Origin of the sequence: Streptomyces sp. NPDC021356, assembly GCF_040641015.1 — a bacterium.
In the GTDB taxonomy this organism is placed as follows: domain Bacteria; phylum Actinomycetota; class Actinomycetes; order Streptomycetales; family Streptomycetaceae; genus Streptomyces.
In genome coordinates this window covers 1-55,450 of sequence record NZ_JBFACU010000037.1, presented here as the reverse complement: position 1 = coordinate 55,450, position 55,450 = coordinate 1, and the positions used below count along the sequence as shown (strand labels likewise).

The window sequence follows — 55,450 nt, the reverse complement described above, 5'->3', positions numbered from 1 at the left end:
CACGGGCTGACCGCCCGCCGCATGCACTGCGAACTCGACCGGGACACCGACCGCGAGACCGTCCTCGCCCGCTTCGTCGCCCAGCTCAGCGCCGCCGACGAGCGCGTCCTGCGCGACCTGCTCGAACCGGGTGAGCGATGACCGCCCTGCTGCTCCTGCCGCTGCTGCTGCCGTTCGCCGTACCGGCACTGGCCCGGCGCGCGCTCGACCGCCTGGCGCCCGTGGCCGCGCTGTGGGTGATCACCGTCTCGGCGGTCGTCCTCGCGGGCTGCTCGCTGGCCGCGCTCGGCGGGTTCGTCCTCACCGGCCTGCTGAAGCTGCCCGTCTTCGCCGCCCTGGGCGAGCTGGTGCACCCGCTGCACACCGCCTCCGACCTTGTGGTGGCGCCCGCGGCGGCGGTCTCGGTCGGGGCGCTCGCCGTGTGCGCGGGCACGCTCGGGCGGGCGGCGGCCCGGGAGGTCAGGGCCTTTCGCAGCGCCCGCACCGAGGCCGGCCGCAGACCCGCCGCGGGTGACCTGTGCGTCGTCGACTCCCCGCACCCCGACGCGTACGCCCTGCCCGGCCGGCCGCACCGCATCGTCGTCACCACCGCGATGCTGCGCAGCCTCGACGCCGCCGAGCGCGAGGCGCTGTTCGCCCACGAGCGCGCCCACAACCGCGGCGGCCACCACTACTTCCTGGCCGCCGCGGAACTCGCCGCGCACTGCCACCCCGCGCTGCGCCCGGTGCGCGCGAGCATCCGCCTCGCCGCCGAACGGGCCGCCGACGAGGCCGCCGCCGCGGCCGTGGGCGACCGACGGCTCACCGCCCGCGCCATCGCCCGCGCCGCGCTGGCCGGGCAGGAGGCCCGCTCGACGCGTCCGGAGTTCGCCCCCGCCGCCACCTCGGGACCGGTGCCGCACCGGGTCAAGGCCCTCCTCGCGGCGCCCCAGGCCCCGCGCCGCGCCGCGACCTGCGTCGCCGCGCTGCTGCTGGCCTGCACCGCCCTGTCCTTCGGCGCCTCCGCCACCGGTGTCCTCGACTTCCACCACCGGGTCGAGGTCGCCCAGGGCGAAGAGTCCCGCTGACCTCGCATCCCACAGGGCCGGGGCGACTGGCGCACCAGAGGTTTTACGTATAACCTCACCCGTCGTCCGCCCGCCCCGAAAGGCCCCGATGAGACGCATAGCCCTGGTCACCCTCGTCGTCGACGACTACGACGAGGCGATCCGCTTCTACACCGACGCCCTCGGATTCCGCCTCGTCGAGGACTCCCCGCGCCCGGACGGCTCCCGCTGGGTCGTCGTCGCCCCGGGTGAGGACGACCGTGCCGGCGCGCTGCTGCTCGCCCGCGCCAAGGGGGCGGCCCAGCGGGCGCGGACCGGGGACCAGACCGGCGGGCGCGTCGGGTTCTTCCTGCACACCGACGACTTCGCCCGTGACCACGCCCGGATGCTGGCGGCGGGCGTTTCCTTCCTGGAACAGCCGCGCCACGAGCCGTACGGCACCGTCGCGGTCTTCCAGGACCTGTACGGCAACCGCTGGGACCTGCTCCAGCCCGCCGACGCCTGACCCGGCCTGATCCCCCCGTCCCGTCACCCGCTGAGGAAAGACCGCACATGACCGCCCCGCGCATCGACACCGAGACCCTCCGCCGGCTGCCCAAGGCCGTGCTGCACGACCACCTCGACGGCGGCCTGCGCCCCGCCACCGTCGTCGAACTCGCCGCGGCGGCCGGCCACCCCCTGCCCACCACCGACCCCGGTGAGCTGGCAGCCTGGTACGTCGAGGCCGCCGGCTCCGGCGACCTGGTCCGCTACATAGCCACCTTCGAGCACACCCTCGCCGTGCTGCAGACCCGCGAGGGCCTGCTGCGCACCGCCGAGGAGTACGTGCTCGACCTGGCCGCCGACGGCGTCGTCTACGGCGAGGTGCGCTACGCCCCCGAGCTGATGGTGAACGGCGGGCTGACCCTGGCCGAGGTCGTCGAGGCGGTCCAGGAGGGGCTGGCGGCCGGCATGGCCAAGGCCGCGGCGGACGGCACCCCGGTCCGCGTCGGCACCCTGCTGTGCGGCATGCGGATGTTCGACCGCACACGGGAGATCGCCGACCTCGCGGTGGCCTTCCGGGACGCGGGCGTCGTCGGCTTCGACATCGCCGGCGCGGAGGACGGCTTCCCGCCGGCCGACCACCTCGCCGCCTTCGAACACCTGCGCAACGAGAGCGTGCCGTTCACCATCCATGCCGGTGAGGCCCACGGCCTGCCCAGCATCCACCAGGCCCTCCAGGTGTGCGGCGCGCAGCGGATCGGGCACGGTGTGCGCATCACCGAGGACATCGTGGACGGCAGGCCCGGCCGCCTGGCCGGGTGGGTGCGCGACCGCCGGATCGCCCTGGAGATGTGCCCGACCTCCAACCTCCAGACCGGCGCCGCCACCTCGATCGCCGAGCACCCCATCACCGCCCTGAAGGACCTCGGCTTCCGGGTCACCGTCAACACCGACAACCGGCTGGTGTCGGGGACGACGATGACCCGGGAGATGTCCCTGCTGGTCGAGGAGGCGGGCTGGAGCGTGGAGGACCTGCGCACGGTCACGGTGAACGCCGTCAAGAGCGCGTTCGTCCCGTTCGACGAGCGCAAGGCCCTCATCGAGGACGTCGTCCTGCCGGGTTACGCCTCCGCGCTCTGAAGCAGCCCCCTGACGTAGGCGGCCTGTCCGACGTGCTGGAGGTCGTCGGACAGGACGCTCACCAGGCGCACGCCCAGCGTGACCGGGGGGTCCCAGCGCTCGTCCACGATCCGTCCGAGGTCCGCCGCCGCCACCTTCCCGAGGGCCCGCACGCTCTGCTCGTACACGGCGTCGTGGTACCCCGTCAGCAGGTCACCGGAGTCCACGCGCACCTTGGCCACCTTCGCCGGGGTGTGCCCGTAGCCGGTCTCGCGCGCGTGCAGGTCCAGGCCGAAGCGTTTCTCCCAGTCCTGGGTGAGCCACACCTGGTCGAGGTCGAACGCGTCCGCCAGATGGTCGTCCTGGACACGGGTCAGATGCCAGATCAGCCAGGCGATGGAGTTGGCGTCGGAGGAGGGCCGTGCGTTCAGCTGATCGGCCGGCAGGCCGTCGACGACCGCGTGGACCTCTTCCCGGATGCGGCCGTAGCCGTCGATGAGGATGTCCTTCGCATGCATGCGTCCACCATCGCGCATCCGGCGCGCTCACGCGTCCGGAATCCAGCTTCCGTGGAAGCCGAGCGGCACCCGGCCGGGCAGGTGCACCCGGGCCACCGGCTCCCCGGTGAAGTCCTGCGCGGCGAGGATCACCAGGTCGGCGGCGCCCCGGTCCGGGTTGTGGACGTAGGCGAGCGCGTACCCGTCGTCCTCGGCCGCCCGGTGGTCGCCGGCGTCGCGCGGGACGAACACCGCCTCGCCCGCCGCCGCGCCCGTCGGCAACCGGTGCACATGGGTGCGGCCGCGCAGCAGGTCGTGCTTGATGAGCGCGTTGGAGAAGGCACGGTCGGGCGGATCGCCGTCCGCCGTCTGGTAGGCCAGCGTCATCTCGGCCGCCGCCGCCGAGTAGCCGTAGCGGTGCCGCCGTGACACCAGTGCCTCGTTCACCCGGGGGAACTCCTGCGGACGGCCGTCGACCGTCACCCTGCCGACGCGCCCGTGGTGCGGGTCGATCGTCCAGCGTTCCAGCACCGGATGGCCCGCCCCGTACGGGCCGCCCGAGCCGCGCCCGGCGACGTAGAAGGGCGCCGGGTAGGTCGTCAGGTCGACGACCACGCGCGAACCCTCGTCGTAGGCGTTGAGGGTGTGCGAGTAGTACGCCGGGTCCGTCTCGATCCAGCGGACCTCACCGCCCGCCCGGGGCAGCAGCCCCACGCGCATCGGGTGCTTCCGGTTCCAGACGTAGGGCACCGGGTCGCCGCGCTCGGCGCCCGCCGGGTCGAACGTGACCGGCGCGTCGATGACGACGACGTACTTCTCGGTGAGCGCGAAGTCGTGCAGCATCGGCGCGTCCGCCACCGGGATCCGCGTCGTGCGGGAGACGCGCCCGGCCGGGTCCACGACCAGGTGGCGCACGTGGTCCCAGGTCGGGTAGTACGCGATCGCGTGCAGCTCGCCGGCGTGCGCGTCGAACTTGGTGTGCGCCGCGAACGCGCCCTCGAGGGTGCCGCGGAAGTCGTACGTCCCCACGGTGTTCAGCTCGCCGTCCAGCTCGTAGGGCAGCGGCCCGCTCTCCTGGAGCGCGAGGATCCGTCCCCGGTACGGGATCACGTGCGTGTTGCTCGGGAAGTCGTCCGGCGGCACCGGACGCGGGTAGGGCTCGCCGAGCTTCTGCGCCACCTGTGAGGAACGCACCCACCGGTTGCGGTACCACTCCGCGCGCCCCTCGCGCAGCCGTACGCCGTGCACCATGCCCTCGCCGAGCATCCAGTGGTGCGCCCGCGGGTCCTCCAGGCCGAGCACGTTGGGACCGTTGCGCAGGAAGCGGCCGTTCAGCTCCTGCGGGATGCGGCCGGTGACCGGCAGGTCGAAGGCCGTCAGCTCCTCGGTGACGGGCGCGAACGCGCCTTCCAGGAAGGGGAGGTGACGCGGTGCCTGCCGCCCCGGGGCGGCGGTGGCCGCCCGCGCCGCCCGCTGTCCTGCCGGGCCGCCGAGGAACCCGGCCGTCGCCGCGACCGCCGCGCCGCCGCGCAGCACGTTCCGCCGTGTGTGCTCCGTCATCGTCCGTACTCCTGAACGCCGTTGCCGTGAAGGGACGTCCACGAGTCTGCTGCGGCACGGCGGCCGGATCAGGAGGGCTGGGGCCCCTCCGGGGGTGTTGCCAACCCCCCTGTTCCGAGCGTGCCCAGCAGGGTGATCAGCGCGCGGGCGGCCGGGCTGGTGGCCTGCTCGGGCGGGAGCAGCGCGACGGTCTCGTAGCGCGTCCCGTCGGCTCCCTCGAAGGGGAGCGCGGTGAGCGAGGGCCTTTTGTGTTGGAAGTGGCGGGGGACCACCGCGATGCCCAGGTTCTCGTCCACCAGGTCGAGCAGGCTGTGCACGTCGTTGACCTCGAGGGCCACCGTGCGCCGTACCCCCGCCAGGGAGAAGGCCGCGTCCGTGGTACGGCGCGGGCCCCAGTCGGGGTGGAAGTCCACGAAGACCTCGCCGCGCACCTCGCGCGGGGTGAGCGGTGCCCCCGCCGCAGCGAACCGGTGCCCGGGGTGGCAGAGCACAGTCATCGGCTCACCGGCCAGCGCCACCGAGCGCAACCGCTCACTGTCCGGCTCGGTCCGGTACGCGAACGCCAGATCGAGCCGGCCCGCCGCCACCCCCTCCCCGAGCGCGCCCGAGCCGGCCTGCCGCAGCCGGACCTCCACATCGGGATGGCGCCGCCGGAACGCGGCGAGCAGCCCCGCCACATGCACTCCCGCGATGCACTGCTCCGTGCCCAGGGACAACGTGCCGCGCAGCACGCCCTGCACCGCGGCCACCGCCTCGTGCGCCGAGCGGACCTGCGCGAGGATCCGCTCCGCCTCGGCGAGCAGCGCGCGCCCCGCCTCGGTGAGCGTCACCCGGCGGGTGGTGCGCACGAACAGCGGCGCCCGCAACTCCCGCTCCAGCGCCCGGATCGAGGCCGACAGGCCCGACTGCGAGACCATCAGCCGCTCCGCCGCCCGGGTGAAGTGCTGGTCCTCGGCGACGGCGACGAAGTGCTGGAGATGGCGCAGTTCCATGATTGAGAAGCGTAATCGTTGAATCCGATCGCATTCTTCTGTTGGACCGCTGCCCGGAGCCCGCGCCACAGTGGGACACCGGTCCCGCACGCGACGGAACCCGCCACCCCGCCCCACCCCTCATGGAGTCGTGTTGTACACCGCACACCCCGACCGCTACGCCGACCTGCCCTACCGGCGCACCGGCCGCAGCGGACTGAAGCTCCCCGCGCTGTCGCTCGGCCTGTGGCACAACTTCGGCCCCGACCGCCCGGCCGCGACCCAGCGCGCCATCCTGCGCCGCGCCTTCGACCTCGGCGTCACCCACTTCGACCTGGCCAACAACTACGGCCCGCCGCCCGGCGCCGCCGAGACCGCGCTCGGCGAGGCCCTGCGGGCCGACCTCGCGCCCTACCGCGACGAGCTGGTGATCTCCACCAAGGCCGGCTACCTGATGTGGCCCGGCCCGTACGGCGAATGGGGCTCGCGCAAGTACCTGCTGTCCTCGCTCGACCAGAGCCTGCACCGCATGGGCCTGGAGTACGTCGACATCTTCTACTCCCACCGCTTCGACCCGGACACTCCGCTGGAGGAGACGATGGGCGCCCTGCACACGGCGGTGCAGCAGGGCAAGGCACTGTACGTCGGGGTCTCCAACTACTCGGCGGAGCAGACCCGTGAGGCCGCGCGCATCCTCGGTGAGCTGGGCACCCCGCTGCTGATCCACCAGCCCCGCTACTCGATGCTCGACCGGCGTCCCGAGGACGAGGGCCTGCTCGACGCGCTCGACGAACTCCAGGTCGGCTCCATCGCCTACTCCCCGCTGGAGCAGGGCCTGCTCACCGGCCGCTACCTCGACGGCATCCCCGAGGACTCCCGGGCGGCGAGCGACAGCCCCTTCCTGAACTCCGAGGCGGTGACCGGGGAGCTGGTGGGCCGGCTGCGCGCGCTGGACGAGATCGCCCGGTCCCGCGGCCAGTCGCTCGCGCAGCTGGCGCTGGCCTGGGTGCTGCGCGGCGGCCGGGTCACCTCGGCCCTGGTCGGGGCGAGCAGTCCGCGGCAGCTGGAGGACAGCGTCGCCGCGGCCCGCAACCTCGACTTCGACGCGGACGAACTGGCCCGCATCGACGCGATCGTACGGCCGGAGCCGGCGCCGGAGTGACCGTACGGTCGTAGCGGGCCGGCGACCCGTCGTACGGCCGGAAGGCGGCGGCGACCCGATCGTACGGTCGGCCGCGGCGAAGGCCGGGCACGTCCCGGCGCGAGGCGGCCGTCCACTCCCCGGAGGTGGACGGCCGCCTCGCTGTGTGCCGGGCGGCCCGGCACACAGCTCAGGCCCCGGTCGGCACCCGGTCGAGGAAGCCCAGCACGGACCGGATCCGGCCCTCGCCGTCCAGAGTGATGACGTCGAACCCGGCGACCGGGGCGGAACCGTCCGCCTCGCTCACCAGTTCCCAGGAGAAACGGGCGGTGTCGTGGTGCCCGTCCACGCCGCCGCTGAGCCGGAAGACGAAACCCGGGAACTGCTCGTGCGCCCCGGCGATCAGCGCGGCGATCTGCTCGTGGCCGCCGGCCTCGGCGAGGGGGTCGGTGTAGCGGCCGTCCGGCGTCCAGGCGGCGGCCACCGCCTTGCCCAGGGCCTCGGGGGCGCTCGCGTTCCAGGCCTCAAGGTAGCGGGCTACGGCACTCTCGTAACGGTCGGTCTGTGCGGACATGGGAAATCAGCCTCCAGCGAGGGCGTCGGTTCTGGTCGGGATCCGGATCCCCGTGACCGGCGATCCGATGGCTCCACCCTGCCCGGGCTGCGGCGAAGCGGTCGATTACCGCCGGGGTAATGCCGACGCGGCAAAGGACCCGCGCGATTTCGGCCACGTGGCGCGCGGAATATGCCAGGAGACTGGCCAAAAAGTAATGGTGACACTGTTTCAGGAGTCAACATACTCGACCTCGGGGGCGCAGCACCGCACAGGAGCCGCACGGGGAGCGAGGCAAGAACAGCACGCGGATCACCCGACGGGGGAGGAGCAGTGCACGACGAATTCCTGTGCCATGTCACCGCGTACGGCGTGTGCGACGGCCGCCGCATCGGCGTACCGCTCGGCACCTACCGGGCGCCCACCCTGGCCCTGGCCCTGTGGTGGCTGCGCGACCGTGCCTCCTGGATCGCCGAACGCCTCGACCCCGGCCCCGGGACGCCCTACGTCCCCTCGGGCGCCCTCGTCCCGGTGCCCGACACGGTCCCCGACGTGCCCGGCATCCTCCGCGCCTGGTGCGCCGACCCCGTCCGGCAGGAACGCGTCGCCGACGAACTGGCCGGCGGACGGCTCGTGCGGCTGGCCGCGGGCGACGAGACGACCGAGTACGAACTGCTCGCCGAGTCCGTGGACGCCCTGCGCATGCAGCGCACCCTCCCGGCGCTGCTGCTGCCGATGGGCTGACCCGGCGTCCCGTCCCGGTCAGCGGCGCCGGACCCACCGGGCGGCCGCCGCCCCCGGGAACCCGGTGGCCAGGCCCCACAGCGCGGCCAGGCCCAGCGCGCTCCACAGCCGGGGCCGCAGCAGCACCTCCCCGGACAGCCCCCCGCCCACGTCGCCGATGCCGAGCAGGGACAGGGCGTAATGGGCCGAGATCCGGCCCGCGAGGCAGACCAGGAGCACCGTCAGGACCAGCCCCCCGGCCATGTGCGCGGCATGCCGCCACAGGGGCGTCGCGGCCGGGGACAGGACGGCCGCGAGGAACGCGGCGGCCAGCAGCAGCACCGCGTCCACGACCACCAGCCACCAGACGCGGCCGTCGTGGCCGGCGAGGGTGCCCAGGTCGAGCGTGGCCACGTCAGGCGTGCGCAGCACCTCGTCGAGCAGGTGCGGCACCGGCAGCCCGAAGGGGCCGTCCACCCGGCCGTCCCAGGCGGCGCCCAGACCGATCGTGAAGGCGAGCCAGGCCAGGTTCGGCAGGCCCAGCAGGATCAGGGCGAAGGTCTGCGCCGCATGGCCCCGGGTCCCCGCCGTGACCAGGGCGACGACCAGCCCCACGGCGACGTCCACCAGCAGCAGCACGAGCAGCGCGTACGCCACCGGACGCACCCGGGTCCCGACCCACGGCGGGCGCGCGGGCACCGCCGCCGTGCGGGCAGAAAGCACTGCCAGCACCAGCACGCCCGCCAGCCACAGCAGTCCGAAGCCGACGCTCTGCCCCACGTCCGTGGTGAACCCGACCTCCGGCCGGGCGCCGAGGAGCCCGCCGATGGTACCGAGCACCCCGTCGCCCAGGTCGACGGCGAAACGCAGGCGGGCGGCGAACGCCAGGCCGGTCAGCGCCGCCAGCCACAGCACGGCGATCCGCACGGCCCACCAGGCCGTCTCCCGCGCCCCGGCCGTGGCCCGGCGCAGCGGTCGCAGGAAGCCCGCGCCGACCACGAGCGCACCGGCGAGGGCGACCGACAACGGCATCACCGTGACTCCCGCGTGCGTCTCGGCGAGCACGCCCGCGTCGCCGGCCAGTCGCAGGCTCCCGCCGACCGCCGTCACCACCGTGGCGGCGACGACACGGGGAAAGGCGTTGCCGGGCAGGTCCGCCGCCCCACCCGCCCACAGGCCGAGCGCGGCGACCACGCACATCGCGACCATGGCCGCCAGCACCGTGGCGAGGGCCCGCGCCCAGCCGGGGCGGGCGGTGGCCGGCGATGGGGAGGGGGCTGGTGGGCTCACCCTGTCACGCTAAGCAGCGCCGCCGCGCACCGCCCCCCGGCGGGTCCGTCCGCGGCGGCGCGCCGCACCGGCCGCCCCACCGGGGGGACTGGCGGGCGCGGTACTGGGTAACAGCACTGATGCAGTAGCGTCCGGTCGTACCGGCTTCCGAGAGAGAAACGCATGATCGATGACCCGGGCGGGGCAGTGATACCCACTGGTTTCGACATCCCCGTGGAACCGCTGCGGCGCGCGGCCCACTACACCGGAGAACCCGGCTGCATCGCCGACGCGCGCTCCTTCGCCGCGCGCTTCCTCGACCAGCTCAGGACCGAGTGGTGCGCCGGGATAGGGCGCCGCTCGGAAGAAGCACTGCTCCTGGTCGTGAGCGAACTGGTCACCAACGCCGACCGGCACAGCCAGGGCCCGTACATCCTCGAACTGGAGGGCACGGACACCGAGGTGCGCGTGTGCGTGTACGACAGCAGTGCCGCACTGCCGCTGCGCTACCCGCGCGATCCCGAGCGGATCGGCAGGCACGGTCTGGAGATCGTGTACGCCCTCGCGGCCGAGGTCGGCGCGGAACGGGTGCCGGTGGGCAAGCGGGTGCGCGCGCTGGTGCTCCTCGGAGGCGACTGACCCAGGCGCCGCGTACCTCGCCGCCGCTGCCCCTGTGTCGCTTTCGTTCTTTTTTGCCGGTTACGGCCCCGCTGCTTCACCCAGGGCGGAATGCCGCCCCCTGACGCGGGCGCGCACGGCTCCTAGGCTGAGGAGGTGAGCAACCAAGCGCCGAACCAAGCCCGCGTCATCCCGCTGCGCCCGCAGGCCGCGCGCCCAGCGTCCGCCCACTCCCCCCAGGGACACCCCTCTTCAGGCCATCCGGCTTCCGGCCACCCGGCCGCTGGACACCCGGCTTCCGGCCACCCGGCCCCTGGACACCCGGCCGCCGGTCGGCCGGCCCCGGGCCGCCCGGCCGCGGGCCGCCCGGCCGCGGGCGCTCCCGCCGGCCGGACCGCCCCCGCGCGCGAACCCCTCTGGCGCGACCTCGTGGGCGACGTCCTGCGCCGCGAGCGGCTCGCCCAGGAGCGCACGCTCAAGGATGTCGCCGACGCGGCGCGGATCTCCATGCCCTACCTGTCGGAGATCGAGCGCGGCCGCAAGGAGGCCTCCTCGGAGGTCCTCGCGGCCGCCGCCCAGGCGCTCGGCCTGGGACTCGCCGACCTGCTGGCCCTGACCCAGGGCGAGCTGACGCGGGTCACCGCGCTCACCGCCGGCCGCGGCCGGGGCACGACCGCCCCGTCCCTGTCCTCGCTGTCCTCGGCGCCGTCGGCCTCGCCCGCGACCGCCTCCCGCTTCGACGGGCTGTGCCTCGCCGCCTGACACCGGCTCACGGGCCGGCGTCTCAGACCGTCAGGAGGCGCCGGCTCAACACCTCGTCGGCGAGCCCGTACGCCACCGCCTCGCGGGCGGTGAACACCTTGTCGCGGTCCATGTCGGCGCGCAGGGACGCGGCGTCGTGACCGGTGTGCCGGGCCAGCACCTCCTCGACCTGGGAACGGATGCGGACCATCTCCTTGGCCTGGAGCGCCAGGTCGGAGACCGTCCCCTGCCGGCCGCCGCTGGCCGGCTGTCCCAGCAGCACTCGCGAGTGCTCCAGCACGAACCGCCGCCCCGGGTCCCCGCCGGCCAGCAGCACCGCCGCCGTGGAGGCGGCCTGGCCCACGCAGAACGTGGAGATCGGCGACCGCACGAACGTCATGGTGTCGTAGATCGCCATCAGCGAGGTGTAGGAACCACCCGGCGAGTTCAGGTAGACGGCGACCTCCTGCTCGGGGTTGGCCGACTCCAGGTGGAGCAGCTGCGCGATGACGACGTTGGCGACACCGTCGTCGATCTCCGTGCCGAGGAAGATGATCCGCTCGTTCAGCAGCCTGCTGAACACGTCGTAGGACCGCTCGCCCTGGGCGGTCCGCTCGATCACGTACGGAACCGTGTACGACCCCATGTCACAACCCCATCCGTCGGCGCGAGGCGGCCGGGCGGACGTCGGTCAGCGACTCCACCACCTGGTCCACCATCCCGTACTCCCTGGCCTGTTCAGCGGTGAACCAGCGGTCCCGGTCGCCGTCCCGCGAGACCGTTTCCTCGCTCTGCCCGGTGTGCTGGGCGGTGAGCCGTTCGATGGTCCGTTTCGTGTGCTCCAGGTTCTGCGCCTGGATCTCGATGTCCGCGGTGGTGCCGCCGATGCCCGCCGAAGGCTGGTGCATCATGATCCGCGCGTGCGGCAGCGCGAACCGCTTGCCGTGCGTGCCCACCGTGAGCAGGAACTGGCCCATGCTCGCGGCGAACCCCATGGCCAGCGTGGACACGTCGTTCGGGATGAGACGCATCGTGTCGTAGATGGCGAGCCCGGCGCTGACGGACCCGCCGGGGCTGTTGATGTACAGGCTGATGTCGGCGCGCGGGTCCTCGGCCGACAGCAGCAGCAACTGGGCGCACACGCGGTTGGCCGACACCTCGTCGACCTGCGTGCCCAGGAACACGATCCGCTGCGCGAGCAGCAGGCTCGCCAGGTGGTCGTCGAAGCGGCTGGGCGGCGTCTCGCCCTCCTCGGCGCGCGCCGGCCAAGCGGTGAGTGCGGTCATCGGGTCTCCTCGTCGTGGCGTGGATGTCGTGGCGTGGATGCCGTCGGCTCCACTGTCGGCCGCGCACGGCCGCGCCGGACGGTTTCTCTGCCCGTGGCAGATCTGCCACGGGCAGAGAAACCCGGAGGACCCCCGAGCACCCCTGAGCACCCGAGTCGCCCAGGGGGCCCGGCCCGTGGCCTCAGCCCCGGGCGCGCAGCTGCCGGAAGAACGCCCGTACGTCCCCGACCAGCAGGTCCGGCTCCTCCATCGCCGCGAAGTGGCCGCCCCGGTCGAACTCGGTCCAGCGCACGATGTTCTCCGTGCGCTCCGCGCGGTGCCGAAGCGGGACCTGGAGCTCGGCGGGGAAGACGGCGAGGGCGGTCGGCGCGGTCGACGGCTCGGCGGGCGCGGCGGCCCGGCCGGTGCGGGCGTGGGCCCGCTCGTAGTAGATGTGGGCGGCCGAGGCGGCCGTGCCGGTCAGCCAGTACAGCATCACGTCCGTGAGCATCCGGTCCCGGTCGACCGCCTCCTCCGGCAACTCCTCGCAGTCCGTCCACTCACGGAACTTCTCGACGATCCAGGCGAGTTGGCCGACGGGTGAGTCGGTGAGCGCGTAGGCCAGGGTCTGCGGGCGGGAGGCGTTCAGGTGGGCGTAGGCGGCGCCGTCCCGTTCCCAGGCCGCCCAGCGGCGCCAGGAGGTGAGCGTGCGCTCGCGTTCGGCCGGGTCGAGCGCGGCCAGCTCCGCGTCGGTCGGCTCGGTGGCCTGCTGCGCCCCCGGCAGCAGGTTGAGGTGGACGCCGATCACCCGGCCGGGGTGGGCCCGGCCCAGCTCCCGCGAGATCGCCGCGCCCCAGTCGCCGCCCTGCGCGCCGAACCGCTCGTAGCCCAGGCGCCGCATCAGCTCGGCCCAGGCGTCGGCGACCCGGCCCGCCTCCCACCCGCGGTCGGCCGTCGGCCCGGACAGGCCGAAGCCCGGGATGCTCGGCACCACGACGTGGAACGCGTCCGCCGGGTCGCCGCCGTGCGCGGCCGGGTCCGCCAGCGGTCCCACGACGTCCAGGAACTCGACGACCGAACCCGGCCAGCCGTGGGTGACGATCAGCGGGGTGGCGTCGGGCTCGGGGGAGCGGACGTGCGCGAAGTGGATGTTCGCGCCGTCGATCGTGGTGGTGAACTGCGGCCACTGGTTCAGCCGTGCCTCGGCCGCCCGCCAGTCGTACGCGTGCCGCCAGTGGCGGACCAGCTCGCGCAGGTAGCCGGCGGGCACCCCGTGGTCCCAGCCCGCGCCGGGCAGTTCGTCGGGCCAGCGGGTGCGGTCGAGGCGGTCGTTCAGGTCGTCGAGGGCGCTCTGCGGGACGTCGAGCCGGAAGGGCCGGATGCCGTCGGCGGGCGGTGGGGTCGTCATGGACGGGATGCTAGGGGGGCTGGTCGCGGGGGGGTGCCGGAATTTGATTCACGGCCGAGCGATGAGTTCCGCGGCGCGGCCCGGTCGATACAGGTGACCGCGCGGACCGGTCGACACGGAAGACCGCGTCCCACACCCAAGGAGGACCCCGTGGCCACCCAGGGATTCACCACCTGCCTCTGGTTCGACGGCACGGCCGAGGAGGCCGCCCACTACTACGTCTCGATCTTCAAGGACTCCAGCATCGGGCGGATCGGCCGCTCCAACGAGGCCGGGCCCGGCCCCGCCGGGTCGGTGGTCACCGTGGAGTTCACGGCGAACGGCCACCGGTTCATCGCGCTGAACGGCGGTCCGCAGTTCACGTTCAACGAGTCGATCTCCTTCCAGATCCACTGCGCGGACCAGAAGGAGGTCGACCACTACTGGGCCCGGCTCACGGACAACGGCGGCGAGCCGGGCCCCTGCGGCTGGCTCAAGGACAGGTACGGCGTGTCCTGGCAGGTCGTCCCGGACGAGCTGATCGACATGATCAACGACGCCGACCCGCAGAAGGCGGCCCGCACCACCCGGGCGATGCTCGCGATGGGCAAGCTCGACATCGCCGCGCTGAAAAGGGCCTACGCGGGCGAGTAGCGGCCGGCCGCGCGGCCGGCCCACCTGTCCGGGGGAGTGGGCCGGTCATCCGGCAGGCGTTGACAGGCTTGGTTAATGGCATTAGCTTTTGGCTAACGAGGTTAGCCAAGGAGGGCGTCATGACCGAGTACCTGGCCGTCGACGGCGGCACGATCGCTTACGAGGTGGCGGGATCCGGCCCGCTGGTCGTCCTCGCGCACGGCATGGGCGACAGCCGGGCCGCCTACCGCGCCTTGATCCCGCCCCTGGTCGCCGCCGGCCACCGGGTCGCCGCGGTCGATCTGCGCGGCTGCGGGGAGTCCGGCACCGCCTTCCAGGACTGGAGCCGCACCGCCATCGCCGGCGACCTGCTCGCCGTCGTCCGCCACCTGGGCGGCCCGGCCGTGCTCGTCGGCCACTCGATCTCCGGCGGCGCCGCCACCATCGCCGCCGCCCGGGAACCCTCGCTGGTCACCGGCGTCGTCGAACTGGCGCCCTTCACCCGCAAGCAGTCGATCCGCCTCGGCGACCTGCGGGTGAAGCGGTTCCGGCAGGGCATGCTGCGGCTGCTCGGCGCGGGCGTGTTCGGCAGCGTGCCGCTGTGGCGCTCCTACCTCGACACCGCCTACCCCGGCGTCAAGCCGGCCGACTGGGCCGAGCGGCTCGGCCGTTTCGAGACCCTGCTGCGCGAGCCGGGCCGGATGAAGGCCATGCAGCGCATGGGCCGCACCGACCCGGCCGACGCGGGAGCGTGCCTGGGCGAGGTCCGCCGTCCGGTCCTGGTCGTGATGGGCACCCTCGACCCCGACTGGGCCGACCCGCACGCCGAGGGCTCCGCGATCGTCGACGCCCTGCCCGCCGGCATCGGCCGCCTGGAGATGATCGAAGGCGCCGGGCACTACCCGCACGACCAGTTCCCCGACCAGGTGCTCTCGCTCGTGCTCGCCTTCCTCGGGACGGAGGCGGCCCGTGCCTAGGGCCGGACTGGACCCGGCGGCCGTCGTCGCGGCCGGCGCCGCCGTCGCCGACGAGGTGGGCCTCGCCCGCCTGACGATGGGCCTGCTGGCCGAACGGCTCGGCGTACGCACTCCCTCCCTCTACAAGCACGTAGGCGGCCAGGAGGACCTCAACCGGCGGATCGCCGCCCTGGCGCTCGGCCAGGCCGCCGACGCCGTCGGCAGCGCGGTCCAGGGCCGCGCGGGCCGCGACGCCCTGGCCGCCGCGGCACGCGCCTTCCGCGCCTTCGTCCTGGAGCACCCCGGCCGGTACGCCGCGACGATCGGCGTGGAACCGTCCGGCCCGGACGATCCCCTGGCTGCCTCCGGCCGGCGGCTGCTCGACGCGTTCATGGCGGTCCTGCGCGGCTACACCGTTGCGGAGTCCGACGTGGACCACGCCCTGCGCATGCTCCGTAGCCTCTGCCACGGCTTCGCCACCCTGCAGTCGGCGGGCGGCTTCCAGTGGAGCGCCGACGTCGACGAGAGCTTCGAGTGGCTGATCGCTTTCGCCGACCGGGGCCTGCGCGCGCTCTGAGGCGGCCGCTTCCCGCCGCGCGCCGGTGCGCGCGTGTGGCTAGCGTGAGCATGCGGACGAGCCACCGACCGGAAGAGGGCCGCAGCCATGGCGGTACGACCTGAGGGAACACCCTGCTGGGCCGATGCGATGTTCACCGACGTCGAGCAGGCCAAGACCTTCTACGGCGAGGTCCTCGGCTGGACCTTCGGCGAGTCGTCCTCGCAGTACGGCAACTACACCGAGGCCTACGTGGACGGCAAGGCGGTCGCGGCCGTCGTACCGCCGATGCCCGGGCAGGAGGGGCAGTCCCAGTGGTGCCTGTACTTCGCCTCGCCCGACGCGGCGGCCACCGCGCGCCGCATCCGCGACCACGGCGGCGAGGTGCTCATGGAGCCGATGCGGGTCGGCGACTTCGGCACCATGTGCCTGGCGCGCGAGCCCAGCGGCGCCGTGTTCGGCGTGTGGCAGGGCGGCACCCACGAAGGGTTCGAGGCCACCGGGGTCCCCGGCGCCTACTGCTGGGCCGAACTCCTCACCCGCGAGCCCGGGGCGGCGGACACCTTCCTCACCTCGGTCTTCGGCTACACCGCCAAGCAGCTCCAGGACGACGCCATCGACTTCCGCACGTTCGACCTCGGCGACGAGACGGTGCTCGGCCGGATGCGCATGACCGGCGACTTCCCGCCCGAGGTGCCCTCGTACCTCAACGTGTACTTCATGGTGGCCGACTGCGACGCCGCGGCCGCCGCCGCCACCCGCCTGGGCGGCGTGGTGCGCTACGGCCCGGCGGACAGCCCCTTCGGCCGGACGGCGGTGCTCGGCGACCCGCAGGGCGCCCACTTCTCCGTGATCGACATCACCACCACAAAGGGGGAGAAACCGCAGGTCGAGGACGTCTTGTAGGGGTCCGTCGGGCGAGGGCACGGGCACCGGCCGGGCCGTGGCATCATCGAGCCCATGCGTGAACGAGTGGTGGCCGCCTGCGACGGGGCCTCGAAGGGGAATCCGGGTCCGGCGGGCTGGGCGTGGGTGGTCTCGGACGACACCGGGACCGCGGCCCGCTGGGAGGCCGGTGCCCTCGGCACCGCGACCAACAACGTCGCCGAGCTGACCGCCCTGGAACGGCTCCTCTCGGCGACCGACCCGGACACACCGCTCGAGGTCCGCATGGACTCCCAGTACGCGATGAAGGCCGTCACCACCTGGCTGCCGGGCTGGAAGCGCAACGGCTGGAAGACGGCCGCGGGCAAACCCGTGGCCAACCAGGAACTCGTCGTGCGGATCGACGAACTGCTCGACGGCCGCTCCGTCGACTTCCGCTACGTCCCCGCCCACCAGGTGGACGGCGACCCGCTCAACGACTTCGCCGACCGCGCCGCCAGCCAGGCCGCCCGCGTGCAGGAACCGGCCGGCAGCGCACTCGGCTCACCGGAACCCCCGCCCTCGCCCGACACCCCCAAGGCCGCCGCGCCGCGCCGCAAGGCCCCCCGCCGCACCGGCGCCACCGCCTCCTCCGCCTCCTCGCGCACGATCAAGGCGAAGTTCCCCGGCCGCTGCCTGTGCGGTCGCTCCTACGCCGCCGGCGAGTCCATCGCCAAGAACGCCCAGGGCTGGGGCCACCCGGAGTGCCGCACGGCCGAGGCCTGACCGGCCCGGGCCCACGTCGTGGGACAGGCCTGCCCCACGACAAGCGGGAGCACGGGCGGCAGTGGCAGTGACAGTGCGTGGCGAGAGGCACGTGTTCTGTTACTCTTCGTTGCCCATCGACCGCTCTCGGTAGCCTCAGGGGTGTGCGTGAAGGTCGCCTGCGTCGGCGGCGGGCCCGCCGGCCTGTACCTCTCCATCCTGCTCAAGCGGCAGGACCCGTCCCACGACATCACCGTCCACGAACGCAACCCCGAGGGCTCGACCTACGGCTGGGGCGTCACGTACTGGCAGGGACTGCTCGACCTGCTGCACACCCACGACCCCGAGTCGGCGGCTGCCGTGCGGGCGCACTCCGTCCGCTGGCGCGACGGCGTCGCCCGCGTCGGAGACCTGACGACCCGTCACCGAGGCGACGAGGGCTTCGGCATCGGCAGGCACCGGCTCCTGGAGATCCTCGCCGACCGGGCCCGCGCCCTGGGCGTACGGGTGGAGTTCGAGAGCGAGGTCACCGCCGACGACCTGCCCGCCGCCGACCTCGTGGTCGCCGCGGACGGCGTGCACAGCGCGCTGCGCACCCGGCACGCCGCGCACTTCGGCACCCGCACCCACCTCGGCCGCAACCGCTACCTCTGGCTCGGCACCACGAAGGTCTTCGACGCCTTCACCTTCGCCTTCGTCGAGACCGGCCACGGCTGGATCTGGTGCTACGGCTACGCGTACGACGACGCGCACAGCACCTGCGTCGTCGAGTGCTCCGCCCAGACCTTCACCGGCCTGGGGCTCGACCGGCTCGACGAGGCCGGCACGTCGGCGCTGCTGGAGAAGGTCTTCGCCGGGGTGCTCGACGGGCACCCGCTCATCGGCCGCTCGGCGGGTGCGGGCAGCGCGCCGTGGCTCACCTTCCGCACCCTCACGAACCGCACCTGGTACCGCGACGGCCTGGTCCTGCTCGGCGACGCCGCCCACACCACGCACTACTCGGTCGGTGCCGGCACCACCCTCGCGCTGGAGGACGCGATCTGCCTGGCCGGCGCCCTGCGCGCACACGCCGGCCTCCGCCCGGCCCTCGCCGCCTACGAGCGTGAACGCCGCTTCGCCCTGCTGCCCGTCCAGAGCGCGGCCCGGCACAGCGCCCAGTGGTACGAGAACCTGCCCCGCTACATCCACCTGCCCCCGCACCGCATGTTCGCGCTGCTCGGCCAGCGCCACTCACCGCTGCTGCCCTACGTCCCGCCGCAGCTCTACTACGGCATCGACAAGGCGGCCGGCCGGCTCGCGGTGGCGCGACGGCTGAAGCGGTGGCTCGGACCGAGGGTCGCCCGGACGGTGCAGGCCCGCTCACAGGCCCGCTGAACCACACGCCTGCTGAACCCCTCGGTCCGCCGTGCCGCCGGCCGCCGTGCCGCTGTCGGCCTGCGCGGGCCGCGCGAACGCCGTCCCGGCGGGCGCCGGGTGACAGACTGACGGCATGAACGAACGTGAATTCGGCAGGTCCGGCCAGCACGCCTCGGTCGTCGGCCTCGGCACCTGGCAACTGGGCGCCGACTGGGGCGAGGTCGACGACAAGGAAGCCCTCGCCGTACTGGAGGCCGCCGCCGAGGCGGGCGTGACCTTCTTCGACACCGCGGACGTCTACGGCGACGGGCGCAGCGAGCAGACCATCGCCACCTTCCTCAGCAGCCGCCCCGACCTGCACGTGCTCGTCGCGACAAAGATGGGCCGGCGTGTCGAGCAGATCCCCGAGCACTACGTCCTGGACAACTTCCGTGCCTGGAACGACCGCTCCCGCCGCAACCTCGGCGTCGACCGCATCGACCTCGTGCAGCTGCACTGCCCGCCGACGTCCGTGTACTCCACGGACGCGGTCTTCGACGCGCTCGACACCCTCGTCGAGGAGGAGCGGATCGCCGCCTACGGCGTCAGTGTGGAGACCTGCGCCGAGGCGCTGACGGCGATCGCGCGGCCGAACGTGGCCGGCGTGCAGATCATCCTCAACCCGTTCCGCATGAAGCCGCTGCGCGAGGTGCTGCCCGCCGCGCGGGAGGCGGGCGTCGGCATCATCGCGCGGGTGCCGCTCGCCTCCGGCCTGCTCTCGGGCAAATACACCAAGGACACCGTCTTCCCGGCCGACGACCACCGCACCTACAACCGGCACGGAGAGGCGTTCGACCAGGGCGAGACCTTCTCCGGGGTGGACTTCGCCACCGGTGTGGAGGCCGCGGCCGAGTTCGCCGCGCTCGCCCCCGAGGGCTGCACCCCGGCCCAGCTGGCCCTGCGCTGGATCATCCAGCAGCCCGGCGTCACCACCGTCATCCCGGGGGCCCGCTCGGCGCGGCAGGCCCGCGCCAACGCCGCCGTCGGCAAGCTGCCGCCGCTGCCCGAGGAGACGGTGGCCGCGATCCGCGACCTCTACGAGCGGCGGATCCAGGACCAGGTGGAGAGCCGCTGGTAGACGCGCCGGCCGCCCACCGCCGTCCGGGCGCCCGGCGTGCCGGACCGTGCGGCAGGTTTCCCGCCTTGCGGGGCACACGCGAGGGATGAGCCCGGCCCGTCGAGGGGCTGGGCCACGGATCCGGGAGGCGGTGCGATGGCGACGGAGCGGGCGGCGGAGGAACGGCGGCGCCGGGGACGCGACGAGACACAGGAGGAGCGGGCCGACCGCATGTGGGTGGAGCTGATCCAGGAGGTGCGGGTCGCCCAGACCGGGGTCCAGATCCTCTTCGGCTTCCTGCTCACCGTGGTGTTCCAGCCCAAGTACGCGACGCTCGCCCCCGCCGACCGAACCATCTACATCGTGACGGTCGTCCTGGGCGCCGCCGCGACCGGCGCGCTCATCGGCCCGGTCTCCCTGCACCGCCTGGTCTCCGGGCGCCGGGTCAAGCCCCAGGCGGTCCGCTGGGCGTCCCGGATGACCTTCGTCGGCCTGGTGCTGCTGCTGGCCACCATGACCGCCTCGCTGCTGCTCATCCTCCGGGTGGCCACGCACGACGGGCTGGTGCCGTGGCTGGTCGCGCCGGTCGTCGGCTGGTACCTGCTGTGCTGGTTCGTGCTGCCGCTGTGGGCCAGGCGCCGCCACACGTCCCGCTGAGCGCCGGCCGGCCCCCCGGGACCTCCCGGCGAGTGCGCCGGGGGGCTCAGCCGAAGGCGTCCCGCAGAGCCGGCAGCAGGGCCTTCGCCGACCAGTCCAGGAACGGCTCCTGCGACCGGCCGCCGATCTGGACCAGCGCGACCTCCGTGAATCCGGCCTCCGCGTAGGGACGTACGGCCTCCACGAACGCCTCCGGATCGTCGCCGCACGGGATCGACTCGGCGACGTCGTCCCGGGTGACGAACTGGGTCGCCGCGTCGAACGAGTCCGGGTGCGGCAGCTCGGAGTTGACCTTCCAGCCGCTGCCGAACCAGCGGAACTGCTCGTGCGCACGCCCGATCGCCGCGTCCCGGTCGGTGTCGTAGCAGACGGGCAGTTGTCCCACCCGGGGTTTGCCCTCGCCGCCGTGCCGGTCGAAGGCCTCCAGCAGCCCCGCCTTCGGCTCGGTGGCGATGACCAGGTCGGCGAGGTGCCCGGCGAGCCTGCAGGACTGCTCGCCGGAGACCGCGATGCCGATGGGCGGCGGCTCGTCCGGCAGGTCCCACAGCCGGGCCGACTCCACGTCGAAGTGCGCGCCGTGCCGGGTGACATGCCCGCCCTGGAACAGCGCCCGGATGATCTCGACGGCCTCTTCGAGACGCTCGTGGCGCACGTCCACCGAGGGCCAGCCGCCGCCCACGACATGCTCGTTGAGGTTCTCGCCCGACCCCAGTCCGAGCCGGAACCTGCCCTGCGCCAGCAACTGCACCGTCGCCGCCTTCTGCGCCACGATCGCCGGGTGGTAGCGGAAGGTCGGGCAGGTCACGTACGTCATCAGCGGGATCCGCGAGGTCGCCTGAGCCGCCGCCCCCAGCACGCTCCACGCGTACGGCGCGTGACCCTGCGCACGCAGCCACGGGAAGTAGTGGTCCGAGATGACCGAGAAGTCGAAGCCGACCTCCTCGGCCCGCACCACGTGGTCCACCAGCTCACGCGGACCGGCCTGCTCGGTCATCATCGTGTATCCGATTTGCACCATGGTGGCCGAGTCCCCGGCCGGCGCCCCCGGAAACGGCCCTATCGATGCAGCCCGAACCGGTCCGCCCACTGAGCGATGTCGGTGGCCGACGCGTTGCCGCCGCACACCACCAGCCCCAGCCGGGCGTCGGCACCGACCCGCTCCCGCACCAGGTGGGCGGCCGGCAGCAGACAGCCGGCCGCGGGCTCCGTCCACACCTTGGCGTGCTCGGCGAGGTCGAGCACGCCCTGGACGGCGGCCCGGTCCGGCACCACGAGCACCTCCTCGACCAGGTCGCGGGCGTGCTCGTACGTCAGCTGCGAGACCGACGGGGCGCTCAGCGTGGTGACGATCGAGGAGAGGTCGACCGCCACCGGGCCGCCCGCCGCGAGCGCCTGCGACATGGCCTGGGCGCCCTCGGTCTCCACACCCCACACCCGTACCCCGGGGCGGAGTGCGCGCAGCGCCGCGGCGACGCCCGCGATCAGCCCGCCGCCCCCGACGCTCACGAGCACGTCCGTGAGCGGACCGGCGTCCTGGGCGAACTCCAGTCCCACGGTGCCCTGCCCCGCGATCACGACCGGGTCGTCGAAGGGATGGACGAGGGTGAGCCCCTCGTCGCGCAGCCGCGCCGCCGTCGCGAAGGCTTCGTCCATGCCGTCGGTCAGATGCAGCGACGCGCCCGTCTCCTCCGCGATCCTCAGGGACCGGGCCGGTGCCGTGCGGGGCATGACGACGGTGGCCTTCACCTGGAGGGCAGCGGCCATCACAGCAAGCGCGATGCCGTGGTTGCCGCCGCTGACCGCCACCACGCCCGCCGCCCGCTCCGCCTCGTCGAGCGAGAGCAGCTTCGCCGTCGCGCCGCGCGCCTTGAACGAGCCGGTGCGCTGGAGCAGCTCCAGTTTCGCGGTCACCGGGACGCCGAGCAGCGCGGACAGGCCGGGGCTCGGCACGGTCGGAGTGCGCACGAGATGACCGGCGATCCGTTCGGCCGTGGTTTCGATCTGCGAGATGCCGATCAAGGCGGTTCATCCTCCCGGCGCGGGGCGGGGGTCCGCGCCACCCCGAGCCTCACCCGCCGGGGCCCCGCAGGTCAACACATGTCCGGCGATTCGGTCCTCAGTGCTGCTGGGCCTTCTGCGGGGTCGCCTCGCTGGGGCGGACGACGACGTGGCCCTCGCCCTGGAGCATCAGCTGCACCGCCTCGCCGGAGCCGCCGCGCAGCATCGAGCCGATGGACTGCGAGCGGTGCAGCGACGTCTGCAGGCGGGCGGTCCAGCCGACGACCGCGTCCGTGTCGACGTACACCGGCTGGTCGGGCGTGACCGGTATGACCAGCGGGTTGCCCTCGCACGCCAGAGCGAGCCGGCCCTGCCCGGTGAAGACGCTGTTGAACAGCCCGCCCCCCGCGATGCCCGACCCCTTGACCGTCTTGATCTCGTACGACAACGTCGCGTCGAAGCACAGTACGTTGCGGCCGTTGACGGTGAACTCGTCGCCCGGGTCGACCTGCACGATGAAGCAGTTCTGCGCCTCGTGCGCGAACCAGGCCTCGCCCTGTCCGCGCACCGACATCAGCGCCAGCCCCTCCCCGGTGACCGCGCGCTTGAGCATGCCGCCCACGCCCTGGCCCTTGCGTTCGAACTGGAGACTGCCGCGCCAGGCCACCATGGCGCCCTGGCGGGCCAGCATCTCGCCGTTCACCACGTATCTGACGCACTTGGCGTTCTCGACGTACATGCCCGGTGCGGTCGCGGGCCGCACCACGTGCTCACTGGAAAAGAGATCACCCTTCATGGGGGCATCCTGGCCCGGAAGGACCGATTCCGCCAAGATCGCGGGCCGGCTCACCGTGCGAGGTCGTGCACCGAGGCCCTCCGCGGCGCCGGGGCGGCGGCGCGCGCGGCGGTCTTCCTGCCGCAGAACGCGGCCTCCAGGGTGGCCAGCATCGTCTCGTGCACCGCGCCGTTGTTGGAGGTGTTGGCGACCGCGGCCAGGCTGCGCAGTCCGTCCTTGCTGGTGAAGGCGTAGGTGTAGAAGCCCTGCACCGCCCCGGTGTGCCCGTACACCGAGATCCCGCAGGACAGGTCGCGGCGGCGCAGTCCGAGCCCGTAGGCCTGGGCGGTGCCCGCGGGGTTCCAGCGTTCCATCTCGGTCAGCTGGGCGGCGGGCAGCAGCCGGCCGCCCAGCAGCGCGGAGAAGAAGGTGTTCAGGTCGCGGGTGGAGGAGATGAGCGCGCCCGCGCTCTGCGCCCACGACGCCGTCTGGTCGGTGGCGTCCACCAGGGCGCCCTTCGCCTCGTCCGGCGTGAGGTAGCCGTGGGCGTGGCGGCCGGGGATCTGCGTGTCGGGGTGGACGTAGAAGGTGTCGCTCAGTTTCAGGGGCTTGATGATGCGGTTCTCGTACTCGGTGCGCACCGGGTGGCCCGTCAGCTTCTCGACGAGCAGGCCGGCGACGACGTAGTTGGTGTTGGAGTAGGCGTAGGCGGCGCCGGGCGCGTGGGTGCGCGGGTGGCGCAGGGACCGGTCCAGCAGCTGGCGGTAGGTGAAGACCTGGGTGCGCACGGCCTCGAAGCCCAAGGCCGTGGCGGCGAAGAGGTCCTCGGTGTAGTCGTACAGGCCGCTGCGGTGGCCCAGCACGTGGCGCACCGTGATCCGGTCGTCGGGCAGCAGCCCCGGCAGGTAGTGGTCGACGGAGGTGTCGAGCCGCACCCGGCCCTCGGCGGCCAGTTGCAGCAGGACGACGGCGGTGAACGTCTTGGTGACGCTGCCGATGCGGAAGCGGTCGGCGGTGTCCATCGCCCGCGCGTCACCGCGGTCGGCACTCCCCTCGGTCGCCTGGTGGACGGTGGCGTGGTCGTCGTAGGCCGTGCGGTGGTCGTCGACCCGGGCCATCGCACCGGGCGCGCCCCGGGTGAGCGCGGTGCGCAGGAGGCCGTCCAGCGCCGCGGTGTCCGGGGCGGGCAGTTCGTGGGCCGCCGGGGCACCGCGGGCCGGGAGCGCGGAGGCGGCGCGGGCCGGGAGCGCGGGGGTGTCCGGCGCCGGCGTCCTCGGGGCGCCGTCCGCCGCCCGCGCCGGCCCGGTGAGCAGGGTCAGTACCAGCGATCCGAGCACCGCGCTCGTGCACGTCGTGCGTGAGGCCATACGTGTCCGCTCCCGTCTCCGTCGGCGTGGGGGCCGTTGCGAGATTGATCACATTCGATCGAGGCAACCATCTCGTATCGCGTCACATCTCCCCGTACGACACACAGTTGGTCACTCACCGATCACTCGTTGATCACCGAGTGGGACTGGATTGGCAAAGGATTGCCCTGGGCGGCACGGAATGGATCATTCGTGCTTTACATGTGCATGGCTTGCCCACAAGGGTTTCTTTCCGGGGCCCGACCGGCCCTCATGGCGCGATCGCGCCATGCGTCGGGGCGGTTGGTGATCCCGGCCGCCTTCACCACCGAAGGAACCCTCAAGAGTGCACAGACCCCACATACGCAACGTGGCGGTCGCCGTCGCCGCGACGACGACCGTCACGGGCCTGGCCGGCCCGGCAGTGGCCGCCCCCGCCAAGGGGCCGGGCCGCACGGTGTCGGCCGTCAGCACCTCCACCGCCACGGTGGTGAGTGCCGCCCGTGCCGCCGCCTTCGCCCACGCGTCGGCGACCGGCGTCGTCCAGGGGGACGAACTGCGCGCCCAGGACGTGATGATCGACCCCGAGGGCGCCCGGCACGTCCGCTTCGTCCGCGCCCACCGGGGCATGACGGTGCTCGGCGGCGACCTCGTCGTCCACCTGAACCGGAACCTGGCGTACACCGGTGTCACCCGGGCCTCCGACCGGACGGTCGAGCCCGCCACCACCCGCGCCGCGGTGACGCCCGCGCAGGCCGCCGCCAAGGCCGCCTCCACGGCCAAGGGCGAGGCGGGCACCGCCCAGCTCGTGGTGGACGCCCGCGGCGGCGCCCCGGCGCTCGCCTACCAGGTCCACGTCACCGACAGCGCCACCACCGAGGGAGCCCGCTCGCGGACGGTCGTCATCGACGCCGTCACCGGCAAGGTGCGCAGCAACACACCCGACAGCGACGAGTTCCTGTCGCCGAAACTGCGCGCCACCCTGAGCCGCCAGAGCGGAACCCTGCCGACGAGGGGCAGCGTCCCGCCGCCCGGCTCGCTCGACTCGCTCGGCCGCACCTCCCTCTCCTCCGGCCGCTACCCGCGCACCACCACGGGCAGCGGCGCGTCCCTGTTCGTCGGCCCGGTCGCCCTGACCACCACGCAGACGGCCCGGACCGGCTTCGTGCTGGCCGACCCCACGCGCTACGGCACGGAGACCCGGGACGCCAGGAACCAGCTGCAGGTGAGCTTCGCGCGCGGCACGAAGATCACCAGCACGAACAACAAGTGGGGCAACGGCGCCGTCTCCAACCGCGTCACCGCCGCCGTCGACGCCCAGTACGGCATCAGCAAGACGCTGGACTTCTACAAGAAGACGTTCGGCCGCAAGGGCATCGAGAACAACTCCAAGGGCGCCAAGGCCATGGTGCACTTCGGCAACGGGATCGCGAACGCGTTCTGGGACCCGACGTGCGACTGCATGCTGTACGGCGACGGCGACGGCCAGATGTTCAAGAAGCCGCTCGTCGCCCTCGACGTCACCGGCCACGAACTGACCCACGGAGTCGTGGACTCCACCGCCCGGCTGGAGCCCACCCGGGTGGACGCCGCCGGCAACCAGTACGGCGAGCCGGGGTCGCTGAACGAGTCGCTCGCCGACATCTTCGGCTCCAACGTCGAGTTCTTCGCCGACAACCCGAAGAACCCGCCGAACTACCTCCTCGGCGAGAAGCTGGGCCTGGCCCAGAAGTTCCTGCGCCGCCTCGACCACCCCTCCCTCGACACCCTCGAGGGCGCGATCGACTACTGGTCGCCGTCGGTGTACTACACCGAGGTGCACGCCGGTTCCGGGGTCTCCTCGCACGCGTACTACCTGCTCGCGGAGGGCAGCGGCCGCAAGACGATCGGCGGCGTGGCCTACGACTCGCCGACCTACGGCGGACTGTCGGTGCGCGGCATCGGCCGCACCAAGGCCACCGCGATCTTCTACCGGGCGCTGACCCGCTACATGGTCTCCACGACCGACTTCCACGACGCGCGCGTCGCGACGCTGCAGGCGGCCAAGGACCTCTACGGCGCGAACAGCACCGAGTACCGCACGGTGGACTCGGCCTGGGCGGCGGTCAACGTCACCGCCGCCAACACCCCGGTGGCCCGTCCCTGACGGACCCCCGGACCCGTGACCTGGATGCCCCGCCCCCGGCGGGGCATCCTGCGTCCCGCAGGGCCCCGCCGGCCGCCGCTCAGCGCAGGGTCCGCGCCCAGTCGTGCGGGACCCGTCCCACCGGGCCCGGCACCGGCTGGTCGGCCGGGTGGGCGGCCGGGGGCGCCAGCGGCGGACCGGAGTCGTACAGCTCCTGAGTCGCGAAGTTCCAGAACCACTCCTCGCCCGGCTCGTAGCTGCGGATCACCGGGTGCCCCGTGGCCCGGTAGTGGGCGCCGGCGTGCTTGCCGGGGGAGTCGTCGCAGCAGCCGACGTGCCCGCACAGCGCACAGCGCCGCAGGTGGAACCACCAGCCGCCGGCCGCCTCGCACTCGACGCAGCCCGGCCCGCTCGGCGCTGCGGCCGGGTCGATGAAGCCGTCCTCGCGGTCGTCGTCGTTCATACCGCCTCCTCGGGGGTGGGACCCAGTGCCGTGCCGTCGCCGTCCGTCGCGGTCAGCGGCAGCAGGACCTTGAAGCGCGTGTCACCCGGCACCGACTCCACCGCGAGGCTGCCGTGGTGCTTGTTGACCACGATCCGCCAGGAGATGTCCAGCCCGAGGCCGGTGCCCTGGCCCACCGGCTTGGTGGTGAAGAACGGGTCGAAGATGCGGCCGCGGATCTCCGGCGGCACCCCGGGTCCGGTGTCCCGGAACTCGACCAGCAGCCGCTCGCCGTCGAGCGCCGTGCGCACCGTCAGGGTGCCCTCGCCGCCCGTGCCGTCCATGGCCGAGACCGCGTTGTCGATCAGGTTGGTCCACACCTGGTTCAGCTCGGCCGGGTAGGCCGGGATCCGCGGCAGCGTCCGGTCGTACTCCTTGACGACCCTGATCCGCGGGCCCGTCTTGCCCGACAGCATCAGCAGCGTGCTGTCGAGGAGTTCGTGCACGTCGGCGACCTGGTAGGGCGCCCGGTCCAGCTGCGAGTACTGCTTGGCGGCGTCGACGAGGCGGGAGACGCGGGTGGTGGAGTCCGCGATCTCGTCCATCAGCAGCTCCGTCTCCACCGTGTAGTTGAGCCACCCCACGGCCCCCGGCAGGATGTCCTCGCCGACGGCCGCCGCCACCTGCTCCAGCCAGTCGACGTCCAGCCCGGCCTGCACGAACGCGGGCGCGAGCTGCCAGCCGTTGCCGACGCCGTGGTCGTCCAGCCAGTCGGTCAGGGCGTCCTCGCGGTCGCTGGCCTCCAGCGGACTGAGCACGGGGGCCTTGGCCACCCGCTCGGCCGTGCGCTCCTGGATGTCGATGAGGTCCGCCAACTGCTCGCGCGTGAAGGGCCCCTCCGCGATGACCGCGAGCTTGTGGCGCATCTTCGCCACCCGCTCGCGCAGCGTCGCCGTGGCCCGCACGGCCGCCGCGGCCGGGTTGTTCAGCTCGTGCGTGAGACCGGCGGACAACGAGCCCAGCGCCAGCAGCCGTTCGCGCTGCCCGATGGCCGCCTGGGCGTTCTTCGACCCGAAGAACAACCCCTCCAGCAGGTGCACCGCCATCGGGAACCACTCCTGCATGATGCTCGCGAACGTGTCCGCGGGCAGCACGAAGAACCGCGTCGGCTCCGTGACACGCATCGAGTTGGTGTACACCTGCCGCACCCGGTCGCCGATGTACGCCTGCATCGCACCCGTGTACACCCCGCGCTGCGAGGTGCGGGCGACCTCCACGTCGTCGTCGCCGACCCGGCGGGAGAGCACGACCGTACCCTCGAGCATCACGAAGAAGCAGGTGGCCGGATCACCCTCGGTGTAGACCGGCCCCGGCTCGAACCGCTCCACCCGCCCGTCGCTGCACAGCCGGCCCAACTGCTCGGCCGACAGCTTCTCGAACAGGAACAGGGAGCCGATCTCCCGGGGGCTGCACGGCATCACGCGCCCGCTCACGACTGCTCCAGGTAGCGGTGGACCAGCATCACGGCCATGGCTCCCTCTCCGACGGCGGACGCGACCCGCTTGGCGGACTGGGCGCGGGCGTCGCCCGCCACGAACACGCCGGGCACATTGGTCTCCAGGTGGTACGGCGGCCGGTCCAGCTCCCAGCCCGCGGGCGGCCGGCCGTCGGCCGTGAGATCGGGCCCGGCCAGGATGAACCCGCCCTCGTCCCGCAGCACCGTGCCGTCCAGCCAGTCGGTCAGCGGCGCGGCGCCGATGAACACGAACACCCACTGCGCGTCGACCTGTTCACCGCGCCCGCTCGCCAGGTCGCGCAGGGTGAGCCGCTCCAGGTGGTCCGTGCCGTGCGCGGCCTCCACGACCGTGCCCGTGCGCACCGAGATGTTCGGTGACTCCTCTATCTGCTGGATGAGGTAGTGCGACATCGACGCGGCCAGCGAGGCCCCGCGCACCAGCAGCGTCACCGACTTGGCGCCCCGTGACAGGTACATCGCAGCCTGCCCGGCCGAGTTGGCGCCGCCCACGATGTACACGTCCTGACCGTGGCAGGCGGGCGCCTCGGTCAGCGCCGAACCGTAGAACACGCCGCAGCCGGTCAGGTCCTGCGCTCCGGTCGCCGGGAGCTGGCGGTAGGAGACCCCCGTCGCCAGGATCACGCTGTGCGCGGCGACCGCGGACCCGTCGGAGAACCGCACGGTGCGGGCCGCGCCGTTGACCTCCAGACCGGTCACCTCCCGCGCGGTGAGGATCTCCGCGCCGAACTTCGCGGCCTGTCGGCGGGCCCGGTCCGTCAACTGGGCGCCGGAGACACCGTCCGGGAAACCGAGGTAGTTCTCGATCCGGGAACTCTGCCCGGCCTGCCCGCCGGTCGCCGAACGCTCCACCAGGACCGTGCGCAGCCCCTCGGAGGCCCCGTACACGGCCGCGCCCAGCCCGGCCGGACCGCCGCCGATCACGACGAGGTCGTAGAAGTCGGCCGCCGGTGTGGTCGCCAGACCCACGTGGGCCGCGAGCTCCGGCGCCTCCGGCTCGACCAGCGGTGTGCCGTCCGGTGTGACCACCAGCGGCAGCCGCCGGCCGTCCTGCCCGGCCGCCCGCAGCAGCCGCTGCCCCTCGGGCTCGTCGCAGGAGTACCAGCGGTAGGGGACCTGGTTGCGGGCCAGGAACTCGCGTATCTGAGAGGACCGCGCCGACCAGCGGTGCCCCACGACCTTCGTGCTCGGCACCGGCCGGTGGTCGCTGTGCCGCCACGCCTGGAGCAGGTCGTCCAGGACCGGGTACAGCTTCTCCTCGGGCGGGTCCCACGGCTTGAGCAGGTAGTGGTCCAGGTCGACGACGTTGATGGCGTCGATCGCCGCGGTGGTGTCCGCGTAGGCGGTCAGCAGCACCCGGCGCGCGCCCGGGTAGACGTCCAGGGCCTGTTCCAGGAACTCGATGCCGTTCATGTGCGGCATGCGGTAGTCGGCCAGGATCACCGCGACGAGGTCGCCGCGCAGCTTCAGCTCGCGCAGGGCGTCCAGCGCGGACTCGCCGGACTCCGCGCGCACGATCCGGTACGACTCGCCGTAGCGCCGTCGCAGATCACGGGCGACGGCACGGGAGACTCCCGGATCGTCGTCCACGGTCATGATGACGGTCCGCGCGGCTTCCGCGGCCTGTGGCATGTGTCTCCCACCCCGTGCGGTCGCGACGGGAGGCCCGGTGCCCCCGTCTTCGAGCCCACTTGCGCCCATCGTAGGTGTGTCCGCCCTCCTTCGCCCGGGCGAGCGGACGGCACCCGCCCGCTTCGGGCCCGCCGCGCCCGCGGCCGACGGCGGTGGCCGGTGGCGGGCTCGCCCCGGCGGTGGGGAAGACTGGGACCGACGAACGGGCCCGCGACCCAGGGAGGCGGACGGCATGACACGGCCGATCACGGCAGGTGTGGACGGATCGCAGGAGAGCCTCGCCGCGCTGGCGTGGGCCGGGCGGGAGGCCGAGCGCCGCGGAGCGCCGCTGCGCGTCGTGCACGCCTGGCGCTTCGAGACCCACGACGCCTTCGACCTCGGCGACCGCGACACACAGCGGCAGCGGGTGCGCGAGGCGGTCGACGAGGCGGTGCGCGCCCTCACCGGCCGCCACCCCGGCCTGACCGTGACCACCGACGTCGTGGAGGACGGCACCGTCGAGGCGCTGACCTCCGCCGCGGCGGCCGCCGAGGCCCTCGTGCTCGGCTCCCGCGGGCAGGGCGCCCTCGTCGGGTTCCTCGTCGGCTCCGTCGGCCAGCAGGTGATCGCCGAGGCCGTACGGCCCGTCGTCCTGGTGCGGGCCGGTGACGAACCCGCCGCCGAGGCCGCCGGACGGGAGGTCGTCGTCGGCCAGCACGGCAGCGCCGACGACAGCGCCGAGACCCTGCGGTTCGCCTTCGAGACGGCCGCCGCCCGCGGCGCCACCGTCCGGGCGGTACGCGCCTGGACGCTGCCGCCGGTCTTCGCCTACAGCCCCGGCTCCCTCAAACTGCTGGACGAGGCCGGCGGGCTGGAACCGTACGAGAAGAAGGGCCTCGCCGAGGCACTGCGGCCGTGGCGGGAACGCTTCCCCGACGTCCCCCTCGTCGAACAGGTGGAGATGGGCAGCGCCGGGCAGGTGCTGCTGGCGGCGGCCGGGCACGCCCAGATCGTGGTCGTGGGCCGCCGCGCCCGCCGCACGGCGGTGGGCGCCCGGATCGGCTCCGTCGCGCACGGCGTCCTGCACCACGCCGGGTGCCCCGTGGCCGTCGTCCCGCACGCGTGAGAGCCGGGGCCGGGGCGCCTACCCGGGTGCGGTGGGCTCCAGGGTGGTGCGGGCCCTGGGCAGGACGTTCCTGACGTAGTCCTCGACCGCGGTGTCCAGGCCGATGTCGTGCTGCGCCCGCTCGGACAGGTACCAGCGGTGCTCCAGCAGCTCGTGGTAGATCTCCGCCGGGTCCATGGCGCCCCGCAGCTCGCGCGGCACCTCCCGCACGGTGGGCCGGAACACCTCCCGCACCCAGCGGTGCGCGAGCACTTCGGGACGGGCCGAGAGGGGGTCGCCCGGGGCGTAGTCGTCCTGGGTGGCCATCCAGCTCTCCAGGTCGGTCAGCAGCCGCCGCGCCTGGTTCTCCTCGGTGTCCAGGCCGGTCAGCCGCAGCAGCTGCCGCTGGTGGTGGCCGGCGTCGACGACCTTGGGCACGAAGGTGACCGTGTCGCCGTTGGAGGAGTGCTCGATCTGCATCTCGGCGACGTCGAAACCCAGGTCGTTGAGGCGGCGGATGCGGCGCTCGATGTAGTGGTATTTGCCCGCCGGGTAGACGGAGGTGCGGGTCAGCTCCCGCCACAGCCCGTCGTAGCGGGCGCAGATCTCGGTGCCGAACTCGATCGGGTCCACCGAGGGGTGCAGCGCGCCGGACGCCTCCAGGTCGAGCAGTTCGCCGCTGATGTTCACCCGGGCCAGGTCGAGGTCGTAGTCCCGCTGTCCGTCGCTGAGCCGGGGGTGCAGCTCGCCGGTCTCGGCGTCGACGAGATAGGCGGCGTACGCGCCCGCGTCGCGCCTGAAGAGCGTGTTGGACAGCGAGCAGTCGCCCCAGGCGAACCCGGCCAGGTGCAGCCGCACCAGCAGCACCGCGAGGGCGTCCATCAGCCGGTGCATGGTGGCGGGCCGCAGGGTGGTCTCGAACATCGAGCGGTACGGCATCGAGCCGCCCAGGTGCCGGGTGATCAGCACCGGTTCCAGCGGCGCCCCCGCGCGGTCCGTGCGGCCGGTGACCACGGCGAGCGGGTCGACGGCGGGGATGGCGAGCCGGTCCAGGTCGCGCAGCAGCTCGTACTCGCGCAGCGCCGGGCGCTCGGCCAGTTCCTTGACGGCGATCACCTCGTCGCCGGCCCGGGCGTAGCGCACGACGTGCCGGGAGATGCCGCGGGGGAGCGGCACGAGGTACTCCTCGGGCCACTCCTCCAGCGGCGTCTCCCAGGGCAGTTCGAGCAGGAGCGCGGGATGCTCCGGGTTGGTGGCGCTGATCTGCAAAGCCATGGCGGAAACTCTAGAGCGCGTGTTCCCGTGCCCGGCGGGCGGCCAGTTCCACCGGGCCCCGGTGGACGGGCCCGTGGCCCGGGAGCAGCACGTCCGCTTCGAGTCCTTCGAGCGACTCCAGCGAGGCCGGTGCCCGGGCGCGCTCGTGGTGGAACATGTCGGGCAGCAGCTGCGGGCCGGTGATCCGTGCGGTGGGATGGCCGCTCACCAGGGCGTCGCCGGAGATGACCACGCCCGCGCCGGGCAGGTGGAACACCGCGTGGCCGCGGGTGTGGCCGGGGGTGTGCACGGGCACCGGCCGCCCCGGCAGGTCCAGCGGGCCGGCCCCCGGGAACGGCTCGGGGGCGGCGACGGGCAGGTGCGCGGTGTAGCCGGCGCGCAGCGAGTGCACCGCCCACGGCAGCACGCCCGGCCGCCAGCCGTTGCGCAGTACCGTCCCGACGCTCACCTGGTGCAGGAACTCCCGGCGCGCGTGCGGGACCTCGTCCTCGTGCAGCTGGACGGGTGTGCCGCAGGTGGCCCGCAGGTACTCGGCGGAACCCAGGTGGTCGTTGTGCGCGTGGGTGACCAGCACGGCCGCCACCGCCGCGGGCGAACTGCCCACGGCGGCCGGCGAGTCGAGCAGTTGCCGCCGGTCGCCGGGGTAACCGGTGTCGACGAGGGTGACCGCGTCGCCCTCGGCGAGGATCACCCGGTCGGTGTCGGAGCCGTGCACCAGATAGGTGCCGTCGGCCACTTGCCGCACGTCCGCCGTCATCGGTCTCCCCAGGTCATGGATGGCTGCCGCCGGGGCCGGCGAACCAGACGTGATCACGACGGGGCGGCCGGGAACCCGCCGGAGGCGCTCCGGTGGGTGGTGACACAGCGGCTTCCTCCACAGCGGCTCCCCCGGCCCTTTCGATACATCGATGCATCCGATACATTCGCGTATCGAAGGTGGGGTGGCAGTGGCATGACAGGGCAGCCAGGGCAGCCGCCGGAGGCGGGGCGGCAGCCGGAGACAGGGCCGGGCATCACGAGGCGCCGGGCCCGGACGCGGGCCGACCTGCTCCAGGCCGCGTTCCGGGTCTTCGCCGCCAAGGGCTTCGGCCGGGTGTCGATCGAGGAGGTCTGCGAGGCCGCCGGATACAGCCGGGGCGCCTTCTACTCCAACTTCACCACCCTGGACGAACTCTTCTTCGCCCTCTACCGCGAGCACGCCGACCTGATCGCCGGCCAGGTCTCCGGGGCGCTGGCCCTGGACGGCCCCGATCTCGACGTGGGCGCCGCCGTGGACCGGGTCACCGACGTCCTCCTGCTCGACCTGGACTGGCTCCTGGTCAAGACGGACTTCCTGGTGCACGCGGCCCGCGACCCGGCCGTGGCCGCCACGCTGAGCGAGCACCGGGCGCGGCTGCGCGGGGCGATCGCCGACCGGCTGGCCCGTGCGCACGCCCGCACCCCCCTGCCCGTCGTCCTCGGCGACGCGGACGGCGCCGCCCACGCGGTCGTCGCCGCGTACGACGGCGTCACCGTCCAGCTGCTGCTGGACAGGGACGTCGACGGCGCCCGCGCCTGGCTGCGGCAACTGCTCACCGCACTGCTCACCGACGGCAGCGGCACAGCCGCGCGAACGCACTGAGAAGGGAAGGGACGCCATGAACTCCAGGAACGCCAGGAACGTCACGGGTGCCGACGTCATCGTCGTCGGAGCGGGCCTCGCCGGCCTGGTCGCGGCTCACGAACTGACCAGCCGGGGCCGCAGGGTCGCCCTCGTCGACCAGGAGAACGCCGCCAACCTCGGCGGCCAGGCGTACTGGTCGTTCGGCGGACTGTTCCTCGTCGACTCCCCGGAACAGCGGCGCCTGGGCGTCAAGGACTCCTTCGACCTGGCCTGGAACGACTGGCAGGGCAGCGCGCGGTTCGACCGCCCGGACGACGAGGACACGTGGGCGATGCGCTGGGCCCGTGCCTACGTCGAGTTCGCGGCCGGGGAGAAGCGTTCCTGGCTGGCGGGGCACGGCATCAGCCTGCTGCCCACCGTCGGCTGGGCCGAGCGCGGCGACCTCAGGGCCGACGGCCACGGCAACTCCGTACCGCGCTTCCACATCGCCTGGGGCACCGGCACGGGCGTCGTCGAACCCTTCGTCCGGTACGCCCTCCAGGCGGCCCAGGACGGACTGCTCACCTTCCACCACCGCCACCGGGTGGACGAACTCGTCGTCGAGGGCGGCGCGGCACGCGGGGTGCGCGGCACCCTCCTCGCCCCGGACGACGCGCCCCGCGGCGTCCCCTCCAGCCGCGAGGAGCGCGGCGCCTTCGAACTCACCGCCCAGGCCGTGATCGTCACCAGCGGCGGCATCGGCGCCGACCACGAGATCGTCCGCCGGTACTGGCCCGAGCGGCTGGGCACCCCGCCGGCCCGCATGGTCACGGGCGTCCCCGCCTACGTCGACGGCCGGATGCTCGACATCAGCGCGGCGGCCGGCGTACGGCTGGTCAACCGCGACCGCATGTGGCACTACACCGAGGGGGTGCGCAACTGGAACCCCGTCTGGCCCGGCCACGGCATCCGCATCCTGCCCGGGCCCTCCTCGATCTGGCTCGACGCCCTCGGCCGCCGGCTGCCCGACCCCTGCCTGCCGGGCTACGACACACTGAGCACCCTGCGGCACCTGCGCACCACCGAGGACATCGCCGTCCACGACCACTCCTGGTTCGTGCTGACCCGCAGGATCGTCGAGAAGGAGTTCGCGCTGTCGGGCTCCGAGCAGAACCCCGACATCACCGCCAAGGACCGCAAGGCGGTGCTGCGCGACCGGCTGCTCGGCAAGGGGGCGCCGGGACCCGTGCGGGACTTCCTGCGGCACGGGGCGGACTTCGTCGTCGCCGACACCCTCGAAGAACTCGTCGAGAAGATGAACGGACTGACCGACCGGCCGCTGCTCGACGCCGCCGAGGTGCGCCGCCAAGTCATCGCCCGAGACCTGCAGATGGCCAACCCGTACAGCAAGGACGCCCAGGTGCAGGGCATCCGCAACGCCCGCCGCTACGTCGGCGACCGGCTCGGCAGGGTCGCCGCGCCACACCGCATCCTCGACCCCGAGGCCGGTCCGCTGATCGGCGTCAAGCTGCACATCCTGACCCGCAAGACCCTCGGCGGCATCCAGACCGACCTCGACTCCCGGGCGCTGGGTCCCGACGGGCAGCCCGTGGACGGCCTGTACGCGGCGGGCGAGGTCGCCGGCTTCGGCGGCGGCGGCGTCCACGGTTACAACGCGCTGGAGGGCACCTTCCTAGGCGGCTGCCTCTTCTCGGGCCGAGCGGCCGGCCGCGCCGCGGCCGACCGGACCGCCTGAAACGGACGCGGCGGCCCCCCCCCTTCCCAGGCCGGCGGGCGGGCCGCGCAGTACTGCCGCGACGCGTCAGGAGGGTCCTAGTCTGGGGGCCCTTGATCACACGCCGCCCCAGCCCCCTTCCGAGGAGACACCGTGACGCCACCCGGCAAGCACCGACCCGCCCCACGCGCCCTGACCGCCGCCGTCCCCGTCGCGGTCGCGGCGCTGCTGGCCGCCGGCGGACCCGCCGCCGGCCCCGTGGGCACCCCCGGCGCGTCCGCCCGCCCCGCGCCCGCCGGTTCCGCGCCCGCCGGTTCCGCGTCCGCCGGTGCCCCCGGCGCGGGCGACCCCTACTTCCCGCTCGCCGGCAACGGCGGCTACCACGTCTCCCACTACGACCTGACGCTGCGTTACGACCCGGACAGCCGCCACCTCGACGGCACCGCCGTCCTCACCGCCCGGGCCACCCAGCGGCTCACCCGCTTCGACCTGGACCTCAAGGGCCTCGACGTCACCGGGGTCCTTGTCGACCACGTCAAGGCCGCCCACCGTCGCGACGGCCAGGAACTCGTCGTCACCCCGCGCGCCGCCCTGCGCGCGGGCCACCGCTTCCAGGTCACCGTCACCTACAGCGGCACCCCCGAGCCGGTCACCGACCCCGACGGCTCCCCGGACGGCTGGATCCCCACCGACGACGGCGCCTTCGTCGCCGGGGAGCCGCAGGGCGCCATGACCTGGTTCCCGGCGAACAACCACCCCTTGGACAAGGCGTCGTACGACTTCACGATCACCGTCCCCCAGGGCCGCACCGCCGTCGCCAACGGCGTCTTCCTCGGCAGCCGCACCGCCCACGCCCGCACCACCTACCGCTGGCGCCAGACGGAGCCCATGGCCGCCTACCTGGCAACCGCCACCGTCGGCAAGTTCCATATCGAGCAGTACACCACCCGCGACGGCATCGAGGTCTACAACGCCGTCGACCCGCGCGAGGCGGCCGACGCGGCGCCCGTGCTGAAGCAACTGCCGTCGGTCCTCCGGTGGGAGAGCCGGCTCTTCGGGCCCTACCCGTTCCGGGCCGCGGGATCCATCGTCGACCACGCGCCGGACGTCGGCTACGCGCTGGAGACCCAGACCCGCCCCGTCTACGACTCCGCACCCGACCTGAGCACCCTCGTCCACGAGAGCGCCCACCAGTGGTTCGGCGACTCCGTCTCCCTCACCCGCTGGCAGGACATCTGGCTCAACGAGGGCTTCGCCACCTACGCCGAGTGGCTCTACGCCGAGCAGCACGGCGGCCCGGGCGCCCAGCACGAGTTCGACGCGCTGTACGCCCGCCCGGCGAGCGACGGGCTGTGGGCCTTCCCGCCCGGCGACCCCGGCAGCGGCCAGCACATCTTCGCCGCCCCCGTCTACGCGCGCGGCGCCATGACCCTGCACGAGTTGCGCCGGGCGGTGGGCGATCCGGCCTTCTTCCGGATCCTGCGCGCCTGGGCCTCGGACCACCGCGACGGACACGGCACCACCGCCCAGTTCACCGCGCTCGCCGAACGGGTCTCCGGCAAGGACCTGGACACCCTGTTCCGAACCTGGCTGCACACCCCCGGCAAGCCGGCCAGACCCTGACCCCGGCCCTGACGAGTTCCTCACATGTGTCGGCCAGGATCGGCACATGATCACTCGTGGGTGCCGTGACCTCACCGGCCCGCAGACCGCTCAGGATCCGCCAGGTGTGCGCACATGTGCTGGTCGCCGAGGACGACGAGATGCAGGCCGAACTCATCCGCCGCTCCCTGGTGGGGGAGGGGCACACCGCGACCGTGGTCCACGACGGCCGGGCCGCCCTGGAGGCGGCCCGGCTGGACCGGCCCGGCCTGGTCGTGCTGGACCTGATGCTCCCCCGGATCGACGGTTTCGGGGTGTGCCGGGCACTGCGCAACGACGGCGACGTCCCGGTGCTGATGCTGACCGCCCGCTCCACCGAGGACGACGTCCTGCTCGGCCTCGAACTCGGCGCGGACGACTACATGACCAAGCCGTACAGCCCGCGCGAACCGCCCGACAGCCGCCGGACCAGCACGTACGGATCCCCGTCACCACCCGCGACGAGACCGGTCTGCTCGCCCGCACGTTCAACGAGCTGACCGAACGCCGCGAGCGTCTCGAAGCCCAGCGCAAGGCCATGGTCAGCGACATCGCCCACGAACTGCGCAGCCCGCTCACCAACATCCGCGGCTGGCTTGAGGTGGCCCGGGACGGCCTCGTCGAGCCCGACCCGGCCCTGCTGGCCTCCCTGCACGACGAGGCCCTGGTGCTCCAGCGCGTCATCGACGACCTCCAGGACCTCTCCGCCGCCGACGCCGGCACCCTGCGCCTGCACCGGGAACCGCTCGACGCCGGTGACCTGCTCGACCAGGTCACCGCCGCCCACCGGGTCGCCGCCCACACCGCGGGTGTCGCCCTGCGCACCGAGGGCGCGGGCGGACCCTGCCTGGACGCCGACCCCGTGCGCATGCGGCAGGTGCTCGGCAACCTCGTCTCCAACGCGCTGCGCCACACGCCCGCGGGTGGCACCGTCACCCTGGCCGCCCGCGCCGACGGCGACGACGTGGTCATCTCCGTCACCGACACCGGCACCGGCATCGCCCCCGAGGACCTGCCCCACGTCTTCGACCGGTTCTGGCGGGCCGAGAAGTCGCGCAGCCGCCGCACCGGCGGCAGCGGGCTGGGCCTCGCCATAGTCCGTCAGCCGGCCGATGCCCACGGCGGCACCGCCACGGCGGCGAGCGAGCCCGGCACCGGGTGCGTCTTCACGCTCCGGCTGCCCGCGGCTTTCGGCGACGCACCCGGCGGCACGCCGGTCGATTCCGGCGGCTGATCGCGGGTACCCCGGCCTCCTGAGGTGGGCCAGGAGGGTCCGACGGGGTGGAACGGAAAGGAGTCACTGAGGTGGGGCAGGAGGCAGACCACGAGATGAGCGCACCGGACGACCTGCCGGTCGTGCGGTCATTGTCCGGCCTCGCCGCCCTCGTCGAGCGGCACAGCGGCCTGTACGTCCGCTGGTCGCGGGGACCGGCCACCGATCTGGGCGCAACGTCCAGCACCGACGAGCTGACCGGCGTCCGGATGCCCGGCCTGTCGGCCAACCCGCTCGACGTGGAGGAGTGGTGGCAGGACCGGTCCGTCGAACTGTGGGTGGCGCGCCGGCTCCACGACTACGCGCACCTGCCCCACGACAAGGGCCCCGGCGTCCGCCCCTGGGCCCTGGAGGGCCGGGAGACGGCCCGGGGCCCGGACAACGAGCCGCTGGTCGTCGACGTGCGGCCGCTGTGCTGGATCGACGACCAGGTCATCGACGCCGCCCGGGCCGAGGTGTCCCGGCAGACGGCGAGGTGGGGGACGCTGCGCCGCTCGGGCCCCTGACACCGGTCCGGGGTCCGCTGCCCGGGCCGGTGGCGTGCCTACCCGTGCCGCCGGCGGGCCGCGGTCCGGCGCCGCCGCAGCCCGCGCCGTTCGTTCTCGCTCGTCCCGCCCCACACCCCGAGGGTCTGTTCCGTCTCCAGCGCCCACTCCAGGCACTGTTCCCGGACGGGGCAGCGGTGGCACACCGCCTTCGCCTGCTCCGTCTGCACCAGCGCCGGACCCGTGGTGCCGATCGGGAAGAACAGATCGGGGTCCTCGTGGCGGCACGCGGCGTGTTCGCGCCAGTTCTCCATGAAAAGTCACCTGCGATCGAAGAATTGTCCGTGTCCCGGCAAGTAGTGCTCGCCGTCGGGTCACCCGGCGCCGCGGCGTGAAACTGCGCTCCCGCGCCCTCGGCGGACCTTCGCACAATCCCCACACACCCGAAATCCCTCCGAGCCCGGCTGCCGGATCCGTCCGCAGCTCGGAACGCGTGTGCGAACGGCACCGCCTGGGCTGCGATAGTGAACCCCGGACCGAAAGATGTAACGAGCAACCAGGAAAGCCGTGGACACCAGCGAGAGCACCGACAGCAGCAGCCCGTCACAGACCGGCGACGGCCCTGACCCGGCCGGGGAGGACCGCCGGGGCTGGCGCCGCTGGGCCATGGACACCCGCCCGCTGCGCCGCCCCGCCTTCCGCAGGCTGTGGTCCTCCACCGTCGTCACGGCGGTCGGCAGCCAGCTCACGGCCGTCGCCGTGCCCAAGCAGATCTACGACATCACCGGCTCCTCGGCGTGGGTCGGCTACGCGAGCCTCGCCGGTCTGGTGCCGATGGTCGTCTTCGCGCTGTGGGGCGGCGCCGTCGCCGACACCGTGGACCGCCGCAAGCTGCTGCTGGTGACAAACTGCGGTATCGCCGTCACCTCCCTGCTGTTCTGGGTGCAGGCACTGACCGGGCTGGACTCGGTGGCGGTGCTCATGGTGCTGCTCGCCCTCCAGCAGGCGTTCTTCGGGCTGAACTCCCCGGCCCGCAACGCCTCCATCGCCCGTCTGGTCCCCGAGGAGGAACTGGCCGCCGCCAACGCCCTGGGCTCCACGGTCATGCAGACCGGACTGGTGGCGGGACCGCTGCTGGCCGGCGCGCTGATACCGGTCATCGGGCTGCCCGAGCTGTACCTCGTCGACGCCGTGGCCCTGTGCGTCACGGTGTGGGCCGTGTGGCGCCTGCCTTCCCTGCCGCCGCTGACGGGCACGGACCGGCGGCGGGCCGGGGTGCGCGAGATCGCCGCCGGTTTCCACTACATCTCCGGGCACAAGGTGCTGCTGCTGTCCTTCCTCGCGGACATCATCGCCATGGTCTTCGGGATGCCCCGAGCCCTGTTCCCGCAGCTCGCCGCCGAGACCTTCGCGCCCTACGGCGAAGGGCTCGCGCTCGGTCTGCTGTTCGCGGCCGTCCCCATCGGCGCGGTGGCCGGCGGCCTGTTCTCCGGAACCTTCTCCCGGGCACGCCGGCACGGCTGGATGGTGATCGGCGCGGTCACGGCCTGGGGTGTGGCCGTCGCCGGGGCCGGCCTGAGCCGCAATCTGTGGATCGCGGTGGCGTTCCTGGCCGCCGCCGGAGTCGCCGACATGGTCTCCATGGTCTTCCGCGGCGCGATCCTGCTGTCCGCCGCCACCGACGAGATGCGCGGCCGGATGCAGGGGGTGTTCACGGTCGTCGTGGCGGGCGGTCCGCGCCTGGCCGACGTGCTGCACGGCACGGCCGGCTCGGCCTTCGGACCGCGCGCCGCCGTCGCCGGCGGCGGGCTGCTGGTCGTCGCCCTGATGCTGGTACTGGCGGCTGCCGTGCCGGCGCTGCGCCGCTACCGGATCTGACGACGGCGCGCACGCCGGGCGGGGGCCCCGGGCCGGAGCGGGGGCCGCGTCCTACATGCCCCGCCGGGGGATCGTGTACTGCTCCAGCAGCCTGCCCCGGGTCGTCTCCAGCCGGTGGGCGAGGATCTCCGCGACGGTCCGCACCAGGGACAGGCCCAGCAGCGGGTCCTCCACGGACAGCGCCAGCACGGCCGAGCCGTCGAACTCGTAGGCGCGCACCTGGCTGAAGGCCTCGGCGCCGAAGTCCCACTCGTAGGGCGGGAAGAGCCAGGACCAGCCGAGCAGGTCGCCCGCGCCCAGACTCGCCACGGTGACCTTGCGGGTGGGTGTGACCTGCTGGTCGAGGTGGACGGCCCCGGTACGGATCACCCAGAAGCGGTCGGCGGTGCCGCCCGCCTCGAAGATCCTGGTGTCCTCCGGGAAGGAGACCTCCCGCGCGACTTCCATGAGGCGTTCGCGCTGCTTGCGGGGGAGGGCGGTGAGCAGTTTTATCGCTTTGGTCATGACCCGGTACTCCTCACCGGCGTTCGGTTCCGCGCATCTGCCTGCGCCCATTTCAGCGGCCGGGGGCCGTGGGGCACTTCGACGGGTGACGAGCTGACCTGGGGCATGAAAGAGCCCTGGCTGGACGGGGGAGGCCAGCCAGGGCCGTATGCGCGGGCGTGCGGAGGACCGCTGTGGGGTCGACCCCGTCGCCGCGTATGAATGAACCGTAAACCATTTTCGGTCGTTCTCCTCGGTCGAGAAGGGGGTGAGTGACCGGTTTCACTCGTTTTTGCCCCGCAGGGGGCCGATGTGCGGCACCCGCCAGGAGGGGCGGTTGGGTGTGCGGCAGCGGGGCATCCGGGCCCGCCGCATCGGCAGTACCCCTCCGCGTACCCGTTTCCCGGCACTCCGATGGCTCTCCCGTCACCTTCGCCGGCGGATGTTTGGCCGCGCCCGCGAGGGCTAGCCGGATTCAGGAGGCCGACGCGGTCCCGGTCCGTCGCAGTCCGCCCCGTCCGCAGAACCCGACCACCACGCAGGGAGCGAGGAGATGTGCGAGAAGCACAGGACCACCCCGGTTGTGGAGCCGTCGTCCGACGGGCCCCGGCCCGGACCGTGCCGGCCGGCCGACGCCCGGCGAGCCGTGGCCCACGTGATCACCGAATGCTGCCGAGCCGGTCATCCGCCGTGTGACGCGCACGCCGTCACCGACGCCCAGCTCGTCGCCTCCGAACTCACCACCAACGCCATCCTGCACGGCGGCGGGGTGACCGACTTCCACGTCGACGTCCTCGGACCCGACGTCCGGGTCTGCGTGAGCGACCGCAGTGACCGGCTCCCGGTGGCCAGGCCCCCGGAGGACCCGCAGGGGCGGCGCCGCAGCGGCGGCCGTGGCTGGCCGATCGTGTGCCGGCTGGCCCGTGACGTCCAGGTCTGCGATCTGCCCACGGGCGGGAAATGCATCAGCGCCGTGGTGCCCCTGACCTGAGGTGATCCCCCCGAAACCCTGAGGAGCGTTGCCCGCTGCAAAGAAGTCCGTGAAGCGGAGTTTGTTCCTCCCGCCCCCGGGCAGACGGAATTTCGTGCTTCGGACCGGAGGCGCGCCGGCGGGAGCGGCATGAGTGCTCCGGAGGCCCTCCAGGTCGCCCGGGCCATGCCCCGCCTCCCGCGGTACAGACCTGAAACCACCGTTCAGGAGCGATTCCGCATGCTGATCGACATATCGACAAGCCGTTCCGGCACCCCCGACGACCAGGCCGCTCCTCCCCGGCGGCAGCACGACGACGCACCCGAGACCGAGGCCCTGTTCCGGCGTCTCGCGGCTCTGCCCGAGGGGCCCGAACGGGACTCGGTCCGCGATGAACTCGTCACCGCCTGGCTCCCCATGGCCCACCGCATCGCGGGCCGCTTCCGCGACCGCGGCGAGTCGATCGAGGACCTGCGGCAGGTGGCGGCGCTGGGGCTGGTCAAGGCGATCGACCGGTTCGACCCGGACCGGGGGGCCTTCGAGAGCTACGCCGTGCCGACGATCACCGGCGAGGTGAAGCGGCACTTCCGGGACCGGATGTGGGCGCTGCGCGTCCCCCGCCGGGTCCAGGAACTGCGCAACAAAGTGCGTGTGGCGCGCCGTGAACTCACCCAGAACCCCGGCAGCCCCGAGCCCTCGATCGCGGCCGTCGCCGCCCACACCGGGCTGACGGAGGAGGAGGTCGGCACCGGGATGGAGGCGCTGGACAGCTTCAGCACCCTGTCCCTGGACGCCGAGATGTCCTCCGGGGCCGACGGTTACAGCCTCGCCGACACGCTGGGCGCGGCCGACACCTCGTACGACGTCGTCGTCGACCGCGAGTCGGCCAAGGCGGGACTGCGCCGGCTTCCCGAACGCGAACGCGCCATCCTCTACATGCGCTTCTTCGAGGACATGACCCAGAGCCGCATCGCCGACCGGCTCGGCATCTCGCAGATGCACGTCTCGCGGCTCATCAGCCGCAGCTGCGCCCGCGTCCGCGACGAGGTCCTCGCGGAACGGTCCGGCCGGCGCGCCGGCGGCTCGCGCCCCGACGCGTTCTGACCGGCACGGGCAGGGCGGTGCCCGGCCCCCCGCGGGTGCGCAGTGCGGTACCGGTACGCGCCGGTACCGCACTGCGCACAGCCGTGTCACGCACCTACCGCGCGGCGGCCCGACGGGCGAGGACGTCTGAGCGGCCTCGCGCGGGGAACCCGGGGCAGATGAACGATGACGAGCTTCCGCCCGACGACCGGGCCGTGGAGGTGTACCTCGACCTGCTGCGGATCCGGATGCCCGAGGACGACTACGAGCTTCTGCTCACGGTCGTCGACCCGGTGCTGCGCGCCATCCACGAACAGGGGGACCAAGGGGTGCCGACCACGGACTTCCCGCTGGACGGACCGCAGAGCCAGGGCCTGCCGCAACAGGTGCGCGACGAGGCGGCCCTGGTCATCGCCACCGCGGTCACGGGCCGGCTGGACAACGAGCTGGTCGTCCTGGACATCGAGGAGACCGGCCCGGTCCGGGTGGTCACGGACGCCGCGACCGCCGCGGACCCGGCCCGCCTGACGGAGATCGCCGACTACATCCGCGACCGGCACCGCGAGACGGAGGAACTGCGCGGCATCGCCGCCGCCAGCGACCTGCCCACGGACTTCTGAGGCCCCCGCCCCACAGCAGGCCCCCGCCCCACCGCTCCCCGGCTCACCGCTTGGGCGCAGGCACCCGGACGCCCAGCGGCCGGGCCAGGCCGACCACGCCCTCGTCCAGGCGCTGCAGGTGCCGCAGCACCCGGTCGGTGATCCGGCCGTAGCGGGGGGTGCCGGGAGTCGCGCCCGTCTCCAGGAGGGACGCGATGCTCGGGCCAGTCTCGATCTCCGGCGCCTTCTGCTCGTCCGCCACGTGCGCGGTGAGCGCCGCGATGTTGTGCGTGATCCGGCGGCACGCCTGGCGCAGCCGCGGGTCCGCCGCTATGGACGGATGGGTGGGCAGCAGTTCGGCGGTCGCGGCCAGCGATCGTGCGTGGTAGGCGCAGGTCTCCAGCAGCGCCAGCAGGTACTGGGCGGTGTTTCGCCGCGCCCGCAGCGGTGTGATCGGGTGCGTCAGCGGCTGGACGGCGCCGCGCAGATCGCTCAGCGCCTGGTCCAGCTCGCGCGCCTGGTCGAGGAGATCGGCCTGCCGGCCGCCGCTCAGCTGGTCCACGGCGGTGCCGGTGACGTCGTAGAGCCGCTCCAGGACGGTGACGAGCAGTTCGTCCGTACGGCGGTCGGTGCGCACCGGCAGCACCACCGCGGCCGCGATGATCCCGCAGGCCGCCCCCAGCGCCGTCTCCTCGATGCGCAGCAGCAGCACCGACAGGCTGTAGGTGTGCAGCAGCGTGTACAGCAGACCCAGCGCGGCCGTGACGAAGAACGACATCAGCGTGTACGACAGCGGCGCTGTGTAGAACATCGCGAAGACGAACAGCAGCACCAGGGCCAGCGCCGGCCACGTGTGCGGCCCGACGAGCCCGGCCAGCACGATACCGGCCACCACACCGAGGACGGTGCCCAGCAGTCTGCGGTAGCCCTTGACCAGGATCTCGCCCGTGGACGAGGTGTTGATGAAGACGATCCAGCAGGTCAGTACCGCCCAGTACCAGCGCTGGCTGGAGAGGAACTCGCCGCCGACGATGGCCAGCGACGAGCCGAGCGCCACCTGCACCGCGGCCCGTGTGGTGGGCCGCCGCAACCCGGTGGCGGGCTCCTCCAGCGCCTTCTCGCCCGCCTCGGCGCCCTCGATGGCGGCGTCCTCGGCGTCCAGCTCCTCGCGCGAGCGGGTGGTGGCCGGTGTGTCGTCGGACTCGTCCTGCGGCCCGCCCAGCGCGGTCCGCAGGCCCAGCACCGCGCGGGCGGCCTCGCCGATGCCGCGGAAGACGTCCTGCACGGCGGCCGACGCGGCCGGCAGGTTCTCCTCCTCGCGGTAGCCGAGGAGCCGGTTGCGCACGTGCGTCATGGCCGTGCCGCCGCCCTCGCCGACGGGCCGCAGCACCAGCATGCGCAGCGCCGCCAGATCGCGGCGCAGCGTCTCGGTGGCCTCCTCGCGCACCGGCAGCCTGCCGCCCGAGGGGACGGGCGCGCCGGGCAGGTGGAGGGTGAGCGTGTCGGTGCGTTCGCTGCTGCGGGCGTTCAGCAGGAGCAGCCCCAGCCGCTCGGCGGAGATCTCGGCACCCGCGATGCGCCGCTGCACCAGCCGGGCCATGGACTCGTCGGAGGTGCCCTGCTCCAGCCGGCCCTGGATCATCAGGGCCGTCTCGTGCAGCCGGGCGGTGCCCTCGCGCACCGCGTCCAGGGCCTTGTCGGCGTCCTCGGGACCGGCGTCCAGCAGCTCCAGCTGGGCGGCCACCAATTGGGCGAGCCGCACCCTGAAGGCCTCGCGCAGGCGCAGCAGGATGCCCGCCGGAGTCTCGTAGACGATCAGGAACCGCACCAGCGCGCTGGAGGCGAACGCGATCGCGACGACGGTGTACAGGGACAGCAGCGTCCCCGCGGTGGCGCCCACGAACAGCGACATGAAGTAGACCTGGAAGCCGATCAAACCCAGCGCGTTGCCGCGGTCGCCGAAGCGGCGGCTGTAGACGGCGGAGAAGATCAGTACGACGAAGAAGACGTCCCCGCCCACCACGCGCGTGTTGAGGAGTGCCCCCAGCGACACGGACGCCAGGGCCACGGGGAGCCCGAGCGCGAGCGTCACCGCTTGTTGCGAGCGCTGCTTCTCCCGGATGGCGAACGTGGCCGCCATCGACGCGATCGCGCCGGCCACCAGGTGGGGGACGGGAACGCGCAGCGCGCCCAGCACCGCCAGGGTCAGCGCTATCGAACCGGCCGTCCTGGACCCCGCTGCCAGCCGCAGGAGCCCGGGATCGGACGCCGTGACGCGATCCCGCAGCCGTGCCCAGACCGACCCCTCCGCTGCACTCACGCCGCCGTACTCTCTCCCGATCCCCGTGGATCTTCGTGATGATCCGTTTCTCCAGCATCGCACGCCACGGCCGGACCGCCTCTCGCGGCCCGGCCCGGGGCGGGCGGCGCACCGCCCGCGCGGCGTCACCGCACGCGGGGCCGCGGCACCGCGTCCGGAGCCGGGTCGGTCGTCACCGCACCCGGGGCCGGGACGCGGCCCCAGCGGCCCCGGGCCGGGTCACAGCGCCCGGGTTCGGTTCTTCTCGACGTACTCCTGCACCTGCTGTGCCGTCATGTACGCGTCGGTGTACTCGAAGTCCTTCAGCTTGGCCGGCTTGCGGGCCTGGAAACCAGTGCGGACGAAATCGTCGCCCGCGATGGCGTTGAGCAGCCAGTTCGTTCCGACCCGCACCTTGGCGACGTTGGTGCGCAGCGCCCCGAGGTGGTAGCCGCGGGCCACCGCCTGGGCGGGCAGGCCGTGCAGTTCGACGCCCAGCGGCTTGGCGACCGCGTCCGCGCCGCCCAGGTCCACGACGAGACCGAGGTCCTTGTGCTCGTAGCGCCGCAGGGGCTGGTTGCGCAGTGCCGCGACGACGTTCTCCGCGACGCGCCTGCCCTGCCGCATCGCGTGCTGGGCGGTCGGCGGGCAGACCGCGCCGTCGCCCTTGGCGAGGTCCGGCACGGCCGCGGAGTCGCCGAGCGCGAACACCCCGTCGTAACCGGGCAGGCACATCTCGGCGGTGACCGCGAGCCGCCCCTTGACCGTGTCCGCGCCGAGGGTGGCGATGAGCGGGCTCGCCACCACGCCCGCCGTCCAGATCAGGGTGTGGGTGGGCACCACGCGCCCGTCGGTGAAGGTGACCTCCTCCGGGCCCGCCTTGGCGATGGAGACGCCCAGCGAGATCTCGATGCCCCGCCGGCGCAGGTCCTCCTGGGCGCTGCGGCCCAGCTTGTCGCCCAGCTCCGGCATCAGCTTGGGCGCGATGTCGATCAGGTGCCACTTGATCAGCGCCGGGTCGAGGCGCGGGTAGCGCTTGACGGCGGCGTGCGTCAGGCGCTGCAGGCAGGCGGCGGTCTCGGTGCCGGCGTAGCCGCCGCCGACGACCACGAACTGCAGCCGGGCGGCCCGCTCGACCGGATCGTCGCTGGCGTCTGCCAGGTCCAGCTGGGTGATGACGTGGTCACGGATGTACGCGGCCTCGGCGAGCGTCTTCATGCCGAAGGCGTGGTCGGTGAGACCGGGGATGTCGAACGTACGGGTGATGCTGCCGGGGGCCAGCACGATGTAGTCGTACGACTCGTCGACGATCCGGTCGGTGATGGTCCGGATGACGCAGACCTTGGCCTTCAGGTCCACGCCGATGGCACCGCCCGGGATGATCCGGGTGCGGTACTTCTTGCTGCGGCGCAGGGAGACGGCGATCGACTGCGGCGTCAGCACGCCGGAGGCGACCTGGGGCAGCAGCGGCAGATACAGCTGGTAGGCGGACGGCGTCACCAGGGTGACGTCGGCCTCGTTGGGCGACAGGGTGCGTTCCAGACGGCGGACGCACTCCACGCCGGCGAAACCTGCTCCGACCACCAGGATCCTGGGTCGTGTCACGGTGTTCATCCCTTCTGCGGCTCCAGCGGTGTGCCTCGACGTCATGCGCCTGCCCCTGGGTCGCTGCTTCGCACCTCATCACTCCCGCCGAACCGCCCTGTCCTCCCGCCGGCCGGGCACGGCGATCGCACACTCGTGTCGATCACCACCATGCCCGCCCCCGGCCGTCGGCGCACCAGAAACGACCGCGCCGGCCGTACCGGGCACCACGGCGCGACCGGGCCGCCCCGGCCTCAGTCCGGCCGGCCGGCACAGTCGTCGAGGGCCGCCCCGGCGGGTTCGCCGACCCGCGCCAGCGCCTCCTCGGCGGTCTCCGACACCGGCATCGTGAGACTGACACCGGTCAGGTCGAGGATCCGCCGCACGGCCGGGGTGGGCGCGATGATGTGCACGCTGCCCGGGCGTTCGCGGACCTCCTGGTACACCCGGAGGATGATGTTCATGCCGGAGGAGTCCATGAACGGCACCCCCGCGAGATCCAGCAGGAAGTGCCGCCGGCCGTGGTGGAGCTGGTTGGCCAGGTGAGCCTGCAGTTCGGTCGCGGTGTCGACGTCCAGGTAGCCCTCGACCGCGAGCAGGGCTACGTCCTCCCGGACGAGGGTGACCTCGACGGACAGCGGGTTCTGGGCAAGTGACACGACTACCTCCAACGAATACGGACTGCGCCCCCGCGTCTACCCCGCAACCGGCCGGCCATACGCGCCGGGACGCGCACCCCCCTCGTCGAATGCGGCCCACCGCGCAGGGTAAGGGGTGCTGTGGAGGCACCGAGAGAGGAAGGGGCAGCGTGACCATCGAGGCAATCTGGTCGTATCCGCCGGAGGCCGGCCGCACCGAGGGCCTGGACCTGACCGGCTTCACCGTCGTCGCCGACGACGGCGCCATCGGCCACGTGGACCGCGAGGCGGAACGCTCCGGGATGCGGCATCTGGTCGTGGACACCGGCGTCTGGGTGTTCGGCCGCAGCGTGCTCGTCCCCGCGGGCGCCGTCCGCCGGGTCGTCCCGGCCGAGCGGCGGGTGGAGGTCGCCTGCTCCCGGGCGGAGATCAAGGCGGCGCCGCGGTTCCGCACCGACAGCGAGACCCTGGACCGGGACTACCTGACGCGGGTGGGGGAGTACTACCACCGGCTGCGGGCGGAGGGGACGAGCCCCGCCTGACGAGCCCGGCCCGACGTGGCCCGCCCCGGGCTCACCAGGGCAGGAAGACGTGCACGTCCTTGCCGTGGTCGGTGACGACGACGCTGACCTGGTCGCTGAGCGTGTGGATCAGGTGCCAGCCGATGCCGCCGCCGCCCCGGCTGGGATGGAAGGGGCGCGGCGCCGGTGGCGTGGTGCTGGTGTCGCTCAGCGTCACGTGCACCCCGTCGAAGGTCCGGCGCAGGCGCAGCACGAACGGCCCCGGCGCGTACTGCACGGCGTTCGCCGCCAGCTCGGTGACCACCAGCAGGATGTCGTCCCAGTGCTCGGGGGCCGCGGGCAGCGCGCACCGCGCGAGGTCGTCCAGGAACTCCTCCGCGGCCAGCCGCGCACCCGTCACATGGTGCAGCTCGCCCGCGAAGCGAGCGGTGCGGCTCGGTATGCCCTCGGTGGCCAGTGTGTCTTCCCCATGCGGCTCGGTTGCCATCTCGCCTTCCCTGCCCGGCGTGCGCAGGGCGTCGTCTGCGGCCCTTTCGTTCGTCCCCTGTCTAGTTCCCGAGGGCAGGGAGGCTACGCGTCACCGTCCCGTGGCGCCGGTCTCGGCGACGACGCGCCTTCGGTGCGGCCCGGCCGGGCCGCACCGAAGACGGAGAGCGGGAAGCGGCCCGTTGGCGGGATCGGGGTGGCGTCCGCCGCGGAATCCGGGGCGGCCTGCACAGGAGTCGGAAGGCAGGAGTGGGGACTCGGAGGACATGAGTCACGTCAATCCAGATCCCGAACCGGAACGGACGTCCGGCCTCGAACCGGGCGGCGGAGTGCCGCCCGGCGAGACCCCGCCCGCCGAGAGCAGCATGCCCCAGGCCGGCCCCCGCGAGCCCGAGGCCACCTCCAGGGGGTGGGCGAAGGCCCCCCTCGTCCTGATCCTGCTCCTGGTCCTGCTGGTCGCCGCCGGCTTCCTGGCGTACGCCCTGGCCCTGATCTTCTGAGCTCACTCCTGGGTGAGGCGCACGCACTCGGTGACGACGTCCCGCAGGCTGCCGGTTCGTTCCATCAGCTCACGCTGCGCGCGGGCGCCGTTGCCCCGGGCGAGCAGCGTGTCCAGGCCTTCGCGCGTCCACTCAAGGTCTCCGGCGTCGGCCAGGGCGCCGGAGACCTGGTCGAGCAGGTCCCGCAGTACCGACTCCGCGGGCAGCCGCCGCATGGTCCGCGGGTGCAGCAGTTCCCCGCCCGGTCCCGTCCGGGCGGCCTGCCAGGCGGCCAGCCGCAGCAGGCTCACACTGTGGTCCGCGGCCTCCCCGCCCGCCCGCCACTCCCGGGCGGCGGTCTCCACCAGGGCGCGGGCCAGCGTGGCCACGAGACGGGCCGTGCCGGCGCGCAGGCACACGTCCGAGACCCGGATCTCCACCGTCGGGTACCGCTCCGAGAGCCGTGCGTCGAAGTACGCCATCTTCTCGTCGAGGATCACCCCGGTGGCCACCATGTCCGCCACCAGCCGGTGGTAGCGCTCCGCCGACCCGAACAGCTCCGTCGGGCCCGCCGAAGGCCAGCGGTCCCAGACCCGGCTGCGGTAGCTGTCGTAGCGGGTGTCCTTCCCCTGCCAGAAGGGGGAGTTGGCACTGATCGCCACCAGCACGGGCAGCCACGGGCGGATGCGGTCCACGACCGCGACGCCCTCCTCGTCCGAATCGACGGCCACGTGCACGTGCATGCCGCACACCAGCTGCTCCTGGGTGGCGATGCCGTACTGGTCGGCCAGCCACTGGTAGCGGCGGTTCATGACGATGGACGGGCTGACCGGCAGCGGCGAGGTGGCCAGCGCGGCCACCGCGCAGCCGATCTCCCCGGCGTGCCGTGCCGCCTCCTTGCGGCAGCGCACGATCTCCGCGCCGAGCTCCGCCATGTCCGTCTGCGGATGCGTGGCGAACTCCAGCATCTGGCCGTACAGCTCTTTCTCGAACACGTCCTGGCCCTCTTCGGCCGCCTCCGCGCGGGCGAGCACCGCGGCCGACAGGGCCTTCGGTTCGCCGCTGTCCGGGTCGACCAGGAGGAGTTCCTCCTCCACTCCGACGGTCCGCACCTCTTGCCGCCCTTCCCTCCCGTGACACCGGCCGGGCGCCGGGTCGCATGACCCCGACTGCCCCGAGGCGGCCGCCGGACACCCGGTGCGGTGCGCGGAATCCGGCGGCCGGCCGGTGACCTGCGCCCTCAGGCGGGGTACGGGGTCAGCCAGCAGGTGGCCAGGGGCGGCAGCGTGAGACGGATGTGCCCGTCCTCCGGCTTGACCGGGTCCTCATTGGTGACGTCGCCGCCCCCGTAGCGTGCCGCGTCCGTGTTCAGGACCTCGCACCAGGCGGTGGCGTCGGCGGGCACGTCCAGGCGGTACCCCTCGCGGACCACGGGGGAGAAGTTCGACACCGCCAGCAGCGGGGTGCCCGCCGCGTCGTGGCGCAGGAACGCGAAGACGTTGTCGTCGGCGGCGTCCACCGCGACCCAGCGGAAACCCTCGGGCCGTGTGTCGCGCTGCCACAGGGCCGGAGTGTCCCGGTACAGCGTGTTGAGGTCCCGCACCAGGTCCCGCACCCCGCGGTGGTCGCCCGCCGCGCAGTTGCCCTCCTCCAGCAGCCACCACTCGGGCCCGTGCTCCTCGGAGAACTCACCGCCCTGCGCGAACTCCTGTCCCATGAAAAGCAGTTGCTTGCCGGGATGGGCCCACATGAAGCCCAGGTACGCCCGGTGGTTCGCCCGGCGCTGCCACCAGTCGCCGGGCATCTTCGACACCAGGGCCTGCTTGCCGTGCACCACCTCGTCGTGCGAGATCGGCAGCACGTAGTTCTCGCTGTACGCGTACACCATCGAGAACGTCATCTCGTGGTGGTGGTACTTGCGGTGCACCGGCTCCTTGCTCATGTACTGCAGCGAGTCGTGCATCCAGCCCATGTTCCACTTCAGGCCGAACCCCAGCCCCCCGCGGTCGGTCGGCGCGGTCACGCCGCCCCACGCGGTGGACTCCTCGGCGATCGTCACCACGCCCGGCGCCCGCCGGTACACGGTGGCGTTCATCTCCTGGAGGAACGCCATCGCGTCCAGGTCCTCCCGGCCGCCGTACTGGTTGGGCGTCCACTGCCCGGAGTCGCGCGAGTAGTCCAGGTAGAGCATCGAGGCCACCGCGTCCACGCGCAGCCCGTCGATGTGGAACTCCTCGCACCAGTAGACGGCGTTCGCGACCAGGAAGTTGCGCACCTCGGTACGGGCGAAGTCGAACTCGTACGTCCCCCAGTCGGGGTGCTCGGCGCGCTGCGCGTTCCCGGGCTCGTACAGCGGGTCCCCGTCGAAGCGGGCCAGCGCCCAGTCGTCCTTCGGGAAGTGCGCCGGCACCCAGTCCATGATCACGCCGATCCCGGCCCGGTGGCAGGCGTCCACGAAGTACCGGAAGTCGTCCGGGGAGCCGAGCCGCGAGGTCGGGGCGTAGTACGAGGTCACCTGGTAGCCCCAGGAGCCGCCGAAGGGGTGCTCGGCGACCGGCATCAGCTCGACGTGCGTGAAACCCAGGTCCTTGACGTACGCGGGCAGTTCCTCGGCCAGCTCGCGGTACGTCCGCCCTTTGCGCCACGACGGCAGGTGCACCTCGTACACCGACAGCGGCGCCTCGTGCACGGGCGTGTCCCCGCGGTGCGCCATCCACTCGGCGTCGCCCCACTCGTGGTGCGCGGCCGTCACGATGGAGGCCGTGTCCGGCGGCACCTCGGTGCGGCGGGCCATCGGGTCGGCCTTCAGGAACCGGCCGCCGTACTGCGAGGTGATCTCGAACTTGTACCGCGCGCCCTCGCCGACGCCCGGCAGGAACAGCTCCCACACACCCGCCGCGCCCAGCGAGCGCATCGGGAACGCGGTGCCGTCCCAGTACGTGAAGTCACCGGCGATCCGCACGCCGCGGGCGTTGGGCGCCCACACCGTGAACCGGGTGCCGTCGACCCCCTGGTGGGTCATCGGCTCGGCCCCCAGCGCCTTCCACAACTGCTCGTGCCGGCCCTCCCTGATCAGGTGCAGGTCCAGCTCGCCGAGCGCGGGCAGGAAGCGGTAGGGGTCGTGGACCTCGTACTCCTCCTGCTCGTAGCCGACCACGAGGGTGTACTCGGGGATCGTGTCGAGGGGGAGCACGACCGAGAACAGGCCGTCGCCCTCGGAGACGAGCGGGGTGCGCCCGCCGCCGGTCACCACGCTCACCGCGCGGGCGAACGGGCGCAGCGCCCGGAAGGCGATCCCGCCCGGCACCGGGTGCGCGCCGAGCAGCGCGTGCGGGTCGTGGTGGGCGCCGGACAGCAGGCGGCCCCGGTCGGCGGGGTCCAGGGGCGGGGCCGTCAGGGCCCGTTCCGCCACGGGCGGGACGGAGCCGGACGGCTCGGGAAGTGACGTGTCGCGCAGTGCCACGGGTTCAGCCTCCTCTCACGGCGAGACGTTCGATCGCCGCCATCGGTACGGCGAGCCAGTCGGGGCGGTGCCGGGCCTCGTACAGCACTTCGTACACGGCACGGTCCGTCTCGTAGGCCCGCAGCAGGGCGTGTTTCTTACGGGGGTCCCAGCCGGCCCGGGACGCGTAACCGGCGCAGAACGCCTCCCGGCAGCGGCGCGCCCACTCCGGGCGCCAGGGGCGGCGCTGGCGGGCGGCGTAGTCGAAGGAGCGCAGCATGCCCGCCACGTCCCGCACCGGGGACTCGGGGATGCGGCGCTCGGCGAGCGGACGGGACGGCTCGCCCTCGAAGTCGATGACGAACCACTCGCGTCCGGCCCGCAGCACCTGGCCCAGGTGCAGGTCGCCGTGGACGCGCTGGGCGGGCGGTCCGGCGTCGCAGCTGGCCAGCGCGGCGAACGCGGTGCGCAACCGGGTGGCGTACGGCCTGAGCCCGGGCACCGCCTGCGCGGCCGCCTCCAGCCGCTCGGTCATCGCCACCGCCGTGCGGGCGACCTCCCGGTGCCCGGCGGTCGGGAAGGCGTCGGCCAGCGCCAGGTGCACCTCGGCCGTCGCCTCGCCCAACTGGTGCGCCTGGGTGGTGAAGTCGTCGCCGGTGGCCAGGGCCCGCAGGGCCAGGGTCCAGCCGTCCGCGGCGTCCGGCAGGAACGGCTGGAGCACACCGAGGGTGGCCTCCTCCGGCCGGGTGGTGCGCAGCCAGGCCACCGGGGCGGGGACCCGGCTGCACCCCTGGCGGGCCAGTGCCCAGGGCACCTCCAGGTCCGGGTTGACGCCGGGCTGGATACGGCGGAAGACCTTCAGGATGAACTCGTCGCCGTACACGATGGAGGTGTTGGACTGCTCGGCGTCCAGCAGCCGGGGCACCAGGCCGCCCGGGACGAGCGCGGAGGGGTCCGCCTCGAAGCGCAGCGGGCCCGCGCCGCCGGGGTGGCGCAGCCGTTCCAGCAGCAGTTGCGCCGACCGCGGGTCGCACAGGGCGTCGTAGACCGCGTACCCCGACAGCGGTCCTTCCGCCGGCCGGCCGATGAAGGCGCGGTGCAGCCGCGGGGACAGCTCCTGGTGTACGCCGAGCAGCAGCTGGTAGCAGTCGGCCGGCGGCGGCGCAAAGATGCCGGCCGGGGCGGGAACGCCGCCGTGGCCGGCAGGGAGCCCCGCGTGTTCGGCGTGGACCAGCAGGTGCAGACAGCCCGGGAACAGCTCCGTCATCGACAGCAGCCTGAGGGCGGTGACGGGCCGGTCCTTGCCGGCGAACCAGCGCTGCCGCGGCAGCCAGGCGCGCAGCAGCGACCCGAGCGAGGCCATGGGGTCGGCGACGCCCGGGCTGCTCGGCTGGAGGGATGCGGTCTTCGTCATGGTCACGCCTCCTTTCGTCTCGGCCGCACGGTCAGACTCGTCGGCCGATCCGGGATGCGACTCTGGTGAGCCGGAACCAGTAGAAGCCGTGGCCCGCGAGCGTCAGCAGGTAGGGGAGTTCCCCGATGGCGGGGAACCGGACGCCGCCGATCAGCTCGACCGGGTGCCGTCCGTCGAAGGCCCGCAGATCGAGTTCGGTGGGCTGGGCGAAGCGGGAGAAGTTGTGCACGCAGAGCACCAGGTCGTCCTTGTATTCGCGCAGGAAGGCGAGGACGGCGGGGTTGGACGACTGGAGCTCGGTGTAGGTGCCGAGGCCGAAGGCATGGTTCTGCTTGCGGATCTCGATCATGCGGCGGGTCCAGTGCAGCAGCGACGAGGGGGAGGACATGGA

The 55,450-nt window shown here is 73.2% G+C and carries 55 protein-coding genes and 2 pseudogenes (1 of these 57 cut by a window edge); 30 read left to right on the top strand and 27 right to left on the bottom strand.

Annotated elements, in window-relative coordinates; translation table 11 throughout:
* From AB0G56_RS34830 to AB0G56_RS34815, 4 genes are all read left to right on the top strand, one after another.
* Positions 1-141 carry the 3' end of a BlaI/MecI/CopY family transcriptional regulator gene (locus AB0G56_RS34830; RefSeq protein WP_360977810.1) on the top strand. 231 nt of this gene lie to the left of the window's left edge, so only the last 141 of its 372 coding nucleotides appear in the window; its start codon lies off the left edge, out of view; it ends in the stop codon at positions 139-141.
* Positions 138-1,067: a M48 family metalloprotease gene (locus tag AB0G56_RS34825; protein WP_360977807.1), complete on the top strand. Its 930-nt coding sequence runs from the start codon at positions 138-140 to the stop codon at positions 1,065-1,067. The genes AB0G56_RS34830 and AB0G56_RS34825 overlap by 4 nt, the downstream gene beginning before the upstream one ends.
* An 88-nt stretch (positions 1,068-1,155) precedes the next feature.
* Entirely contained in the window at positions 1,156-1,551 is a 396-nt protein-coding gene (locus tag AB0G56_RS34820) for a VOC family protein (RefSeq protein ID WP_360977804.1), read from the top strand.
* A gap of 47 nt (positions 1,552-1,598) precedes the next feature.
* Positions 1,599-2,669 (top strand): adenosine deaminase, encoded by a 1,071-nt coding sequence (locus AB0G56_RS34815; RefSeq protein ID WP_360977801.1) that lies wholly within the window; start codon positions 1,599-1,601, stop codon positions 2,667-2,669.
* On the opposite strand, the gene AB0G56_RS34810 is transcribed toward AB0G56_RS34815, so the two are convergent.
* The 3 genes from AB0G56_RS34810 to AB0G56_RS34800 form a co-directional block, all read right to left on the bottom strand.
* Positions 2,651-3,166 carry a DUF664 domain-containing protein gene (locus AB0G56_RS34810; protein ID WP_360977798.1) on the bottom strand — a complete coding sequence of 172 codons (516 nt, stop codon included), beginning with the start codon at positions 3,164-3,166 and terminating at the stop codon, positions 2,651-2,653. The two genes, AB0G56_RS34815 and AB0G56_RS34810, sit on opposite strands and share 19 nt — an antisense overlap.
* A 27-nt stretch (positions 3,167-3,193) precedes the next feature.
* Positions 3,194-4,705 (bottom strand): carotenoid oxygenase family protein, encoded by a 1,512-nt coding sequence (locus AB0G56_RS34805; protein WP_360977795.1) that lies wholly within the window; start codon positions 4,703-4,705, stop codon positions 3,194-3,196.
* Positions 4,706-4,773: 68 nt separating this feature from the next.
* A complete protein-coding gene (locus AB0G56_RS34800; RefSeq protein WP_360977792.1) occupies positions 4,774-5,697 on the bottom strand; it encodes a LysR substrate-binding domain-containing protein in 924 nt (307 codons plus the stop codon).
* Between the two features lie 133 nt (positions 5,698-5,830).
* Here AB0G56_RS34800 and mgrA point away from each other — a divergent pair, with 133 nt between their 5' ends.
* Positions 5,831-6,838 (top strand): L-glyceraldehyde 3-phosphate reductase, encoded by a 1,008-nt coding sequence (gene mgrA / locus AB0G56_RS34795; RefSeq protein ID WP_360977887.1) that lies wholly within the window; start codon positions 5,831-5,833, stop codon positions 6,836-6,838.
* 169 nt (positions 6,839-7,007) lie between these two features.
* Here the strand turns inward: mgrA and AB0G56_RS34790 are convergent, their stop codons facing one another.
* Complete coding sequence (locus AB0G56_RS34790; protein ID WP_360977789.1) at positions 7,008-7,391, bottom strand: nuclear transport factor 2 family protein; 384 nt, start codon at positions 7,389-7,391, stop codon at positions 7,008-7,010.
* Positions 7,392-7,703: 312 nt separating this feature from the next.
* Between AB0G56_RS34790 and AB0G56_RS34785 the strand changes: the two genes are divergently transcribed.
* Positions 7,704-8,114: a hypothetical protein gene (locus AB0G56_RS34785; RefSeq protein ID WP_360977786.1), complete on the top strand. Its 411-nt coding sequence runs from the start codon at positions 7,704-7,706 to the stop codon at positions 8,112-8,114.
* An 18-nt stretch (positions 8,115-8,132) separates the two neighbouring features.
* On the opposite strand, the gene AB0G56_RS34780 is transcribed toward AB0G56_RS34785, so the two are convergent.
* Complete coding sequence (locus AB0G56_RS34780) at positions 8,133-9,383, bottom strand: streptophobe family protein (RefSeq protein WP_360977783.1); 1,251 nt, start codon at positions 9,381-9,383, stop codon at positions 8,133-8,135.
* 162 nt (positions 9,384-9,545) lie between these two features.
* On the opposite strand from AB0G56_RS34780, the gene AB0G56_RS34775 reads away from it, so the two are divergent.
* A complete protein-coding gene (locus AB0G56_RS34775; RefSeq protein WP_360977780.1) occupies positions 9,546-10,001 on the top strand; it encodes an ATP-binding protein in 456 nt (151 codons plus the stop codon).
* 135 nt (positions 10,002-10,136) lie between these two features.
* Entirely contained in the window at positions 10,137-10,742 is a 606-nt protein-coding gene (locus tag AB0G56_RS34770) for a helix-turn-helix transcriptional regulator (protein ID WP_360977777.1), read from the top strand.
* A 22-nt stretch (positions 10,743-10,764) separates the two neighbouring features.
* Here the strand turns inward: AB0G56_RS34770 and AB0G56_RS34765 are convergent, their stop codons facing one another.
* The 3 genes from AB0G56_RS34765 to AB0G56_RS34755 form a co-directional block, all read right to left on the bottom strand.
* Positions 10,765-11,367: an ATP-dependent Clp protease proteolytic subunit gene (locus AB0G56_RS34765; protein ID WP_360977774.1), complete on the bottom strand. Its 603-nt coding sequence runs from the start codon at positions 11,365-11,367 to the stop codon at positions 10,765-10,767.
* Position 11,368: 1 nt separating this feature from the next.
* On the bottom strand, positions 11,369-12,007 hold the full coding sequence (locus AB0G56_RS34760) for an ATP-dependent Clp protease proteolytic subunit (protein WP_360977771.1): 639 nt from the start codon (positions 12,005-12,007) through the stop codon (positions 11,369-11,371).
* 181 nt (positions 12,008-12,188) lie between these two features.
* Positions 12,189-13,394, bottom strand: a complete 1,206-nt coding sequence (locus AB0G56_RS34755; protein ID WP_360977768.1) for an epoxide hydrolase family protein — start codon at positions 13,392-13,394, stop codon at positions 12,189-12,191.
* Positions 13,395-13,544: 150 nt separating this feature from the next.
* Here AB0G56_RS34755 and AB0G56_RS34750 point away from each other — a divergent pair, with 150 nt between their 5' ends.
* The 8 genes from AB0G56_RS34750 to AB0G56_RS34715 all read left to right on the top strand — a co-directional run bounded on the left by AB0G56_RS34750 (position 13,545) and on the right by AB0G56_RS34715 (position 20,256).
* Positions 13,545-14,027: a VOC family protein gene (locus tag AB0G56_RS34750; RefSeq protein ID WP_360977765.1), complete on the top strand. Its 483-nt coding sequence runs from the start codon at positions 13,545-13,547 to the stop codon at positions 14,025-14,027.
* A gap of 119 nt (positions 14,028-14,146) precedes the next feature.
* The gene (locus AB0G56_RS34745; protein ID WP_360977762.1) at positions 14,147-14,983 is read left to right on the top strand and encodes an alpha/beta hydrolase; all 837 of its coding nucleotides are present in this window, start codon (positions 14,147-14,149) and stop codon (positions 14,981-14,983) included.
* A gap of 76 nt (positions 14,984-15,059) precedes the next feature.
* Positions 15,060-15,539: a TetR-like C-terminal domain-containing protein gene (locus AB0G56_RS34740; protein ID WP_360977884.1), complete on the top strand. Its 480-nt coding sequence runs from the start codon at positions 15,060-15,062 to the stop codon at positions 15,537-15,539.
* A gap of 87 nt (positions 15,540-15,626) precedes the next feature.
* Positions 15,627-16,424 (top strand): VOC family protein, encoded by a 798-nt coding sequence (locus tag AB0G56_RS34735; RefSeq protein WP_360977759.1) that lies wholly within the window; start codon positions 15,627-15,629, stop codon positions 16,422-16,424.
* 42 nt (positions 16,425-16,466) lie between these two features.
* Entirely contained in the window at positions 16,467-17,168 is a 702-nt protein-coding gene (locus tag AB0G56_RS34730) for a ribonuclease H (RefSeq protein WP_360977881.1), read from the top strand.
* A gap of 141 nt (positions 17,169-17,309) precedes the next feature.
* Complete coding sequence (locus tag AB0G56_RS34725) at positions 17,310-18,521, top strand: FAD-dependent monooxygenase (protein WP_360977757.1); 1,212 nt, start codon at positions 17,310-17,312, stop codon at positions 18,519-18,521.
* A 115-nt stretch (positions 18,522-18,636) separates the two neighbouring features.
* Complete coding sequence (locus AB0G56_RS34720) at positions 18,637-19,620, top strand: aldo/keto reductase (RefSeq protein ID WP_360977754.1); 984 nt, start codon at positions 18,637-18,639, stop codon at positions 19,618-19,620.
* A gap of 135 nt (positions 19,621-19,755) precedes the next feature.
* Complete coding sequence (locus AB0G56_RS34715) at positions 19,756-20,256, top strand: DUF6328 family protein (protein ID WP_360977751.1); 501 nt, start codon at positions 19,756-19,758, stop codon at positions 20,254-20,256.
* Between the two features lie 46 nt (positions 20,257-20,302).
* Here the strand turns inward: AB0G56_RS34715 and AB0G56_RS34710 are convergent, their stop codons facing one another.
* From AB0G56_RS34710 to AB0G56_RS34695, 4 genes are all read right to left on the bottom strand, one after another.
* Positions 20,303-21,274: an LLM class F420-dependent oxidoreductase gene (locus AB0G56_RS34710; protein WP_360977748.1), complete on the bottom strand. Its 972-nt coding sequence runs from the start codon at positions 21,272-21,274 to the stop codon at positions 20,303-20,305.
* Positions 21,275-21,312: 38 nt separating this feature from the next.
* Positions 21,313-22,275: a threonine/serine dehydratase gene (locus tag AB0G56_RS34705; protein WP_360977745.1), complete on the bottom strand. Its 963-nt coding sequence runs from the start codon at positions 22,273-22,275 to the stop codon at positions 21,313-21,315.
* A 97-nt stretch (positions 22,276-22,372) separates the two neighbouring features.
* On the bottom strand, positions 22,373-23,050 hold the full coding sequence (locus AB0G56_RS34700; RefSeq protein WP_360977742.1) for an AIM24 family protein: 678 nt from the start codon (positions 23,048-23,050) through the stop codon (positions 22,373-22,375).
* Positions 23,051-23,100: 50 nt separating this feature from the next.
* The gene (locus AB0G56_RS34695; RefSeq protein ID WP_360977739.1) at positions 23,101-24,396 is read right to left on the bottom strand and encodes a serine hydrolase; all 1,296 of its coding nucleotides are present in this window, start codon (positions 24,394-24,396) and stop codon (positions 23,101-23,103) included.
* A gap of 325 nt (positions 24,397-24,721) precedes the next feature.
* Here AB0G56_RS34695 and AB0G56_RS34690 point away from each other — a divergent pair, with 325 nt between their 5' ends.
* Positions 24,722-26,521, top strand: a complete 1,800-nt coding sequence (locus AB0G56_RS34690) for a M4 family metallopeptidase (protein ID WP_360977736.1) — start codon at positions 24,722-24,724, stop codon at positions 26,519-26,521.
* 79 nt (positions 26,522-26,600) lie between these two features.
* Here AB0G56_RS34690 and AB0G56_RS34685 read toward each other — a convergent pair whose 3' ends face one another.
* From AB0G56_RS34685 to AB0G56_RS34675, 3 genes are read right to left on the bottom strand one after another with little or no spacing between them, the layout of a single operon-like run.
* The gene (locus AB0G56_RS34685) at positions 26,601-26,963 is read right to left on the bottom strand and encodes a UBP-type zinc finger domain-containing protein (protein ID WP_360977733.1); all 363 of its coding nucleotides are present in this window, start codon (positions 26,961-26,963) and stop codon (positions 26,601-26,603) included.
* On the bottom strand, positions 26,960-28,435 hold the full coding sequence (locus tag AB0G56_RS34680; protein WP_360977730.1) for an ATP-binding protein: 1,476 nt from the start codon (positions 28,433-28,435) through the stop codon (positions 26,960-26,962). Before AB0G56_RS34680 ends, AB0G56_RS34685 begins: the two co-directional genes overlap by 4 nt.
* Positions 28,432-30,108, bottom strand: coding sequence for an FAD-dependent oxidoreductase (locus tag AB0G56_RS34675; RefSeq protein WP_360977727.1), 1,677 nt, complete (start codon positions 30,106-30,108; stop codon positions 28,432-28,434). Before AB0G56_RS34675 ends, AB0G56_RS34680 begins: the two co-directional genes overlap by 4 nt.
* Positions 30,109-30,340: 232 nt before the next feature.
* Here AB0G56_RS34675 and AB0G56_RS34670 point away from each other — a divergent pair, with 232 nt between their 5' ends.
* A complete protein-coding gene (locus AB0G56_RS34670; RefSeq protein WP_360977724.1) occupies positions 30,341-31,213 on the top strand; it encodes a universal stress protein in 873 nt (290 codons plus the stop codon).
* Between the two features lie 18 nt (positions 31,214-31,231).
* Here AB0G56_RS34670 and AB0G56_RS34665 read toward each other — a convergent pair whose 3' ends face one another.
* Positions 31,232-32,467 carry a DUF4032 domain-containing protein gene (locus AB0G56_RS34665; RefSeq protein WP_360977721.1) on the bottom strand — a complete coding sequence of 412 codons (1,236 nt, stop codon included), beginning with the start codon at positions 32,465-32,467 and terminating at the stop codon, positions 31,232-31,234.
* A 10-nt stretch (positions 32,468-32,477) separates the two neighbouring features.
* The gene (locus AB0G56_RS34660; RefSeq protein ID WP_360977718.1) at positions 32,478-33,224 is read right to left on the bottom strand and encodes an MBL fold metallo-hydrolase; all 747 of its coding nucleotides are present in this window, start codon (positions 33,222-33,224) and stop codon (positions 32,478-32,480) included.
* Positions 33,225-33,419: 195 nt separating this feature from the next.
* Between AB0G56_RS34660 and AB0G56_RS34655 the strand changes: the two genes are divergently transcribed.
* The 6 genes and pseudogenes from AB0G56_RS34655 to AB0G56_RS34630 all read left to right on the top strand — a co-directional run bounded on the left by AB0G56_RS34655 (position 33,420) and on the right by AB0G56_RS34630 (position 39,204).
* The gene (locus AB0G56_RS34655; RefSeq protein ID WP_360977715.1) at positions 33,420-34,088 is read left to right on the top strand and encodes a TetR/AcrR family transcriptional regulator; all 669 of its coding nucleotides are present in this window, start codon (positions 33,420-33,422) and stop codon (positions 34,086-34,088) included.
* Positions 34,089-34,104: 16 nt separating this feature from the next.
* A complete protein-coding gene (locus tag AB0G56_RS34650) occupies positions 34,105-35,805 on the top strand; it encodes an FAD-binding dehydrogenase (RefSeq protein WP_360977712.1) in 1,701 nt (566 codons plus the stop codon).
* Between the two features lie 171 nt (positions 35,806-35,976).
* Positions 35,977-37,407, top strand: coding sequence for a M1 family metallopeptidase (locus AB0G56_RS34645; protein WP_360977878.1), 1,431 nt, complete (start codon positions 35,977-35,979; stop codon positions 37,405-37,407).
* Positions 37,408-37,511: 104 nt separating this feature from the next.
* Positions 37,512-37,835, top strand: a pseudogene (locus AB0G56_RS34640) (response regulator); the annotation flags it as partial.
* Between the two features lie 2 nt (positions 37,836-37,837).
* Positions 37,838-38,659 (top strand): annotated as a pseudogene (locus tag AB0G56_RS34635) (HAMP domain-containing sensor histidine kinase); the annotation flags it as partial.
* A 95-nt stretch (positions 38,660-38,754) separates the two neighbouring features.
* Positions 38,755-39,204, top strand: coding sequence for a DUF6098 family protein (locus AB0G56_RS34630; RefSeq protein WP_360977875.1), 450 nt, complete (start codon positions 38,755-38,757; stop codon positions 39,202-39,204).
* Positions 39,205-39,242: 38 nt separating this feature from the next.
* On the opposite strand, the gene AB0G56_RS34625 is transcribed toward AB0G56_RS34630, so the two are convergent.
* On the bottom strand, positions 39,243-39,497 hold the full coding sequence (locus AB0G56_RS34625; RefSeq protein WP_360977710.1) for a WhiB family transcriptional regulator: 255 nt from the start codon (positions 39,495-39,497) through the stop codon (positions 39,243-39,245).
* Positions 39,498-39,750: 253 nt separating this feature from the next.
* On the opposite strand from AB0G56_RS34625, the gene AB0G56_RS34620 reads away from it, so the two are divergent.
* Positions 39,751-41,061, top strand: coding sequence for an MFS transporter (locus AB0G56_RS34620; RefSeq protein ID WP_360977707.1), 1,311 nt, complete (start codon positions 39,751-39,753; stop codon positions 41,059-41,061).
* 51 nt (positions 41,062-41,112) lie between these two features.
* Here the strand turns inward: AB0G56_RS34620 and AB0G56_RS34615 are convergent, their stop codons facing one another.
* Positions 41,113-41,565, bottom strand: a complete 453-nt coding sequence (locus tag AB0G56_RS34615; RefSeq protein ID WP_360977704.1) for a cyclic nucleotide-binding domain-containing protein — start codon at positions 41,563-41,565, stop codon at positions 41,113-41,115.
* Between the two features lie 532 nt (positions 41,566-42,097).
* Here AB0G56_RS34615 and AB0G56_RS34610 point away from each other — a divergent pair.
* From AB0G56_RS34610 to AB0G56_RS34600, 3 genes are all read left to right on the top strand, one after another.
* Positions 42,098-42,535, top strand: a complete 438-nt coding sequence (locus AB0G56_RS34610) for an ATP-binding protein (RefSeq protein ID WP_360977701.1) — start codon at positions 42,098-42,100, stop codon at positions 42,533-42,535.
* Positions 42,536-42,754: 219 nt separating this feature from the next.
* Positions 42,755-43,618, top strand: coding sequence for a SigB/SigF/SigG family RNA polymerase sigma factor (locus AB0G56_RS34605; protein WP_360977699.1), 864 nt, complete (start codon positions 42,755-42,757; stop codon positions 43,616-43,618).
* A 158-nt stretch (positions 43,619-43,776) separates the two neighbouring features.
* The gene (locus tag AB0G56_RS34600) at positions 43,777-44,217 is read left to right on the top strand and encodes a hypothetical protein (protein ID WP_360977696.1); all 441 of its coding nucleotides are present in this window, start codon (positions 43,777-43,779) and stop codon (positions 44,215-44,217) included.
* A 43-nt stretch (positions 44,218-44,260) separates the two neighbouring features.
* On the opposite strand, the gene AB0G56_RS34595 is transcribed toward AB0G56_RS34600, so the two are convergent.
* The 3 genes from AB0G56_RS34595 to AB0G56_RS34585 all read right to left on the bottom strand — a co-directional run bounded on the left by AB0G56_RS34595 (position 44,261) and on the right by AB0G56_RS34585 (position 48,738).
* Entirely contained in the window at positions 44,261-46,483 is a 2,223-nt protein-coding gene (locus AB0G56_RS34595; RefSeq protein ID WP_360977872.1) for an FUSC family protein, read from the bottom strand.
* 252 nt (positions 46,484-46,735) lie between these two features.
* Positions 46,736-48,109 carry an NAD(P)/FAD-dependent oxidoreductase gene (locus tag AB0G56_RS34590; RefSeq protein WP_360977693.1) on the bottom strand — a complete coding sequence of 458 codons (1,374 nt, stop codon included), beginning with the start codon at positions 48,107-48,109 and terminating at the stop codon, positions 46,736-46,738.
* Between the two features lie 224 nt (positions 48,110-48,333).
* Entirely contained in the window at positions 48,334-48,738 is a 405-nt protein-coding gene (locus AB0G56_RS34585) for an STAS domain-containing protein (protein ID WP_360977690.1), read from the bottom strand.
* A 149-nt stretch (positions 48,739-48,887) separates the two neighbouring features.
* Here AB0G56_RS34585 and AB0G56_RS34580 point away from each other — a divergent pair, with 149 nt between their 5' ends.
* Complete coding sequence (locus AB0G56_RS34580) at positions 48,888-49,259, top strand: PRC-barrel domain containing protein (protein WP_360977687.1); 372 nt, start codon at positions 48,888-48,890, stop codon at positions 49,257-49,259.
* A gap of 31 nt (positions 49,260-49,290) precedes the next feature.
* On the opposite strand, the gene AB0G56_RS34575 is transcribed toward AB0G56_RS34580, so the two are convergent.
* Positions 49,291-49,725 carry an ATP-binding protein gene (locus AB0G56_RS34575; RefSeq protein ID WP_360977685.1) on the bottom strand — a complete coding sequence of 145 codons (435 nt, stop codon included), beginning with the start codon at positions 49,723-49,725 and terminating at the stop codon, positions 49,291-49,293.
* Between the two features lie 265 nt (positions 49,726-49,990).
* Between AB0G56_RS34575 and AB0G56_RS34570 the strand changes: the two genes are divergently transcribed.
* Complete coding sequence (locus tag AB0G56_RS34570) at positions 49,991-50,224, top strand: DUF6480 family protein (RefSeq protein WP_360977682.1); 234 nt, start codon at positions 49,991-49,993, stop codon at positions 50,222-50,224.
* A 2-nt stretch (positions 50,225-50,226) separates the two neighbouring features.
* Here AB0G56_RS34570 and AB0G56_RS34565 read toward each other — a convergent pair whose 3' ends face one another.
* The 4 genes from AB0G56_RS34565 to AB0G56_RS34550 all read right to left on the bottom strand — a co-directional run.
* Positions 50,227-51,315 (bottom strand): glutamate--cysteine ligase, encoded by a 1,089-nt coding sequence (locus AB0G56_RS34565; protein WP_360977679.1) that lies wholly within the window; start codon positions 51,313-51,315, stop codon positions 50,227-50,229.
* A gap of 128 nt (positions 51,316-51,443) precedes the next feature.
* A complete protein-coding gene (gene glgB, locus AB0G56_RS34560) occupies positions 51,444-53,666 on the bottom strand; it encodes a 1,4-alpha-glucan branching enzyme (RefSeq protein WP_360977676.1) in 2,223 nt (740 codons plus the stop codon).
* Between the two features lie 4 nt (positions 53,667-53,670).
* Complete coding sequence (locus AB0G56_RS34555) at positions 53,671-55,059, bottom strand: maltokinase (RefSeq protein WP_360977673.1); 1,389 nt, start codon at positions 55,057-55,059, stop codon at positions 53,671-53,673.
* Positions 55,060-55,090: 31 nt separating this feature from the next.
* Positions 55,091-55,450 (bottom strand): alpha-glucosidase C-terminal domain-containing protein (locus AB0G56_RS34550; protein WP_360977670.1); only part of this gene is annotated, 360 nt, incomplete at its 5' end.

Coding starts and splice junctions, on each gene's coding strand:
- AB0G56_RS34775 (WP_360977780.1), top strand. CDS start 9,546: ATGATCGATGACCCGGGCGGGGCAGTGATACCCACTGGTTTCGACATC.
- AB0G56_RS34790 (WP_360977789.1), bottom strand. CDS start 7,391: ATGTCCGCACAGACCGACCGTTACGAGAGTGCCGTAGCCCGCTACCTT.
- AB0G56_RS34590 (WP_360977693.1), bottom strand. CDS start 48,109: ATGAACACCGTGACACGACCCAGGATCCTGGTGGTCGGAGCAGGTTTC.
- AB0G56_RS34715 (WP_360977751.1), top strand. CDS start 19,756: ATGGCGACGGAGCGGGCGGCGGAGGAACGGCGGCGCCGGGGACGCGAC.
- AB0G56_RS34735 (WP_360977759.1), top strand. CDS start 15,627: ATGGCGGTACGACCTGAGGGAACACCCTGCTGGGCCGATGCGATGTTC.
- AB0G56_RS34825 (WP_360977807.1), top strand. CDS start 138: ATGACCGCCCTGCTGCTCCTGCCGCTGCTGCTGCCGTTCGCCGTACCG.
- AB0G56_RS34670 (WP_360977724.1), top strand. CDS start 30,341: ATGACACGGCCGATCACGGCAGGTGTGGACGGATCGCAGGAGAGCCTC.
- AB0G56_RS34685 (WP_360977733.1), bottom strand. CDS start 26,963: ATGAACGACGACGACCGCGAGGACGGCTTCATCGACCCGGCCGCAGCG.
- AB0G56_RS34665 (WP_360977721.1), bottom strand. CDS start 32,467: ATGGCTTTGCAGATCAGCGCCACCAACCCGGAGCATCCCGCGCTCCTG.
- AB0G56_RS34740 (WP_360977884.1), top strand. CDS start 15,060: ATGGGCCTGCTGGCCGAACGGCTCGGCGTACGCACTCCCTCCCTCTAC.
- AB0G56_RS34660 (WP_360977718.1), bottom strand. CDS start 33,224: ATGACGGCGGACGTGCGGCAAGTGGCCGACGGCACCTATCTGGTGCAC.
- AB0G56_RS34615 (WP_360977704.1), bottom strand. CDS start 41,565: ATGACCAAAGCGATAAAACTGCTCACCGCCCTCCCCCGCAAGCAGCGC.
- AB0G56_RS34720 (WP_360977754.1), top strand. CDS start 18,637: ATGAACGAACGTGAATTCGGCAGGTCCGGCCAGCACGCCTCGGTCGTC.
- AB0G56_RS34815 (WP_360977801.1), top strand. CDS start 1,599: ATGACCGCCCCGCGCATCGACACCGAGACCCTCCGCCGGCTGCCCAAG.
- AB0G56_RS34695 (WP_360977739.1), bottom strand. CDS start 24,396: ATGGCCTCACGCACGACGTGCACGAGCGCGGTGCTCGGATCGCTGGTA.
- AB0G56_RS34570 (WP_360977682.1), top strand. CDS start 49,991: ATGAGTCACGTCAATCCAGATCCCGAACCGGAACGGACGTCCGGCCTC.
- AB0G56_RS34765 (WP_360977774.1), bottom strand. CDS start 11,367: ATGGGGTCGTACACGGTTCCGTACGTGATCGAGCGGACCGCCCAGGGC.
- AB0G56_RS34805 (WP_360977795.1), bottom strand. CDS start 4,705: ATGACGGAGCACACACGGCGGAACGTGCTGCGCGGCGGCGCGGCGGTC.
- AB0G56_RS34755 (WP_360977768.1), bottom strand. CDS start 13,394: ATGACGACCCCACCGCCCGCCGACGGCATCCGGCCCTTCCGGCTCGAC.
- AB0G56_RS34760 (WP_360977771.1), bottom strand. CDS start 12,007: ATGACCGCACTCACCGCTTGGCCGGCGCGCGCCGAGGAGGGCGAGACG.
- AB0G56_RS34555 (WP_360977673.1), bottom strand. CDS start 55,059: ATGACGAAGACCGCATCCCTCCAGCCGAGCAGCCCGGGCGTCGCCGAC.
- AB0G56_RS34610 (WP_360977701.1), top strand. CDS start 42,098: ATGTGCGAGAAGCACAGGACCACCCCGGTTGTGGAGCCGTCGTCCGAC.
- AB0G56_RS34745 (WP_360977762.1), top strand. CDS start 14,147: ATGACCGAGTACCTGGCCGTCGACGGCGGCACGATCGCTTACGAGGTG.
- AB0G56_RS34710 (WP_360977748.1), bottom strand. CDS start 21,274: ATGGTGCAAATCGGATACACGATGATGACCGAGCAGGCCGGTCCGCGT.
- AB0G56_RS34820 (WP_360977804.1), top strand. CDS start 1,156: ATGAGACGCATAGCCCTGGTCACCCTCGTCGTCGACGACTACGACGAG.
- AB0G56_RS34655 (WP_360977715.1), top strand. CDS start 33,420: ATGACAGGGCAGCCAGGGCAGCCGCCGGAGGCGGGGCGGCAGCCGGAG.
- AB0G56_RS34630 (WP_360977875.1), top strand. CDS start 38,755: ATGAGCGCACCGGACGACCTGCCGGTCGTGCGGTCATTGTCCGGCCTC.
- AB0G56_RS34700 (WP_360977742.1), bottom strand. CDS start 23,050: ATGAAGGGTGATCTCTTTTCCAGTGAGCACGTGGTGCGGCCCGCGACC.
- AB0G56_RS34605 (WP_360977699.1), top strand. CDS start 42,755: ATGCTGATCGACATATCGACAAGCCGTTCCGGCACCCCCGACGACCAG.
- AB0G56_RS34600 (WP_360977696.1), top strand. CDS start 43,777: ATGAACGATGACGAGCTTCCGCCCGACGACCGGGCCGTGGAGGTGTAC.
- AB0G56_RS34675 (WP_360977727.1), bottom strand. CDS start 30,108: ATGCCACAGGCCGCGGAAGCCGCGCGGACCGTCATCATGACCGTGGAC.
- AB0G56_RS34625 (WP_360977710.1), bottom strand. CDS start 39,497: ATGGAGAACTGGCGCGAACACGCCGCGTGCCGCCACGAGGACCCCGAT.
- AB0G56_RS34575 (WP_360977685.1), bottom strand. CDS start 49,725: ATGGCAACCGAGCCGCATGGGGAAGACACACTGGCCACCGAGGGCATA.
- AB0G56_RS34800 (WP_360977792.1), bottom strand. CDS start 5,697: ATGGAACTGCGCCATCTCCAGCACTTCGTCGCCGTCGCCGAGGACCAG.
- AB0G56_RS34810 (WP_360977798.1), bottom strand. CDS start 3,166: ATGCATGCGAAGGACATCCTCATCGACGGCTACGGCCGCATCCGGGAA.
- AB0G56_RS34650 (WP_360977712.1), top strand. CDS start 34,105: ATGAACTCCAGGAACGCCAGGAACGTCACGGGTGCCGACGTCATCGTC.